The 57,671-nt window shown below is 44.6% G+C and carries 48 protein-coding genes, 1 pseudogene and 1 other annotated feature (1 of these 50 running past the window's edge); of the genes and pseudogenes, 16 read left to right on the forward strand and 33 right to left on the reverse strand.

Annotation, left to right across the window (positions count from 1 at the left end; all coding sequences use genetic code 11):
• Both R7035_RS17905 and R7035_RS17910 read right to left on the reverse strand, forming a co-directional pair.
• Positions 1-122, reverse strand: a pseudogene (locus R7035_RS17905) (IS5/IS1182 family transposase); the annotation flags it as partial.
• A 30-nt stretch (positions 123-152) separates the two neighbouring features.
• Complete coding sequence (locus R7035_RS17910; protein ID WP_318146211.1) at positions 153-1,013, reverse strand: leukocidin family pore-forming toxin; 861 nt, start codon at positions 1,011-1,013, stop codon at positions 153-155.
• Positions 1,014-2,111: 1,098 nt separating this feature from the next.
• Here R7035_RS17910 and R7035_RS17915 point away from each other — a divergent pair.
• Both R7035_RS17915 and R7035_RS17920 read left to right on the forward strand, forming a co-directional pair.
• Entirely contained in the window at positions 2,112-3,086 is a 975-nt protein-coding gene (locus R7035_RS17915; protein ID WP_139059381.1) for a DUF1852 domain-containing protein, read from the forward strand.
• Positions 3,087-3,116: 30 nt separating this feature from the next.
• Positions 3,117-4,145 (forward strand): methionine synthase, encoded by a 1,029-nt coding sequence (locus R7035_RS17920; protein WP_031780992.1) that lies wholly within the window; start codon positions 3,117-3,119, stop codon positions 4,143-4,145.
• Positions 4,146-5,536: 1,391 nt separating this feature from the next.
• On the opposite strand, the gene R7035_RS17925 is transcribed toward R7035_RS17920, so the two are convergent.
• Together R7035_RS17925 and R7035_RS17930 are read right to left on the reverse strand one after the other, a co-directional pair.
• On the reverse strand, positions 5,537-6,556 hold the full coding sequence (locus tag R7035_RS17925) for a DUF2955 domain-containing protein (RefSeq protein ID WP_025767250.1): 1,020 nt from the start codon (positions 6,554-6,556) through the stop codon (positions 5,537-5,539).
• Between the two features lie 9 nt (positions 6,557-6,565).
• Positions 6,566-7,630 (reverse strand): HlyD family secretion protein, encoded by a 1,065-nt coding sequence (locus R7035_RS17930; RefSeq protein WP_005376744.1) that lies wholly within the window; start codon positions 7,628-7,630, stop codon positions 6,566-6,568.
• A gap of 99 nt (positions 7,631-7,729) precedes the next feature.
• Here R7035_RS17930 and R7035_RS17935 point away from each other — a divergent pair, with 99 nt between their 5' ends.
• Together R7035_RS17935 and R7035_RS17940 are read left to right on the forward strand one after the other, a co-directional pair.
• Complete coding sequence (locus R7035_RS17935) at positions 7,730-8,590, forward strand: LysR family transcriptional regulator (protein WP_017634710.1); 861 nt, start codon at positions 7,730-7,732, stop codon at positions 8,588-8,590.
• Positions 8,591-8,740: 150 nt separating this feature from the next.
• Positions 8,741-9,283, forward strand: coding sequence for a hydrolase (locus R7035_RS17940; protein ID WP_005457944.1), 543 nt, complete (start codon positions 8,741-8,743; stop codon positions 9,281-9,283).
• 39 nt (positions 9,284-9,322) lie between these two features.
• On the opposite strand, the gene R7035_RS17945 is transcribed toward R7035_RS17940, so the two are convergent.
• The 3 genes from R7035_RS17945 to R7035_RS17955 all read right to left on the reverse strand — a co-directional run bounded on the left by R7035_RS17945 (position 9,323) and on the right by R7035_RS17955 (position 12,289).
• A complete protein-coding gene (locus R7035_RS17945) occupies positions 9,323-10,219 on the reverse strand; it encodes a 1-aminocyclopropane-1-carboxylate deaminase/D-cysteine desulfhydrase (protein ID WP_318146216.1) in 897 nt (298 codons plus the stop codon).
• A 109-nt stretch (positions 10,220-10,328) separates the two neighbouring features.
• The gene (locus R7035_RS17950; RefSeq protein ID WP_138940432.1) at positions 10,329-11,615 is read right to left on the reverse strand and encodes a sensor histidine kinase; all 1,287 of its coding nucleotides are present in this window, start codon (positions 11,613-11,615) and stop codon (positions 10,329-10,331) included.
• A complete protein-coding gene (locus R7035_RS17955) occupies positions 11,612-12,289 on the reverse strand; it encodes a response regulator transcription factor (RefSeq protein ID WP_005389368.1) in 678 nt (225 codons plus the stop codon). Before R7035_RS17955 ends, R7035_RS17950 begins: the two co-directional genes overlap by 4 nt.
• 152 nt (positions 12,290-12,441) lie before the next feature.
• Between R7035_RS17955 and R7035_RS17960 the strand changes: the two genes are divergently transcribed.
• The 3 genes from R7035_RS17960 to R7035_RS17970 are packed head-to-tail and all read left to right on the forward strand — an operon-like array spanning position 12,442 to position 15,312.
• The gene (locus R7035_RS17960; protein WP_203345894.1) at positions 12,442-13,482 is read left to right on the forward strand and encodes a glycosyltransferase family 2 protein; all 1,041 of its coding nucleotides are present in this window, start codon (positions 12,442-12,444) and stop codon (positions 13,480-13,482) included.
• A gap of 2 nt (positions 13,483-13,484) precedes the next feature.
• Positions 13,485-14,891 (forward strand): glycosyltransferase family 39 protein, encoded by a 1,407-nt coding sequence (locus R7035_RS17965; RefSeq protein ID WP_318146212.1) that lies wholly within the window; start codon positions 13,485-13,487, stop codon positions 14,889-14,891.
• Between the two features lie 4 nt (positions 14,892-14,895).
• On the forward strand, positions 14,896-15,312 hold the full coding sequence (locus R7035_RS17970; RefSeq protein WP_262651820.1) for a GtrA family protein: 417 nt from the start codon (positions 14,896-14,898) through the stop codon (positions 15,310-15,312).
• A 134-nt stretch (positions 15,313-15,446) separates the two neighbouring features.
• Here R7035_RS17970 and R7035_RS17975 read toward each other — a convergent pair whose 3' ends face one another.
• From R7035_RS17975 to R7035_RS17995, 5 genes are all read right to left on the reverse strand, one after another.
• Entirely contained in the window at positions 15,447-16,391 is a 945-nt protein-coding gene (locus R7035_RS17975) for a hypothetical protein (RefSeq protein ID WP_213870276.1), read from the reverse strand.
• 3 nt (positions 16,392-16,394) lie between these two features.
• On the reverse strand, positions 16,395-17,339 hold the full coding sequence (locus R7035_RS17980) for a hypothetical protein (protein ID WP_262651821.1): 945 nt from the start codon (positions 17,337-17,339) through the stop codon (positions 16,395-16,397).
• A gap of 3 nt (positions 17,340-17,342) precedes the next feature.
• Positions 17,343-18,287, reverse strand: coding sequence for a hypothetical protein (locus R7035_RS17985; protein ID WP_033905695.1), 945 nt, complete (start codon positions 18,285-18,287; stop codon positions 17,343-17,345).
• A gap of 3 nt (positions 18,288-18,290) precedes the next feature.
• Positions 18,291-21,800, reverse strand: a complete 3,510-nt coding sequence (locus tag R7035_RS17990; protein WP_262651822.1) for a T6SS effector BTH_I2691 family protein — start codon at positions 21,798-21,800, stop codon at positions 18,291-18,293.
• 261 nt (positions 21,801-22,061) lie between these two features.
• Positions 22,062-24,395: a YgiQ family radical SAM protein gene (locus R7035_RS17995; RefSeq protein WP_169628527.1), complete on the reverse strand. Its 2,334-nt coding sequence runs from the start codon at positions 24,393-24,395 to the stop codon at positions 22,062-22,064.
• Between the two features lie 424 nt (positions 24,396-24,819).
• Here R7035_RS17995 and R7035_RS18000 point away from each other — a divergent pair, with 424 nt between their 5' ends.
• From R7035_RS18000 to R7035_RS18010, 3 genes are all read left to right on the forward strand, one after another.
• Positions 24,820-27,276 (forward strand): EAL domain-containing protein, encoded by a 2,457-nt coding sequence (locus R7035_RS18000; RefSeq protein WP_158159707.1) that lies wholly within the window; start codon positions 24,820-24,822, stop codon positions 27,274-27,276.
• Between the two features lie 86 nt (positions 27,277-27,362).
• Positions 27,363-28,073 carry a hypothetical protein gene (locus R7035_RS18005; protein WP_213872660.1) on the forward strand — a complete coding sequence of 237 codons (711 nt, stop codon included), beginning with the start codon at positions 27,363-27,365 and terminating at the stop codon, positions 28,071-28,073.
• Between the two features lie 152 nt (positions 28,074-28,225).
• Positions 28,226-28,426, forward strand: coding sequence for a DUF4250 domain-containing protein (locus tag R7035_RS18010; protein ID WP_005376762.1), 201 nt, complete (start codon positions 28,226-28,228; stop codon positions 28,424-28,426).
• A gap of 21 nt (positions 28,427-28,447) precedes the next feature.
• On the opposite strand, the gene R7035_RS18015 is transcribed toward R7035_RS18010, so the two are convergent.
• A complete protein-coding gene (locus tag R7035_RS18015) occupies positions 28,448-29,359 on the reverse strand; it encodes a LysR substrate-binding domain-containing protein (protein ID WP_262627983.1) in 912 nt (303 codons plus the stop codon).
• A gap of 278 nt (positions 29,360-29,637) precedes the next feature.
• Here R7035_RS18015 and metE point away from each other — a divergent pair, with 278 nt between their 5' ends.
• Positions 29,638-31,920, forward strand: coding sequence for a 5-methyltetrahydropteroyltriglutamate--homocysteine S-methyltransferase (gene metE, locus R7035_RS18020; RefSeq protein WP_262652091.1), 2,283 nt, complete (start codon positions 29,638-29,640; stop codon positions 31,918-31,920).
• 133 nt (positions 31,921-32,053) lie between these two features.
• Here the strand turns inward: metE and R7035_RS18025 are convergent, their stop codons facing one another.
• The 8 genes from R7035_RS18025 to R7035_RS18060 form a co-directional block, all read right to left on the reverse strand.
• Positions 32,054-32,446 (reverse strand): GspS/AspS pilotin family protein, encoded by a 393-nt coding sequence (locus R7035_RS18025; protein WP_005376765.1) that lies wholly within the window; start codon positions 32,444-32,446, stop codon positions 32,054-32,056.
• Between the two features lie 3 nt (positions 32,447-32,449).
• Positions 32,450-32,746, reverse strand: a complete 297-nt coding sequence (locus R7035_RS18030; RefSeq protein WP_005386727.1) for a YciI family protein — start codon at positions 32,744-32,746, stop codon at positions 32,450-32,452.
• Positions 32,747-32,861: 115 nt separating this feature from the next.
• On the reverse strand, positions 32,862-33,257 hold the full coding sequence (gene yciA / locus R7035_RS18035) for an acyl-CoA thioester hydrolase YciA (protein ID WP_005376768.1): 396 nt from the start codon (positions 33,255-33,257) through the stop codon (positions 32,862-32,864).
• A 225-nt stretch (positions 33,258-33,482) separates the two neighbouring features.
• Complete coding sequence (locus tag R7035_RS18040; RefSeq protein ID WP_005376769.1) at positions 33,483-34,046, reverse strand: septation protein A; 564 nt, start codon at positions 34,044-34,046, stop codon at positions 33,483-33,485.
• 198 nt (positions 34,047-34,244) lie between these two features.
• Positions 34,245-34,487, reverse strand: a complete 243-nt coding sequence (locus R7035_RS18045; protein WP_005376770.1) for a hypothetical protein — start codon at positions 34,485-34,487, stop codon at positions 34,245-34,247.
• A 111-nt stretch (positions 34,488-34,598) separates the two neighbouring features.
• Positions 34,599-37,139 carry a hybrid sensor histidine kinase/response regulator gene (locus tag R7035_RS18050; protein ID WP_054866150.1) on the reverse strand — a complete coding sequence of 847 codons (2,541 nt, stop codon included), beginning with the start codon at positions 37,137-37,139 and terminating at the stop codon, positions 34,599-34,601.
• A complete protein-coding gene (locus R7035_RS18055; protein WP_054866149.1) occupies positions 37,132-38,316 on the reverse strand; it encodes an acyl-homoserine-lactone synthase in 1,185 nt (394 codons plus the stop codon). Before R7035_RS18055 ends, R7035_RS18050 begins: the two co-directional genes overlap by 8 nt.
• Positions 38,317-38,472: 156 nt before the next feature.
• The gene (locus R7035_RS18060; protein ID WP_005376774.1) at positions 38,473-39,732 is read right to left on the reverse strand and encodes a dicarboxylate/amino acid:cation symporter; all 1,260 of its coding nucleotides are present in this window, start codon (positions 39,730-39,732) and stop codon (positions 38,473-38,475) included.
• A 543-nt stretch (positions 39,733-40,275) separates the two neighbouring features.
• On the opposite strand from R7035_RS18060, the gene R7035_RS18065 reads away from it, so the two are divergent.
• Complete coding sequence (locus R7035_RS18065; protein WP_318146213.1) at positions 40,276-41,817, forward strand: long-chain fatty acid--CoA ligase; 1,542 nt, start codon at positions 40,276-40,278, stop codon at positions 41,815-41,817.
• 126 nt (positions 41,818-41,943) lie between these two features.
• Here R7035_RS18065 and R7035_RS18070 read toward each other — a convergent pair whose 3' ends face one another.
• From R7035_RS18070 to R7035_RS18105, 8 genes are all read right to left on the reverse strand, one after another.
• A complete protein-coding gene (locus tag R7035_RS18070; protein ID WP_005376777.1) occupies positions 41,944-42,639 on the reverse strand; it encodes a Crp/Fnr family transcriptional regulator in 696 nt (231 codons plus the stop codon).
• A gap of 196 nt (positions 42,640-42,835) precedes the next feature.
• Entirely contained in the window at positions 42,836-43,642 is an 807-nt protein-coding gene (trpA, locus tag R7035_RS18075) for a tryptophan synthase subunit alpha (RefSeq protein ID WP_270054986.1), read from the reverse strand.
• Positions 43,642-44,832 carry a tryptophan synthase subunit beta gene (gene trpB / locus R7035_RS18080; RefSeq protein ID WP_064368599.1) on the reverse strand — a complete coding sequence of 397 codons (1,191 nt, stop codon included), beginning with the start codon at positions 44,830-44,832 and terminating at the stop codon, positions 43,642-43,644. The genes trpA and trpB overlap by 1 nt, the downstream gene beginning before the upstream one ends.
• A 64-nt stretch (positions 44,833-44,896) precedes the next feature.
• The gene (gene trpCF, locus R7035_RS18085) at positions 44,897-46,336 is read right to left on the reverse strand and encodes a bifunctional indole-3-glycerol-phosphate synthase TrpC/phosphoribosylanthranilate isomerase TrpF (protein ID WP_270054985.1); all 1,440 of its coding nucleotides are present in this window, start codon (positions 46,334-46,336) and stop codon (positions 44,897-44,899) included.
• Between the two features lie 13 nt (positions 46,337-46,349).
• Entirely contained in the window at positions 46,350-47,360 is a 1,011-nt protein-coding gene (gene trpD / locus R7035_RS18090) for an anthranilate phosphoribosyltransferase (RefSeq protein WP_053349666.1), read from the reverse strand.
• Between the two features lie 37 nt (positions 47,361-47,397).
• Positions 47,398-48,006: an aminodeoxychorismate/anthranilate synthase component II gene (locus tag R7035_RS18095; RefSeq protein WP_054577683.1), complete on the reverse strand. Its 609-nt coding sequence runs from the start codon at positions 48,004-48,006 to the stop codon at positions 47,398-47,400.
• Between the two features lie 16 nt (positions 48,007-48,022).
• Entirely contained in the window at positions 48,023-49,588 is a 1,566-nt protein-coding gene (locus tag R7035_RS18100; RefSeq protein WP_025767265.1) for an anthranilate synthase component 1, read from the reverse strand.
• A 126-nt stretch (positions 49,589-49,714) separates the two neighbouring features.
• Positions 49,715-49,818 (reverse strand) — a sequence feature (Trp leader region).
• On the reverse strand, positions 49,765-49,890 hold the full coding sequence (locus tag R7035_RS18105) for a Trp operon leader peptide (protein ID WP_132936804.1): 126 nt from the start codon (positions 49,888-49,890) through the stop codon (positions 49,765-49,767). It overlaps the preceding feature by 54 nt.
• Positions 49,891-49,985: 95 nt before the next feature.
• On the opposite strand from R7035_RS18105, the gene rnm reads away from it, so the two are divergent.
• Together rnm and R7035_RS18115 are read left to right on the forward strand one after the other, a co-directional pair.
• Complete coding sequence (gene rnm / locus R7035_RS18110) at positions 49,986-50,843, forward strand: RNase RNM (protein ID WP_005386777.1); 858 nt, start codon at positions 49,986-49,988, stop codon at positions 50,841-50,843.
• Positions 50,844-50,902: 59 nt separating this feature from the next.
• Positions 50,903-51,523, forward strand: a complete 621-nt coding sequence (locus R7035_RS18115) for an L-threonylcarbamoyladenylate synthase (RefSeq protein ID WP_005376791.1) — start codon at positions 50,903-50,905, stop codon at positions 51,521-51,523.
• 93 nt (positions 51,524-51,616) lie between these two features.
• On the opposite strand, the gene R7035_RS18120 is transcribed toward R7035_RS18115, so the two are convergent.
• A complete protein-coding gene (locus tag R7035_RS18120) occupies positions 51,617-52,327 on the reverse strand; it encodes a calcium-binding protein (protein WP_005376796.1) in 711 nt (236 codons plus the stop codon).
• A 565-nt stretch (positions 52,328-52,892) separates the two neighbouring features.
• Here R7035_RS18120 and rluB point away from each other — a divergent pair.
• Complete coding sequence (gene rluB / locus R7035_RS18125) at positions 52,893-53,831, forward strand: 23S rRNA pseudouridine(2605) synthase RluB (RefSeq protein ID WP_005376798.1); 939 nt, start codon at positions 52,893-52,895, stop codon at positions 53,829-53,831.
• 187 nt (positions 53,832-54,018) lie between these two features.
• Here the strand turns inward: rluB and R7035_RS18130 are convergent, their stop codons facing one another.
• Both R7035_RS18130 and yeiP read right to left on the reverse strand, forming a co-directional pair.
• Positions 54,019-54,339 (reverse strand): HI1450 family dsDNA-mimic protein, encoded by a 321-nt coding sequence (locus R7035_RS18130; protein WP_005376800.1) that lies wholly within the window; start codon positions 54,337-54,339, stop codon positions 54,019-54,021.
• Positions 54,340-54,341: 2 nt separating this feature from the next.
• On the reverse strand, positions 54,342-54,908 hold the full coding sequence (yeiP, locus tag R7035_RS18135; RefSeq protein WP_005376801.1) for an elongation factor P-like protein YeiP: 567 nt from the start codon (positions 54,906-54,908) through the stop codon (positions 54,342-54,344).
• 194 nt (positions 54,909-55,102) lie between these two features.
• On the opposite strand from yeiP, the gene R7035_RS18140 reads away from it, so the two are divergent.
• Positions 55,103-55,870, forward strand: coding sequence for an elongation factor P (locus R7035_RS18140; RefSeq protein ID WP_017635724.1), 768 nt, complete (start codon positions 55,103-55,105; stop codon positions 55,868-55,870).
• Here the strand turns inward: R7035_RS18140 and R7035_RS18145 are convergent.
• On the reverse strand, positions 55,867-57,671 hold the 3' portion of the coding sequence (locus R7035_RS18145; protein ID WP_054574749.1) for a DNA polymerase II. Its footprint extends 559 nt past the window's final position; only the last 1,805 of its 2,364 coding nucleotides appear in the window; its start codon lies off the right edge, out of view; its stop codon occupies positions 55,867-55,869. The two genes, R7035_RS18140 and R7035_RS18145, sit on opposite strands and share 4 nt — an antisense overlap.

Raw genomic sequence — 57,671 nt, forward strand, 5'->3', positions numbered from 1 at the left:
TGTTTGTTTTGCTTCCACTCGGCTATCGTTTCCTCATCAATCCAAAAGGTCAGAGAACCACGGTTTATTAAGGCTTTGTTGTACTGCGTCCAGTTAGTTGTTTTGTAACGAGGTTTAGGCATGAGGCTACGACGATTAATGGGTGTAGCCGATCAGATCGTAGCTTCTTGATTTAGTTCCATCGATTTAAGCAACAAAGCCCAGCTACACCAGTCGCGACCAAAGTAGTAATTGGTTTTTCGCCAACCAGCAACCAGCTTGACCTCTGATGTATCTAGGCCATCTTGAATGTCATTTTTTCTATATACGACGCCGACTTGTGGTTTAAAATCTGAACGCATAACGACAGGTAACTCATTGTAATCAATCAAATTACCCATGTCACAACTGGTCCAACGATACAATAACCAGTCTTTAGCTGGCGTATTATGGCGGATAGTCTTGTTTTCAATTAACCAATTAATGCTTTCGTTAGCTTGGTTAAAATCGGCAACCGTTTGAAACTCTGGCTGGTCGTACGTTACACGGTTGCTCCAGGAGATTCCCCCACTAATATTTGGAGAAGTAGAAGCACTAAATCCAAGGTTAAAATCTAGAGACTCACTGACAGATGCCGTTGCAATGGTGTTTTCGGGAGCATGGCTCATGTGGCGTAAAGGGGCGCCATTTAAATAGCTCAGTGCCAGCTTAAAAGCCGTTGGAACGGTGTAACGGTAATCTCCCCCAGTGGCAAAACCATAGATTTGTTCTTTGTTTGGAACATTAGTCATGTCGAAGCCAGAACCGCCATTTAGGATCAACTTGGCTTCTTTAGCGCCATTTGGTAGCAAAGATTGGTTCCAGACATTTTCTAAAGAATAAATTAAGCGGATTTTTTTCGAGCGTGCATCACCATCATCAAGCTGAAGCAACGTCGAAGTGTAAGATTTCAATGTATCTTCAGCATGTGCTGGTGCTAAAGAACCAAGTAAAGCGAGTGCGATAATACTCGCGGAAAGATGCTGTTTTTCCATTATTGTTTCCTATTAGTCAGCCCATAAAGACTTTTGTTTTAAACTATCTTGATGGGCACTTTATAATTATGGACAGGTTATAAATTCAAGCTCAATAAATGAGCGGTGAAATAGTGCATCTTGTTTTTTATTAAAAAAAGAAAAAGGATAGATTCGTGGGATTAATGTCTCATAGTTTTTAAATTTACCTCTCAACTATAATAAATAAGAATTTGGTTATTAAGTCTTGCCTTTTTAAGTTATTGCTTAATTTTAACTTTCTAATGTTATATTGAGCTTTTTATTGATAAAAGTGAATTTTATAAATGTTAGCCATGTTATTTTTAGGGTTTTTGTTATACCAAACTAAGTAAAGTATCGTTATGTGGTTATCTCGGGTTTATGAGTTCAATTCAAATTAAAACAGTGGTTTATGTTTTTTGTTATTATTTTTTTAGAGCTTAATGTAATAGTTGAGTGATAAAGTCCGTCAATGAAGTTGTCATGTTCGTGTATGAAGTTATATGTGCTTTTACAGCAGGAAATTAAACTTTACGTTTAAGATGATAAAGATAGAAAAAGAAATAAATAAGATAATTAAATAATCATGTTTCGAGAATATAAAATGTAACGTACTTCTAATTAAACGAATGCTTGAATAAACGATGGGATGTGAAACGTGCTATTTAAGTTACGCTGTCCTATATTCTAGTTGGCGTCTTGTTTATACAATGCGTTTTCTCGGCTTAAACTGGTTTACGTACTGCTAATCTCTTATCCGTTTCTTAATTACACATATTGGCAATATGCTCGCCAAGTTACGTGTATTGGTGTCAATGAAAAACAGTATCTACGATAGCTCTCTCAGGGTTGGAACTGCCACTATGAATTTCCTTCATGTTCAATGTGAAACAATACCAATATTACTCAACTCGTGAAGCAAGTATAAAAAAAGGACTGCTCTGGTGTTAGGCACTGCGACGGTCGTTTTTTGTACGAACCGTTCGTCGTAAGTGCTGTGCAACCTAACGATTGGGAAAACCAAAAAACAAAAAATGTCCCCATGCACAGAGTTAGGAAAAGTCTGCTTTATCTAAGGAAATAGGATACCAACTCACGATGAATAACGATTTCACATTTGCTATCAAAAGCATTCGCTTTGATGAGAATTACCAACCATCAGACAACACGCGAATCACTACCAACTTTGCTAATCTGGCTCGCGGAAACTACCGCCGAGAGAATCTGCGCAATGCGCTCCGAATGATCGATAATCGTTTTAATGCGTTGGCATATTGGGATAACGCGCAAGGTGACCGCTACTCAGTTGAACTTGAAATCATCTCTGTTGATATGGATATCCAAGGTAGTGGAGAAGCATTCCCATCGATTGAAGTGCTCAAAACTAACATTGTTGACCACAACACTAACGAGCGTATCGAAGGCATTGTGGGCAACAACTTCTCTTCATACGTGCGTGATTACGACTTTAGCGTTTTGCTGTTGGACCACAACAAAAACCAGCCACAGTTCAGTATCCCAGCGAACTTCGGTGATTTGCATGGCAAACTGTTCAAAGCTTTCGTTAATTCTGAGTCTTACAAACAGCATTTCAAAAAGCTGCCAGTGATTTGTCTGAGCGTATCGGACAACAAGGTATATCGACGCACCGAAAACCAACATCCTGTTTTGGGCTTTGAATATCAGCCGAACGAATCTTCGTTGACGGAGCAGTACTTCAAAAAGATGGGCTTACAGGTGCGCTACTTTATGCCGCCAAACAGTGTTGCACCATTGGCATTCTACTTCTTCGGTGACTTGTTGAACGATTATTCAAACCTAGAGCTTATCAGTACGATTAGCACGATGGAGACATTCCAGAAGATTTACCGACCTGAGATTTACAATGCCAACGCGGTTGCCGGTAATTGCTACCAGCCAAACTTAAAAAACCTAGACCACTCGCTAACTCAAATCGTTTACGACCGAGAAGAGCGCAGCCAACTGGCGATTGAACAAGGGAAATTTGCCGAGGAGCATTTCATCAAACCTTATCAATCTGTGCTTGAACAATGGTCTGCAAGCTACGCGTAATCGATAACGAGAATCTAGAAAGGAATGACGATGAAAACACTATTACCGACTTCAACGGCTGGCAGCTTACCGAAACCTTCTTGGCTGGCCGAACCAGAAAAACTTTGGTCACCGTGGAAACTGCAAGGTGAAGAACTGATTGATGGCAAACGCGATGCGCTACGTGTCGCTTTGCAAGAACAAGAGCTGGCAGGCGTTGATATCGTCAGTGATGGCGAGCAAACTCGGCAACATTTTGTGACGACCTTTATTGAGCATTTAAGCGGCGTAGATTTTGAAAACCGTAAAACGGTGACCATTCGCAACCGTTATGAAGCAAGTGTTCCGACGGTGGTTGGCCCAGTAAGCCGCACAAAGCCCGTGTTTGTTGAAGATGCCAAGTTCTTGCGTCAGCAAACTAAGCAACCTATCAAGTGGGCGCTGCCAGGCCCTATGACGATGATCGACACACTTTATGATGATCATTACGGTAGCCGTGAAAAGCTGGCTTGGGAATTTGCAAAGATCCTCAACCAAGAAGCGAAAGAGCTTGAAGCGGCGGGTGTCGACATTATTCAATTCGATGAACCTGCGTTCAATGTGTTTTTCGATGATGTGAACGAATGGGGCATTGCGTGTTTAGAGCGTGCGATTGAAGGGCTGAAATGTGAAACTGCAGTGCACATCTGCTATGGCTACGGCATCAAAGCGAACACGGATTGGAAGCAAACGCTAGGCACTGAATGGCGACAATACGAAGAAGTATTCCCTAAATTGCAGCAGTCAAATATCGATATTATCTCGCTTGAGTGTCATAACTCACGAGTGCCTATTGAGTTACTTGAGTTGATTCGCGGTAAGAAGGTGATGGTTGGTGCGATTGACGTCGCTACCAACGAAATTGAAACGCCAGAAGAAGTGGCGAACACACTGCGAGAGGCGTTGAAGTACGTTGATGCCGACAAGCTTTACCCATGTACCAACTGCGGTATGGCGCCTTTGTCTCGTGAAGTATCGACCGCTAAGCTCAATGCGTTAAGTGCGGGTGCGGAGATCATTCGTAAAGAGTTGGTGGGTTGATATTAATACTTAGGCTCCGCACCATGAACTAAAGTTAGAGTCATTCTAGCGAGTTTAAATGAGACTAGGAATCGGTTTACTGCTCGCTAGGAAATAGCGATAACTTCCGCACTTCAAAGCTCTCGGTGGGGAGCTCCTGAATCACGCTCGTCCCTCGCTGTTCAGGATGACGGATGTTGGAAGATATATTGCTCGCCACAACCCTAGGTATTGGAGCAGCTTCAAGATAGGGTCTTTCCGGCGAGTTAAAACGAGACTAGGAATCGGGTTACAGCTCGCTAGGAAATGACGATAACTTTCGCACTTCAAAGCACTCGGTGGGTAGATCCTGAATCACGCTCGTCCCTCGTTGTTCAGGATGACGGATGTTGGAAGATACATTGCTCGCCACAACCCTAGGTATTGGATCTGCTCCAAGAGAGGGTCATTCCAGCGAGTCTAGACGAGAATAGGAATCGGATTACAGCTCGCTAGGAAATAGCGATAACTTTCGCACTTCAAAGCTCTCGGTGGGTAGATCCTGAATCACGCTCGTCCCTCGCTGTTCAGGATGACGGATGTTGGAAGATATATTGCTCGCCACAACCCTAGTTATTAGAGCAGTTTCAAGATAGCGTCATTCCAGCGAGTTTAAACGAGACTAGGAATCTGATAACAGCTCGCTGGTAAATGACGAGAACTTTCGCACTTCAAAGCACTCGGTGGGTAGATCCTGAATCACGCTCGTCCCTCGCTGTTCAGGATGACGGCTGTTGGAAAATGCATTGCTCGCCACAACCCCAGGCATTGGATCTGCTCCAAGATAGGATCATTCCAGCGAGTCTAGACGAGACTAGGAATCGGGTTACAGCTCGCTAGGAAATGACGATAACTTTCGCACTTCAAAGCACTCGGTGGGTAGATCCTGAATCACGCTCGTCCCTCGCTGTTCAGGATGACGGATGTTGGAAGATATATTGCTCGCCACAACCCTAGTTATTAGAGCAGTTTCAGGATAGCGTCATTCCAGCGAGTCTAGACGAGACTAGGAATCGGGTTACAGCTCGCTAGGAAATGACGATAACTTTCGCACTTCAAAGCACTCGGTGGGTAGATCCTGAATCACGCTCGTCCCTCGCTGTTCAGGATGACGGTTGTTGAGATATACGTTACTCATGTACACAACTATTTGGTTTGTATCCAAAGTTGGGTCATTCCAGCGAGTCTAAACGAGACTAGGAATATACTAACAACTCACTGGAAAATGGCGATAACCTTAGAACTTCACAGCACTCGGTGGGTAGCTCCTGAATCACCTCGTCCCTCGTTGTTCAGGGTGACCGTTTTAAATAAAAATGCCGCTCACAGTAAAGTGATCGGCATACATTTCCCGTTTCCAGCCTCGGCCAGATTTAATTCAACTCCACGCTCTTAATCTCAGGATGCTTTAGCAACATCACACGAATCCAGTGATGCACCACCCACATCACCATCGCGGTGAGCAGAACCGCGACGAAAATCGAGCTGAAACGGTACAAGATCGAAAAGAACGCGTCTTTTTGTTCTGGCACCAATGAGGTCGTCAGCGGAACCGATAGGGCAGACATGGCAGAAAACGCGATAGCCGCTTTAATTTGCCCTTTGGTGAGCCACAAGCAGAATGGCCCCATTGCAATGGTAAAGGCGAGCCAAAAGAGTAGCCCATGCCCATACCAACTGCCCAATATCAGCTGAACAGCCATCCCTGCGATGCAGCCTAGTGCGGTGCCGATGATGCGAATTTTTGCCATGGCGAGCGAGCCCGCTAAAGTCATTGGGGTTAGGATGATCAAAATGGAAGCTTGTGCGGACAGCGAGTCATATAAGTCCGCTACTTGGAATACGATAAATGCCGCCATCGCCACTACCCAACCCATAGCAACTTGGCTGATGTAGTCAATATCGCTTTTTACTGGGGTCGACATCTCAATGTGCTCGGCGGGGGATTTTGGCTCCGGGAACAACCAATACGCGAATGCGCAAACAAAAATATTGCTGAACGCCATCACCCACATGTTGACGTTGAACTCTTCAATATCCATGAAGTTATAGCTGGCAAAATTCAACACAATTGAACCCACCAACAGCCCCATGTAACCAAACAAATAGGTTTTCTGGTTCATCATTGCAATGCACTTGAACAGCATCATGATTCCGACGGCAACGGTCATTAATGTTGGATGAAACTGCAAGTATTCCAGCAAAAATGTGGCTTGTATGGTTGTCCACACCGCAGAGAAAAACACGATCAATAAAGCCGAAATATTAAAGTTGTCCATTCTGCCCAATATAAACAGCGGCATCATGATGGCAAAAAATCCGTAAGACCAACCGAAGATCATGCTTAGCGCGAGCCCTAAAGAGCAGCCGAACCAAATTCGTAAGGTTTTCATTGTCGCCGCCTAGTAAATGAAGTGGAACCAGCTTGCGAGGTGAATCTGTGCTTGCGCCATCAACTGCCAGAAAATGCTGTTGTCTGGGTACAAAACAATGGTAGCGCGAGAGCCGACAAACAGTGCTGGTGGTAACTCTTCGCTGCTGGTTAGGTTCACTCGTGTACGCTGCGCATCACGTACCCAGCGGTTGTTCACTTCCACTTTGGTCAGTGCGCCATTAGGCGTTTGTTGTGCGGCTGCTACACCGTAATCGCGGCTAGCTAAATCAAAGTCGTACACCGAACCTGGGTTGGCATCAAATGTGACCAAGGCGTGGAAAGTCTTGTCTACGTTCGCGACGGACTTTTCACGAAAATCAGCGGCTACCCAGAGTGATCCTGTTGGTACAAACGTCAGCAATGGCATGTTGGTGTTTGCCATCGTGCCAACTTCTAGTTGCAGGTTGGTCACGACACCATCACTGGGAGCGAGTACCGCGGTATTTGCCAAATCAAGTTGCGCCTTTTCGATGCCGTTTTTGGCAATTCGAACGGCGGTGCTTTGACCTTTTTGATCGCCTAATTGCGCCTCAATGACTTTTAAGTTTTGTCGTTCCGCTTTAAGCGCTGCACGTGATACCTGATTTTGGGCAAAGGCATTATCGAGTGTCGATTGAGAGATGACTTTCTGCTTCGATAGTGTCAGTAAGCGGTTGTACTCGCGGTGTGCATTATCAAATGTCGCTTGTGCGCGGGCAATATTGGCAAGAGCGGCTTCGCGTTGAGAATACAGCGTTGCTTCTTTTTCATAAGCGGATTGCAGAGACAGCTCCGCCTGTTCAAGCGCTATCTTGTATTTACGATCATCAATCGTAAACAACACATCGCCTTTTTGAACGGACTGGTTATTCTCGATGAGAACGTCGGTCACTTTACCAGATACCTCGGGTGCGACTTGGACAACGTATCCTTGCACTCGTCCTTCGGTCGTTAAGGGGGCGTGGCGGTCAGCAATGATAATGTACAAAAATAGTACGATGAACAGGACAATCAAAGTTCGCATCCAGTGTTTGAATTTTTGGTCAGCCGTCATTACAAGTTCCGTTAAACATGTTGGATAGCGGATTATAGAGAAGTCACTCACAATTCAGTAGAATGATAATACGAACATAAATGACCTAAAAATAGGACAATGAACGTTAATTTTGATGATATTTACCTATTCACTCAGACGGTGGTTCACGGCGGTATAAGTGCAGCGGCAGAGGCGAATCAACTACAACGCTCAAAAGTGAGTCGTCGTCTGCAAGAATTAGAGAAATCGCTCGGGGTACAGCTTTTGATTCGCACAACACGCAGCATTGAGTTGACGGAGCACGGGAAACGCTTGTTTGAGTTGGTGGGGCAGCCTATTGACCATATTCAGCAAGGTTTAAATGCCATGCACGAATATCAACAAGAGCTGACGGGCAAGGTGCGTTTAGCCATTCCTTCCGCATTGATGAGCTCTGCCGCGTTTAACGCGATCATCACCGAGTACACAACGCGGTATCCGGAGATTTCGGTCGAGATTGAAAACCATCAAGAGAGTGTCGATCTCAAGCGTCAATCGTTTGATTTACAGCTTCTTCCGAGCGTGGTCAAAGTCACCGATGACAGCTATGTGCAGTTCAGTCTTTTGCCTTATCGTAGTCACTTTGTTGCGTCAAAAGCCTATCTAGAATCGCATCCGCCAGTAAAAACGGTGGAAGATCTTAAGCAGCATCGCCTTTTAACTAATCGTTACAATGCCGATTTGCTCGATTCAGATCTGCATGTGGCGTTGCGTTCGGATGACCTCAACTTGCTGCGCTCGATGGCGATAGCAGGAAACGGCATCGCGTTTATTCCTCAAATTCATTCCAAGCCTGCACTGAGAGACGGTTTGTTGGTCGAGGTGCTGCCTCAATTCGCGCATCCGAAGCAGCATCTTACTCTGATTTATCCCTCGGCCTTATTTCTGCCCAATAAAGTCAAAGCCTTGATTGAACTAATTCGAGAGAAATTTAAATAGTCAGTTCAAACCACTCTTACCTAAGGGCAAATGTGTGAGCGAAGGTCATCTTTCTAGGTTTTATTGCTCTAACATGAAAGGGTTCTGATACATTAACTTTTGCTCAACTTGTTGAGTATGGTTTGTGGTCGCACAAGATAGGAGATGGAAATGTTATCGAAAGGAAACACGGGCCTGATTGTGGTGGATGTTCAGGGCAAACTCGCTACATTAATGCATGAAAGCGACGCACTGATTGAAAATATCACGAAACTGGTAAAGGGCGCCAAAGCACTAGATTTGCCTATTCTGTGGCTAGAACAGAATCCAGAAAGGTTGGGCCCAACCGCGGAGCCGATTCGTGAAGTGCTTGAAAGCACGCATTTACCTATTACCAAGTACACGTTTGATGGTTGCAAAGAGGCGACGTTTAAGGTCGCGGTGGAGAACGCGAAAGTTGATACCTGGTTGGTTTGCGGTATTGAATCCCACATTTGCGTCTATCAAACCGCGGTTTCTCTGCGCCAGTCCGGTTATCGCGTTGAATTAGTCACGGATTGTGTCTCTTCCCGAACCGCTGCCAATAAAGCGCTCGCTCTTGCGAAGTTAACCGCTAACGGTGTGGTGCTCACTGGGTTAGAAATGTGCTTGTATGAAATGGTCGAAGATTGCCGAGCACCTGAATTCAAAGAAATTCTGGCGCTCATCAAATAGTGGAATCACTGTAATCAGCAACAACTTTATTTGAACACGCTATTCAAATTCTCGTTGATATCTTGGCAACATCGACTCGTTGCCAAGTAACCCGCCTTGGTGAATATAAATCACCGTTTTATCTGTGTTCTCTTCCAACCAAGGGGTGAGGCATTGCCACATATACGGGTCGTATAACAGGTCAAATTCGAGGTCGGTTTGCTCAAAGAGTGCTTTCCATGTGATGTAATCTTCTTCGTACAAGCGACCAAAATGGTGTTTGTTGCGCACGGTTAAAATGGTTGGGTGGCTGTTTTCACCGAGCTGGTTGAACTGCTCAGTTAAGTAATCTGCATCGCCTACGCAAGGGCAAGTTAGCACTTCTATGCCGTGTGGGCTTAAATGTTTATGAAGATATAAAGCGGTCGTGCCAGTGCCTGATGGCAGGGCGACGGTAAACTGTTCTTTACCTCTCAATCGCGTCCAATCAAGAATTTCTCGTGCTAACTGTTTGATGCCAGCTTCAGCGAGGTGGGAACGTCCACCCTCTGGAATAAGCAATGTCGACTCATCTAATCTTTGTACCTGGTGGACGTATTCACTAGGGTGGAGTTCGCTACCGATGTCTTGCATGGCGGTGATTTTCATACCCAAATCAAGCGCACCACGATAGTTGCCGATAGGGGAGTCTTTAAGCCAAGAAGGAATGTGTTGAACGTAGAATTCGAAGTTCCAGCCTTTGATTTGCGCCAGAGCGGCAAGCGAGTACATGGCATTAGATTGAGCGGAGCCAAAGCTTATTAACGTGGTGATGTCGGGATTTTGCTCTTCCATTAACGTCATAAACTTACGTGCTTTGTTCCCAGAAAAGTGGGAGTGGAGCATGTCGTCACGTTTAAGGAAAAATTTGTGCCCATTAAAGCTATGTTGGGTGATAGGACTTTCTGAGAGTTTCATGTCGATGCTGACGGAATAAACCGTGTCACCTTTGCCATTTAAAAAGGGCGCGTAGTGTAACGCCATTAAACCCAGATAAAAAGTCTGTGTTTCAGGTCTTCCATTTCGGTTATTCCTGATGTTCTGTTGCGAGGTTAATTTTTGCCTCACAACCACCTTCTGGATGTGTACCAATCTTAAATTGCCAGCCATAGCGTTGGCACAAATCGTCCACAATCATCAAACCTAATCCGTGCCCATCTGAGTGCGGAATGGTCGAAAAGCCTTCACCTTCATCGCGCACCGAGATGGTGTTTTCATCCATATTGATATGAATTGATCCCGAAGGTGTCGCAGCGATGCCGTTGCGAATCAGGTTGCCAAGAATAATGGTCAACACGGCATTGGTCGCGCGCGTTCTTGGGTTGCCGTCGATCTGTACATTAAAGCTGAGTGCTTTCTCATCCGCCTGAGCTTGGCTTTGGAAGATGATTTGGTTGAGTTCTTCCTCGGTGATGTTTCGTACTGGTGAATCATCTGCATTACGCTCGTAACGCACTAAGCCGAGTAGGGCATCCACCATAGTCGACATCTGTTGCGTTGCATCCTGAATTCGGTTCACTTGGCGGGTTTGGAAGTCCGTGTTCGCACTTCTCGCCAGTAAGCTACTTGAGCCTTTCATCACGGTTAACGGTGTACGCAGTTCATGGCTTGCGTATCGTGCAAAGGCTTGCTCGCGCTTGATGACTTGGTTGATTTTGTGGCGGTACTCATTCAACTCATCCGCAAGGGTTTGGAACTCTTTGGCCGAGCCCTCGGGCACACTAAAGGTCTGCGTGGCATCGCCTTGGTGATGATCGAGTTGGGTTTTAAGCGCATTGACGGGTTCAATTAAGCGCTGTGACAAACGCAGCAGCAGGCTACCAAACAGAAACACCAGCACGGCGACAATGGACAACACCATAGCGACGACGAGAATGAATTCCTCTGAGGTGATCTCGATTTCATCAATCAAGGAAACCAGAATCACGGGATGCTCAACGCCTTTATAGGTGTAAGTGCTCATGTAAACCATGCGCGAGTATTCACCGTCTTCTACTTCATCAAGAAAGTGCTTTTGACCAATCAGGTATTTTTGGTAGCGCTCGGCAACCAGTGAGATGTCGTTGTAAGCGGTGGTGAGCAGATCAAGCTGAATACTTCCTTGCTCTGGGTGGGACTGGAAATGTTCAATCGCTTCTTTTTTATCGACCATAATACGACGCTCGCCCACGCGGTCTTCAGACCAAAGCAGGGAGCCGGTAATCAACAAAAAGCAGAAGATGCCAATCACGACCGACACAAAAGAGAAAAACAGAGCGAGTCGCCCTGTCATACTTTGTGTGCTTTGCGTGCTAGCAAGTAAGCGATTGATCATGCACCAGTCTCCAATCGGAAGCCAACTTTCGGCACGGTGATAAGCACATGTTGTTCAAATGGCTTATCAAGTTGGTTACGCAGTTGGTAAATGTGGCTGCGCAGAACGTCGTTGTTCGGCTCGTTCTCTTGCCAAAGTTGGAAGGCGATTTCTTCGCGTGTCACTACGTCTGGCGCGCTTTTCACAAGCATTTCCAGAATGGTGTAAGTGGTTGGGTTTAGCGCTAGCAGTTTATCTTGGCGGTAAGCTTTACGCGTTTTTTGGTCGATAGACACTTCACCGTATTCCAACTTGCTCGACGCGACAGTACCACGGTAACGGCGGATCAGTGCCATCATGCGCGCTTCAAGAATATCCAGATCGAAAGGTTTAGTCAGGTAATCATCGGCACCGTGTTGGAAGCCTTTGAGCATATCGTCACGGCTATCAAGCGCCGTCAGCATAAGTACTGGTGTGTTGTTGCCCGCGTCGCGAAGTTTATTACACATGGTCAGGCCATCCATGCGTGGCAGCATGAGATCGAGCAAGATGATGTCGAAGGTGTTTTCCATCGCCAGTTTCAGGCCGAGCTCGCCGTTGTCTGCATAATCGAGTTCCATACCTGCACACTCAAAATAATCGAACAGCATGCCTGCGATTTCTCGATTATCTTCGACTAAAAGTACGCGTTTCATGTATTTCTCTCCAAGTGGGCGGGTTTTCGAAAATAAGACTGCGTCTTAACCGAACATTATTCACTAAGAACGTGAAAAAGATGTCAACAACATCTCTTTCACATTGATGTTTGTAGACTGGATTCATTCATCGGATTTAGTGGAAGAGTAGCATGTCAACCTTCAACATTCACGCTGCAACCTTTTCAAAGGTGAGCCAACACACTGAGCCTAAAACAGTTTTGTCTGTTGTGGTGCCATTCTTTAACGAGCAAGAAGTCTTGCCTGAATTTCATCGTCGTTTAGCCGCCGTTTTGGATGAAATGCCAGAACGCTGCGAAATCGTCTATGTCGACGACGGTAGCAAAGACGACAGCCTAATGATCGCGCAAAACTTTTCTCAATCTTCTAGCGACGTTCGTTGTATTGCACTAAGCCGTAACTTCGGCAAAGAGTCCGCCATGAGTGCGGGGCTGGAACACTGCCAAGGTGAAGCGGTGATCGTGATTGATGCTGACTTGCAAGACCCGCCGGAGTTAATCCCGCAAATGGTATCAAAATGGCGTGAAGGGTATGACGTGGTGAACATGCAGCGCAGTGAACGCCACGGCGAAACTTGGTTCAAACGCTTCTCGGCCGCTTGCTTTTACAAAGTGCTGAATAGCATGGCGAAATTGGATGTGCCTGAGAATGTGGGCGATTTCCGTCTACTGAGCGCAAAAGTGGTCAAACACATCAATGCGCTGCCAGAACGTAACCGATACATGAAAGGTATTTTTTCTTGGCCGGGTTTCAAGCAAGTGACGGTTCAGTTTGAGCGTGACGCTCGTTTCTGTGGTGAAACCAAATGGAACTACCTCAAGCTGATTGGCCTTGCAATGGACGGCATTACCTCGTTTTCCATTCGTCCTTTGCGTTTAGCGACACTTGCCGGTGCATTGGTGGCGTTCAGTGCCTTTATCTATGGCGCATTCATAGTGATGAAAACTGTTGTATTTGGTGAGCCTGTCACTGGCTACCCATCCATGATGGTCGTCCAACTTGCATTGGGCGGTGTGCAACTGCTGTCGATTGGCCTTTTGGGCGAATACATTGGCCGCATTTTTATCGAGACCAAGCAACGTCCTCTTTATCTTGTTCAGTCTGTTTACGAGCAGCCTGCAAAACATCAATCCATCCAAACCATGAAGTTTAAACTGGGAGAAACCGCGTAATCATGAGTATTAATAAAACCCATCTGTGGTTGTTGTTGGCGTTTGCTCTTTTACTCCGTCTTATTTCACTTGCCGCTTACCCTTTGATGGACACCACCGAAGCCCGCTACGGCGAAATGGCGCGCTTAATGGTGGAAACAGGCAATTGGCTTACCCCACAGTTTGATTATGGCGTGCCTTTTTGGGGGAAGCCACCCCTGTTCACGTGGATGAGTGCTTACGGCATTGAGTTGTTTGGATTGAATGAATTCGCAGTGCGCGCGCCTCATTGGTTGGCGGGTGTCGCGACTATTATTTTTGTTGCAGCCATGGCGCATCGCGCTGGCTTTAACGCAGTCATCGCAGCGTTGGTATTGGCGACGTGTGGCATCTTTTCAATTGCGGCGGGTGCAGTGATGACAGACATGGCACTGACATTGGCAATGACCATGGCGATGGTCGGCTTTTACTACTGCTGGCTTGGCAAAGACAAACACAGCCGATTGTGGGGTTATCTCGGTTTCTTTGGCTTGGCTTGCGGGCTGTTAGCAAAAGGTCCGGTGGCGATCGTGATCATGGGCATCGCAGTGTTTCCTTGGCTTGTGATTCAGCATGGTTTCTTCGGTGCCTTCAAAGCCTTGTGGCAGCGTTTTCCAATTGTGTTGGGGGTGGTGCTCATGCTGGCGATTGCTCTACCTTGGTACATCATGGCTGAAATGGCGACGCCTGGATTTATTGATTACTTTATTGTTGGCGAGCACTTTAAGCGTTTTGTTGTCAGCGGTTGGGAAGGGGACCTGTATGGCTCTGCTCATGATCAACCACGTGGGATGATCTGGGTATTCTGGCTGCAATCGGCTGCGCCTTGGTCAATTGTATTGCCTATCTTGGCATGGAAACGTCGTAAGGTACTCAAAGCCATTGAAACGGATCATCAAGGTCTATTTAGCTTCCTGATGTGTTGGCTGATTTCACCAATGACCTTGTTCACCATGGCTGGGAATATTTTGCCTGCTTACGTGCTACCGGGTGTGCCTGCATTGGGTATCTTGATTGCAATGCTGGTGGATAAACACGATTTCAAATGGCTGACCGGAACGGCAGCGGTGTTGCCAGCCCTGCTTATGATTGCGATGTTGGTTTTGAATATGGGCAAAGCAGATAGCCGCAGCGATCGCATCATCTTCGCGCAAATTAATGACAACGCTCCGGTCTTCTACATTGGTAAGCGCCCGTTCTCAGGTCAGTTCTATAGTCATGGTCAGGCGAAAAAGCTTGAAGATAAGAATGACTTAAACAATCTGAAGAAATTCCACCTGATTGGTAAATCGCAGCAAGTGGATAGCATGATTCATGAAAATGCGTTGAGTTGTACCAATGAGTTCACAGCAAAATCGAAACGCTCACTCTACACTTGTGTGGTTGGGTAACGGAATGCGCAAATTACCAAAATTTGCTTCGCTGGAAAGGTTTGCTTCGTTAACAAGGTTTGCTCTAGTAGGTGGTGTCGGCTTTATGGTCGACACCCTTATCTTTTCTGTGTTGTTCCATTGGTTTGGTCTGGATCTGATGCTGGCTCGTGGGATAGCATTTTTGTTTGCAGCAACCACGACTTGGCTTGGCAATCGCTGGCTGACTTTCTCTCAAGCAGAAAAAACCAACCCTTTCGCTCAATGGCAAAAATTTATGGCGAGTGCCTGTATCAGTGCTTTGCCGAACTTTATTGTGTTCAAAGGCGTAACGCTCGCGCTAGGAACGCAAGGGGTGATGGTCTATTTGGCTTTGATCTTAGGCATATTGGCAGGCATGGTGAGTAACTATTTACTCAGTGCAAAATGGGTGTTTAGTTGAGGATAGAAAGGTTCGGGCTTACTATCCTATCCTCGAGTTAAAAATTCGTTATTTGAACCAATTTTTCTTTTTGTACATCAGAGTAAACCTAAAGCTTTTCATGGGGGGATGTAAAAAGGTAAACAAGCCAAGGTTTATACCTTGGCTGCCGTTAGTTCAGATTTTGATTGTTCGATTTCAGACTCGGTTTGCCACTTGCCGTTATATAGGTACTCTCGCTCTGGGAGCGGGGCATTTGACGCCCTTAAATCAAATACCTCATCGGTTTGATATTCTTTATAACAAACTGGCGTACCAAACAGTCTAGCCTCTGGCTTAGCTTCAAATAGCTTTTTGTGGTCGGCGACTTCTGTACAGTCAAGCTTATATTCCGTGGCTAGCTGATTGACCATAGACTCTAAGTCAGACACGGTTTTGAAAAATACGTAATAGTGGAATCGGTTGTGTAAGCGTGAAATCTTAGTATGTTCTATATTAATATATTCGCATGTGTCATGCTTAAAAAAGAACTTAATTACTTTTCTTTTCTTATTGTAATCAGCAAAGAGCCAGTCTTCACGTTCTCCGACCCTCACTTCTGTTGGTTCATCAGGCTGACGTTTAAGCATTTTAAAGGAGACTAATATAAAAGCTCCAGCTCCTGCTAACGCCATCGGGCCAACGACCGCTACCATCACCACACAAACCACTGCACCTATCCAGCCAACGGCTTGCGTGGCGGTATTCACCCACTTAGGCATGTTGCGACGTTTCTTCATCACAAAGCCTTTGTCAGAAAAAATATAGTCATAGCGATAGTCGAGGCCAATCGTAAGGTAAAAGGCTCCAGACACCATCACCGACAAAATAAAAGAAAAAATAGTTACGCCAACCGTGTCACTCGTGTGTATAAACAAAGTTAGTAGGAATGGGGCGATCACAAATGGAAGCGCAAAAAGTTTAAAGTAATAGCGAAATGGTTCCTCTACATCATACTTATGCCATGTTCTGACATTATCGCCTGCGAGTATTTCTTGCTCTTGCGCCTCTTGATAAACTGCCAACTCTTCTGGGGTGATGTAAAATGGTGAATATGCCAAGGGTTACTCCAGAGCTGTAGTTAGTTTAGACTTTGATTGTTCGATTTCAGACTCGGTTTGCCACTTGCCGTTGTAAAGGTATTCACGCTCAGGAAGTGGGGCATTTGACGCCCTTAAATCAAATACCTCTTCGGTTTGATATTCTCTACTACAAACTGGAATACTAAAGAGCCTTGATTCTGGCGTCGATTCAAACAGCTTTTTGTGGTCATCTACCTCTGTACAATCCAGCTTGTAGACCTTTGACAGTTGCGCGATCATGGATTCTAAATCTGCTTCAGTTTTAAAGAAAACATAACAATCTGATCTATCTTGTGAGCGAAAGATAGTCTTATGAGCAGTATCTCGATATCTGCATATGTCCTGCTTAAAATAGAATTGGATCACTTTCCTTTTCTTGTTGTAGCCCGCAAACAGCCAATCTTCTCGTTCGCCTACTCTCACTTCTGTTGGTTCATCAGGCTGACGTTTAAGCATACCAAATGAAACCAATATAAACCCACCAGCTCCGGCAAGAACCATGGGTCCAGCAACCCCAACCATCACGACACAAACTATTGCTCCAATCCAGCCCATGGCTTGAGTCGCAGAGTTGACCCAATTCGGTAAATCACGTCGCTTTTTTATAACCAATCCGCGATCGGACAAGATGTAATCATAACGATTGTCCAACCCAAATGTCAGGTAAGATACACCAGACATGATAATCGTCAGACCCGATAAAATGTAAGTTAAGATCATGTCACTGTTATCATGTAGGAAATAGGTAAGGAAAAATAATGGACTGACAGCGGCTATAGCAATCGATAGGTATAAGTATCGAAAAGGCTCTTCAATATCGTGCTTGTGCCAGGTTGTGAGGTTCATCCCCTTTAGAATTTCTTGCTCTTGTTCTTCTTGATAAGCCGAAAGCTCGTCTGGCGTGATGTAAAAAGGTAAATAAGCCAAGGGTTACTCCTTGGCTGTCGTTAGTTCAGGTTTTGATTGTTCGATTTCAGATTCCGTTTGCCACTTGCCGTTGTAAATACGTCGCCATTCAGGAAGTGGGGCGTTTTTAGCTCTCAGGTCAAAGGTATCGGCTACCGGAAATTCAAGGCTGCGAGAAGGGATATCTTCAATTCGAGGTTCAGGTCTTCCTTCAAAAAACGCTTTATGGTCTGGAAAATCAATACATTCAATGTCGTATTTGTTTGAAAGGGTCTCTAGCATTGCATCTAGGTCTTGAACAGTCCTAAAGAATATGTAGCTATAACCACGAGTTTGAGCTCTGAAGATGGTATGCTTCTCTAGGCTCCATTTAGAACACTCGTCATACTTGTGGTAGAAGCGAATCACTTTACGCTTTTTGTTGTAGTAGGCGAACAGCCAATCTTCTGTCTCTGCTACTCGAACTTCCGTAGGTTCGTCAGGCTGACGATTTAGCATACGAAATGAAACCAGTATAAACCCTCCAGCACCGACAAGAACCATGGGCCCAGCAATACCTACCATTACTACACAAACTATAGCACCAACCCAGCCCATGACCTGCGTTGCTGAGTTTACCCAATTAGGTAAATCACGTCGCTTTTTTATCACTAAGCCGTTGTCGGACAAGGTGTAGTCATAGCGATTGTCTAAACCAAAAGTCAAATAGGACACTCCAGACATGATTATCGTCAGACCCGATAAAATGTAAGTTAAGATCATTTCACTACTATCATGTAGGAAATAGGTAAGGAAAAATAATGGGCTAACTGCGGCTATAGCAATCGATAAATATAAGTATCGAAAAGGTTCCTCAATATCGTGCTTGTGCCAGGTTGCAAGATCTTTCCCCTTTAGAATTTGTTGCTCTTGTTCTTCTTGGTAGGCCGAAAGTTCGTCTGGCGTGATGTAAAAAGGTAAATAAGCCAAGGGTTACTCCTGTAAGCTAAGTTCACTAGCATCAGAAGTTAATGAACTTCTGATCGTTGCTTGTTTAGTATTGTCTGAAATCGCCGTATAAGTTGCACGCTGTTTTGCATTATTTTGGAACCAGTACTTACGGCTTAATTCGTTTTTATCATCAAGGATGTATTCAATCTCAAATGCTAGATAGTTAGCTGAGTCTTTCATTGGTAAAGTTAATTTATAGACGCTTTGAGAATCTGAGGAATCCGTTGAACTATTCAACGTTTCTAGATTTACTCCAGTGTACCAAGCTCCCGACATCAGTCCCTCCTCTGTTACAGAAGTATTTGTCCGAAGTTTTATGCCATCTCTTGCATTATTGGTGGGAACTTGGATATGTAGCTCAATACCAAACAATTCTTGTTTTGCTGCTGGGTACTGTGTTGATGAATTCGGAACGGTACGCATCATTGGTGTTTGGCAGATTAAAGGTTTATCCATTATGGTTTTTAACTCAAAAAGGGCCTCTTGTACTAAAGAAGAATTATGCTTTTCTCTCTTTACCAAGCTTGAGGATTGACTCCAACGTGCTTTATCTGGGTGATAGCCCCAAGGAAATTTATCTAACCATTTTTGATAATCGTCTTGTTTAAGTTTACTCATGATATGATTACTAAGAAGGTAAACCGCAGTGAGTCCCATAATGACAAACATTACTGGTCCTCCAAAGAGAACGTTTGCCGACCATATACCTGTTATTCCACCAATGGCCTGAAAGGCACCAACGACCGTTAATCCGACCAACGAAGAAAAGTTAAAATACCCAGCGATTCTTGCATCTCTTTCTAGGTCATCGATGCTATTTAAAACACGATAAGCCTCTATTCCTGACGCTAGTGCACCTATGATCCCAGTAACTGCAAGCCATTTATTGAAGGTTTTTATGTCGTCTATTATTAGGTGCTCGAAACCATCGGCTTGATCTGCAATTAGCTTTTTAAGCCTTATCCGTGAGTGTGCTCTGAGTTGGGCTTCACCTTTCACGCTATCCCATAGCTTACCGGTGCGAATTCCCGTCCAAGCGTTTACTGTATAAAAAAGCTTTTGCTGAATATCCAAAAATTCATCTGAGGACATTAACCCCGTGTCTTGGATACTACTCATGGCATCACCAAGCGCGATGCAGTTGAATATTAGTGCTAAAAAGCCTAGGCCACCTGCATTCTCGAACAGTTTATTCAAATCATCGAGCTTATTCATAGCGATCCGAGTTCTAAGCTCGACGGTTCTTTGCGGTAGATCATCGGGTAATTCAATATATTGTGGGTACTCCAATGTAGTTACAGCGAGTGCCTTCTTAATTCTCTTTTTATTTTTTAAAGCTGTTGTGTATTTAGAGTCGGCTTTGCGGTTGTTTTTCTGGAAGTCAGCAATGACCGCATCGTTTTTCTTGAGCTCACTTAGGTAATCATTTACGCGTGTTTTCCATTTTTTAAAATCGCGAGCGTAGCTTTCATTTACAGTCACCGGCATATTGTGTGCCATATGCTCTGCAATAACGGCTAACAAATAATAGCTCTGACGGTTCAGAGGTTTAGCGAAAACAGGCATCAGTAAAATCGATGCTTGTGAAGTCATGCTAACGCCAAACTCTAAAACTCCTTTTGCAAGTGCACCTATTGCAGATTTAAAGATAATGTCCAGCTCTTGGAAGCCTTTGGCGATATCCTTGAGAAAGTCCGTTTCCGCAGTGTTTGGGTTGGAAACAAAATCCATGATCTTAGAGTACATGCTAACACGGTTGCTTGTAGCAGAGATCTGGTCCGTCAACTGATTATCAGCATCAGAATTTTCTGAGGCGATCGACTGTTCATTCTGCGCCTCAGTAATATTCTTCTCTATTACTTTAAATAAGCTTCGGCTGAACCCAGAGGCATAGAGAGCAAGTAAACTGGTTGGTTTCTCCCATTGGCTTTCAGCCCATTGGCGGTCTTCTTCTTGCATCACCAGAGTAAATGACTCAACGGCTTGCTTGTGCAGTTGATACAAGCTGTACTGCGTGTCTTCGCTGTATAGGTCGAAGGTTCTCTCAAGATGATGAGGTGTTAAGGACTCCATTACTGCGATAAAGTCGCGTTTGACCGAAACCACTTGGGCTAGCATGGTTTCTTTTTGTTCTGACAGCTCTTGCATCTCGCTCAGCATTTGCTTCCAGTTGAGCTGCTGACGCCAGCGCTCAGTCGCTATCCATTGTTCGTATTTACCAAAACGGCTCGCAGAAATTCGATATTTGTCCTGTATCGCTTTAGCAATGTCACTTTGGGTATGTTGGTGTGATTCAATCGCTCCAGCGGAAAATTTAGCAGGATAGCCGGACTGAACTGAGCTTTTGTTCTGCTCTGCCAAATTAAGTTGGTGAGAGGAGTCATAATAGTCAGCCATGTCGGTATAAAACGACAGCTCTTCGCCGTTACGCTTAACGCTAGCTGGCATGTCTATCTCGTCACTTGCTCCAAACATACACAGTTGCATGGCGGTCTGCATCAAGTTCCACTGGTTTGAAAACTGGTCAGTGAAAAGGCGGTAAGGGCTTGCGGCACCAACAAAATGGAGTGACATATCTTGAATGTCTGCGGCGTAATCTTTTATCGCGACGAAGTAGCCTGACTCTTCTTCTGGAATCGCAGAGGTAAAATCGCTTTCGACTGCGACAGGTTTAAAGACAGAACCATCTTCATCTGCTTTGGTGGCGATGCCAGAATCCGCAAAGCGACCATCATCGACGGCAGAAGATTCAATATCAGCGACTTGGGTTAACTTATCTATTGGTGCAATGTTGTGCTGATTCTCGTTTGAGGACAGAACAATGGTTTGCATGCGATCGATATGATTACTCGGATTGTTAAGTACGCGCATGAACGTGTGCCATGTCCAGCGGTGCTCAGAGAAGCAAATCGATAGTACGCTTCCGTTGACGTAAGTAAGGAAGGGCTTTGCATCTTGTGGTGTCCCACGCTGTTCTGATTTTGGGCTTTCCGATTCTCCCAACTTATAGAGCGTGAATTGCGTTCCTTTGATTTCGTATTCGTCTAAGCTTTTGTTGATTGCATCATAGACATACAGCCAACCGTCGCGCAGTTGACGCAGGGTGTAACCAACGGTATTGAGTTTGGCTGGGCCTTGGCCTTTCCATTCTTCAGGCAAACCAAAAGGTTGTGTCTCTTCTGTTTCTAGCTGATCGATGGCATAGCGGACTGGGATAAAGTGCGCAGGTGATGCTTCCGTTGCTTCTTTCTCAGTTTTTAAATTGAGAGGCTCTGGTTCAGACGGCGGTGGCGGATCGATTTTTTTTGTTTCTCCCTCCCAAAACATACTGCGCTCTGGGGGGGAGCCAGCAAGATCATCGGATTCCGTGGTTGGAACGATATTCAGCGATTTCAGTGTACCATCGCTTTCAAATGCCTGAACGGCCTCCTCATAGGTATAGCTGTTGTCATACCAGAACATAGAAGTTTTTGGGGGAAGTGGATTATTCATCGTTAGCCCATGTTTAAGAGTTTTACTCTGTTACGCAAATATCGCACCAAAATAAAGCAATTAAAAATCAATGAGTTATATTTCTATGGTTTTGCTTCAATCAAATAATTGTTTGTTTTTCCAATAAGTTGGTTGGTGTTTACCATTTTTTGTATTGATTGAATCAAAGTTTGAGTTATTAGTGATGCCTCAATGAGCCGACAAAACAAAAGGGCTCCAGAGTTAACTCTGGAGCCCTTTTAGTATTTAAGCTCTAAATAATTAGCGACGCTTTGGTTTACGTTGACCAGCTGGTTTGCCTTGTCCTTGTGGGCGACCTTGGCCTTGCGGCTTGCTACCTGCCGGGCGGTTTGCACCGTTGCCGCTAGGACGTTGGCCGTTGCTTGCAGGGTGTTGACCACCTGTAGCTTTACCCGAACCGTTACGGTTGCCAGATGGTTTACCATCTTTTGAACCGCCTTCAGAGCGTTTGTTCAAATGACCACCGAAGCCTGGTTGGTTTTTGGTATGTTTGGTTGCAAAGCGGTTTGCCCCGTGACGACCAGATTTACGACGTTGCGCAGGTGTTTGTGCTTCAATGTCTTCTGCAGGAACGAGACAGCCTTGTTTGTCACCAATCAAATGTTTTTTACCCATACTGACTAGGGCTTCACGGATCATTGGCCAGTTTGCTGGATCGTGATAACGCAACAGCGCTTTATGCAGGCGACGTTGACGTTCACCTTTTGCTACAGGTACATCTTCACGTTTTTTGTACTTCACGCGTTTCAGAGGGTTTGTCTCTGAGTAGTACATCGACGTTGCGTTACACATTGGCGAAGGGTAGAAGTTTTGTACTTGGTCACATTCGAAGTTGTTCTTTTTGAGCCACAGAGCAAGGTTCAGCATGTCTTCGTCTTCTGTGCCTGGGTGCGCAGAGATAAAATAAGGGATTAAGTACTGCTTCTTGCCTGCTTCTGCACTGTATTTCTCGAACATTTCTTTAAAGCGATCGTACGTACCCATGCCTGGCTTCATCATTAGATCAAGAGGACCTTTCTCTGTATGTTCCGGTGCAATCTTCAAGTAACCGCCTACGTGGTGAGTCACGAGCTCTTTCACGTATTCTGGTGATTCAATCGCAAGGTCGTAACGTACGCCAGATGCAACCATCACTTTCTTCACGCCTTCAACTTTACGCGCTTCGCGGTATAAATCGATCGTGTGTTTGTGGTCTGTGTTTAGCTTGTTACAGATGCCCGGGAATACACAAGAAGGACGACGACAGTTCGCTTCCGCTTTTGGATCTTTACAGCCCAGGCGGTACATGTTTGCAGTCGGGCCACCAAGATCGGAAATTGTGCCGGTAAAGCCTGGAACTTTGTCCCGAATTTCTTCAATCTCGTTGATGATAGACTCTTTCGAACGGTTTTGAATGATTCGACCTTCATGCTCGGTAATCGAACAGAAAGAACAGCCACCAAAGCAACCACGCATGATGTTTACAGACGTCTTGATCATGTCGTACGCAGGAATTTTTGCTTTCCCGTACATAGGGTGAGGGACACGCGCGTAAGGCAGGCCAAACACAAAGTCCATCTCTTCGGTCGTCAATGGAATTGGCGCTTGGTTTACCCAAAGTTCACGATCACCATGGCTTTGAAGTAACGCTCGACCAGAGTACGGGTTCGTTTCTAAATGCAGTACACGGCTTGCATGCGCATAAAGAATGCGATCGTTTCTTAGCTTTTCAAACGAAGGTAAACGGACCGCAGTCGTCGCAGCATCGTGGCGTGATGGGCGAATTGTGATTGGTTGTGCAACTGGCTCGTCTTTTTTAGTTTCACACTGAGTTTCTACTTCGTATGGGTTCTTTGGTACGAACGCTTCTTTACGAGGTTTTTCAATGCGAGAAGAATCAATAACCGTGTAGCCTTCTGGCGCCGCTGGCAAGTTCACGGCAGTACCACGAATATTGGTCATGGTGCTGATGTCTTCGCCGTTTGCGATGCGATGTGCTACTTCGACAAGTGCGCGCTCTGCGTTACCAAAAAGTAGGATGTCTGCTTTTGCATCAAACAGTACAGAACGGCGAACTTTATCTGACCAGTAATCGTAGTGTGCCACACGGCGTAGGCTAGCTTCGATACCACCTAAAACAATAGGTACTTCTTTGTAAGCTTCACGACAACGCTGAGAGTAAACCAAAGTCGCTCGGTCTGGGCGTTTACCACCTTCGTTATTCGGTGTGTACGCGTCATCGTGACGAAGCTTTTTATCCGCGGTGTAACGGTTGATCATGGAGTCCATGTTACCCGCAGTGATCCCGAAGAACAGATTTGGCTTACCAAGTTGCATGAACGCATCTTTATTTTGCCATTCTGGTTGAGCAATGATACCGACACGGAAACCTTGTGCTTCTAGCAGGCGGCCAATGATAGCCATACCAAAGCTTGGGTGATCCACATAAGCGTCACCGGTTACAATGATAATGTCACAGCTATCCCATCCTAGGGCATCCATTTCTTTGCGACTGGTCGGCAAGAAAGGTGCCGTACCAAAACACTCTGCCCAGTATTTTTTGTACTCATGAATAGGAGTGATGTTATTGGTCATATTTTGCTCTCTGTTCCAGGGAGCGCGAATTATAGCGATTTGATTATCAGGTATCTATAACAAACTCATCTATTCAAGCTTAGTTCATCGAGTTTTATTTGGTTTGTAAAAATATCAATGCTCTATCGGCGATTTTCTGTCTAATTTCACCTTGAAAGCCTCATGGTTATAGAGCGGTTCATGAAAAATGTCGCAATCTTAATACAAGGCATAAGCAATGGTGTGCTTATATGGGGTAAAGCCTATAATCAAATTAGTGCATATTAAATGCAAAGGCTGAGCTGCTCTGGAAATAGTTCTAAGTCGATAGGCTTATCGTTGACACAATCCATCTATAAAGAGGATCGGCAGGTCCCAACTGGAATGTCGCGAATTGACTGTGAATTTTGAGCCTTGGGCTAATTACAAAAAAAGGGGCTAGGGTATGAGTGAATCTACGACAACAGTGCATCCAAAAATGCAAACGACTTCCAGTCTAACTCCTGTTATAGAGTGGTCTTACGATATTGATACTCGCGAGTTCGAATGTGATCAGCAAGGAATGGCAAAGGCATTTGGGATAAGTACGCCAGTAACCAGCCTAAATAACTTGTTTGATCATATGCTGATGGGGCAACAAGAAACGCTAAAACAACGAATTCTAGAAGTGGAACTCTTTGGCGGACGGGGGCGGTTTTCTTGTTGCATGATGCTAAAAAACGTTAACTTAGTGCACGTTACTATTAGTTTTGAAAGGCTCAATAAGCGCATTATCCAAGGCACTATCATTCCACAATTAACAATCACTGGTTGCGAGGAGTTAGCGAAAATTCTCGAAACGATTTTTGATTTGCCAAATGTAGGCGTTTTAGTTGCCGATGAAGATACGCGCATCTTAGGTTGTAACCGTGCCTTTGAGTTACAAATGGGCTATCAAAACCGAGATCTGGTTGGGCTTAAAACTCATATTTTCAGTACCTCTCACCATAGCCAAGCGTTTTATGATCAGCTGTGGCAGCAAATTAATGATGAAGGATGTTGGTGTGGTAACTTGCTGAGCAAAACAGCAAACGGTAGCAACCAAGCTCATCATCTTTGTATTTACCGACTTACGTTTCATTCTGGACGAATTCTTTATCTCGGATTTTCTACGGATATTTCTGCTTCGTTGTTGTGGATGAAAAATCGTTGTGAACAACAGCATGATTGGGCTGCCTTTTTACCAACGAGGAAAGAATTTGAACTCCAATTAGCTACCTTAGCGAATGAAAGCAGAAATAAAGAACTCAACATTGTTATGACACTAAGACCCAAGTTTTCGGAGAGATACTTGCTTGAACAGCAATTAGGTTTTGCAGATTTTATTATGCGAAGTCGCTACACCAGTATTGCGGGGCAGTTATCTCGGGATGTGTTTGTCGTATGCTTGCAGACCCCTCATTGTCAATGGTTGAGCCCGGTTCGTTTGATCCAAATTGCCATGAAAGGGTTCTTTAATGAGCTTAGAAATGAAATGGGCACAAAAATGCATGCCACTATCGTTAAAGGCCAAACTGGTGTGTCAATCCTTGGCTATGATACGAACCGACCAAGACAAGCGCTAGCACATGCAGCGCAAGCGATGTTGTCCTCTATTTCCGGTGAAGGCAGCTATTTCAACTTTTACGATAGTGAACTTCACTCTGAATTAGTGAAGCGCCAACATCTCGAGGCGTTTTTGGAGGCGCAAATAGAGAGTGGGCTAGTGGACGTTTACTTTCAACCGATTATCGACGTTCAAACCGGAAGAGTGGTTAAGTTCGAGGCTCTCGCACGCTTCTATGATGAAAATGATGCGTATTGTACGCAAAAGATGATCGCTATTATTGAAGATCTAGAACTCATAGCGGCACTTGATGATGTGGTCTGCCAAGCTGCGTTGAAGCACTTTCCGCGCTTACAAGAAATTTATGGCGAGGAAGTGGGCGTGACCATCAATCGCTCCCTCAATACGAAATTGGATTCTCTTCAGATCCTTCAGCGGTCGCATGATTTGATTAAAGCCAGTGGTGTAGACCCTAAGCGAGTAACTATCGAGCTAACAGAAACCGCGTATTTTGAACAAGATGAGGAGCATACTCGAGCTCTAGAGGAAGTGCGGAAAGAGGGCATTGAGATCGCGATTGATGACTTCGGTACTGGGTATTCTTCTTTTTCTTATCTAGAAAAAGGGCAGTTTGATTTACTGAAAATAGACCGAAAATTCGTCAAGAACATTCATAAAGGGAGCACTAGCTATAACATTGTGAAAATGGTCACCGAGCTTGCACAGCAAATGAATGTAAAAGTGGTTGCTGAAGGCGTGGAATCTAAGCAAGAACTTCAAGTATTGGCAGAAATCGGTGTCGATTACATGCAGGGCTTTCTATTTTCTGCTGCCGTGCCTGTCGATTTGATGGATAAAGCGGACAGTTATGAGCATCTGTTCTCTGACATCGCGATTGAGTCTAAGCAAAGTGATGTGTTGCAATCTTTGAGCCATGAACAAGTCAGGTCTATGGACCCTGGAGAACCGCTCTCCTTGGCAGTGGAGTACATGAATTTGAATCCAAGCTCGCCTTTAGTTGTTCTCAATGAAAATCGTTGTGTTGGGTTAATTACGAAAGAGACGGTGAATTTACACCTAACGCCTTCGATGGGAACAGAGCGAGAAACTGAACGAGAAAGCCGAATTTGGAAACGTCCTGTTAATCAGATAATGAGCACCGAATTTGTGTTGGTTGATGAGGATTTACCTGTCTCTGTTATTCGAGAGTTGGTTAAAACCGGCATCCGTTTCCCTTGGGTACTGTGTAATACCAAAGAAGAGTACCGTGGAGTTTTAACGCAGGAAGACGCGTTGAAGTATCTTGCTTCTCTGTGAATAAAATTGTCTTACCGTTTTAGCTCATTTGGGGGCCGACTTTCGGTGGTTTGGCGATAGTTGATTTGATATTATCGCCCCCCAAAATGACTTTTGAGCGTGCATTCAACATGATTCAACAATTGCTGGTTACTTTCCCTCCGATGCTATTTGGCGCACAAGCGCTACTGACTTTGCTTCTAATCAAGGGCGATATTTGTCCTGGTCAGCGAGGACGTCTTCATAAAATGTTGCCTGCAGTAGCTATATTGTGGCTCGCTGTTGCGTCACTTCGCATTGAAGCATTTATGATCGTGTTTGCTATTTTCTACTTCTATTCTCAGGTTCAAACCAAGAAAACGCGTGAAAAAGGGCCACTATGGGCGATGCATTTAGCGAATGGTTTGGCCTTTGCGTATGTAAGTATTCAGGTATTTGAGCAATCAAGCTGGCCAGCATCGATAGCGATGGCTCTAATGATATTTTTCCTTGGGGCGTCATTTTCTCAATTGCTACTTACGATAGCTCGCAGCAGATTACAGGCATTTCACCGCATTTTACCAGTTACTGGCATTGTGTCTGGAATGCTATTAGTCATTGCAACGTTGTTTGCTTCTTACCAGTTAAATGAAGCCACACTAAACGCTGCAACACAGCCGATCTTGCTGTCTTTAGCTATGCTAATTTCTTCAATTATCGTGTGGTGTTGGCATATTTTTACGCATAAGAAACCAGAAAAGGTGCAACTGAGCGTAGCCTTGTTGCTAGCACTCGCGTCGATGACGAGCCTCCAAGGTTTATTCTCTCTCGCGGCTTAACCTCTACTCTAAAGACAAAGCTAGACGGCTTATATCCAAGTGCTTTCTTGATGCTTGGGTATAAGGTGATCACGTTTTAGATCTCACTCACTTTAAATTCGCGTGATTACTACTACGCTTGTTTATATACCTTGTCGAAGAGGAGAGTCGCGATGGATTTAAGCAATGTAGGTAATCTGGACAGCACTATTTTGCTAGGTATCGTCAACGAAAAGCTACGTTTAGAGTGCGACAGTTTTGACGAGTTAGTATCAGTGTATGAGATGGATGTAGAGTCTGTAGTCGGCAAGCTTGATATGCTCGGTTATCAGTACGATCCATTGACTAACCAATTTAAAGCATATCAACGCTAAGCCTTTCATAATCCAAATCTTTTAAGCCACCTTGATTCCGTCAAGGTGGCTTTTACATTGTAGCCTCGCGGTTGCGAAAAAAGCTTGTAAGTAACGCTTTTCTTTCTCTGAGTGACGCGTTGCAGCAAACAAGCGACGCCATAAGCCTTGGCCGAAAGGTTTACTGGTAATAAGACCTTGGCGAGAAAATTCAGAAATCGCCCAATTGGGTAGTGCCGCCACCCCTAATCCAGCAGAGACCATCTGAACTAACATGAGAGTGTTGTCGGCTTGCTTCCATTTCGCAGGTTCTATTCCTGCTGGCTGAAGAAAGTGTTTTACGACGTCTAGCCTTTGTTTTTGAACCGGATAAGAGAGCATGGTTTGATCTGCGAGATCTTGCGGCTCAATAATTTCTTTTTCCGCCAATGGGTGGTTGGTTGCGGTAATTAAACGCATTTCAAAGTCGAATAGAGGCTCGTAGTGGACTTCGGATCGAAGTTGGATATCGGAAGTAATAACGAGATCGAGTTCGCCTGCCAATAGAGCTGGGAGTGGTTCAAAGCCAAAACCAGAGGAAAAGTCCAATGTTACGCTAGGCCAAGCAAGTTGGTACTCCCTAAGTGCAGGCATTAGCCATTGGAAGCAAGAGTGACATTCAATGGCCATATGTAATCGGCCATTGACGTCTTCTTTCAAGCTCGCTAAATCATTTTCTGCTCTTGCGAGTTTCGGAAGGATATCTTCTGCAAGACGCAATAGGATTTCTCCCTCTGAAGTGAACTTCACCGGACGAGTCTTTCTCAGGAACAGTTGCCCTCCAATTCGCGCCTCCAAATCTTTGATCTGATGAGACAGTGCCGACTGAGTGAGATGTAAAGCGGTCGCTGTTGCCGTTAGAGAGCCAGTGTCTCGAAGCGAAGTGAGTGTCCGCAAATGTTTTAGCTCTATCATGAATTCCTTTCATCCTTTGTTGCTCGCTATGAACAGAATAGCAATCGTGTAAATAACTTAACGACAAAAAATGGATATGTAAACGTCTAGACGTCTATTTGTTGTGTTTATTTGCGAATCATGTCGCCTCATGATGAATTTTTTTAATAAACAAGTTGAATAAATGGACGTTGTTCAAACCGCAGATGAGAGCGATAGTTTAGCCATCCAGACATCTTTCATGACGAAAGATACTCTGACCCAAACAAATTAAACAAGATTGAAAAAGGAATAGGGACATGGCGACAACGACTCACATACTAGGTTATCCACGCATCGGTGAAAAACGAGAATTAAAATTCGTTCAGGAAAAATACTGGCGCGGAGAAATTGATCAAGCAGAGCTTAAAAAGGTTGGAGCAGATCTGCGCGCTAAAAACTGGCAAACGCAAACAGATGCTGGCTTGAGTTTTACCACCGCTGGCGATTTTGCTTGGTACGATCATGTACTGACGACCACGTTGTTACTGGGTCACGTGCCAAAACGTCACGCAGACGGTTTCCCTGATTTGGATACGCTATTCAAAGTGGGTCGCGGTCAATCTCAAGCGGGTTGCGGCTGTGCGGGCGCTGCAGCATCGGATATGACTAAATGGTTCAACACAAACTACCACTACATCGTACCTGAATTTAGCAAGGACGATACATTTGAAGTGAGTTGGCCTCAACTGTTTGAAGAAGTCAACGAAGCGCTTCAAGCTGGCCACCAAGTGAAGCCTGTTTTGCTTGGTCCAGTCAGTTACCTTTACTTGGGCAAAGAGGTCGAAGAAGGGTTTGACCGCTTAACCCTGCTACCACGCTTACTTACTGCTTACCAAGCTATCTTGGCAAAGCTAGCAAGTCAAGGTGTGGAGTGGGTTCAGATTGATGAGCCAATTTTGTCACTGGAGCTAGAAAGCAAATGGGCTGATTCGTTTAAGCTAGCCTACCAAGTGATTCGAAGCGATGTAAAAGTGCTGCTAACGACGTACTTTGACTCCGTAAGCGATACGCTAGACAAAATTGTAGAGCTACCGGTGGATGGTTTACATGTCGATTTATCTGCCGCGCCTCAGCAGCTTGACGACGTGGTTGCCAAACTACCGGAGGGGTGGGTGCTGTCTGCTGGCGTGGTCAACGGTCGTAACGTGTGGCGCTCGGATTTGAGTGCGCAACTTGAACGTCTACAGCCAGTAAAAGAAAAACTGGGCGACAACCTTTGGGTTGCGAGCTCATGCTCTTTGCTACATAGCCCGGTTGATCTGGAACAGGAAACAGAACTCAGTGAGGAAGTGAAAAGCTGGTTTGCGTTCGCAAAACAAAAAGTAACAGAAGTCGCCTTGCTTGGCCGAGCGCTCGATGGTGATCAAAATGCGATTCTCGCTTGTGATACCTATAGCCAGACAATCAAAGCGCGCAAGACAGCAACACATGTGAATAAACCTCAAGTACAAGCGCGTTTAAACAACATTACCGCGTCACTTGCCGAGCGCAGCGCACCTTATGCAGAGCGTGCTGCGCATCAAGCTGAAGTATTGGGCTTGCCTTTGTTGCCAACAACGACAATCGGCTCTTTTCCTCAAACGGGTGAAATCCGGGTGCAGCGCAGCGCTTATCGTACAGGTCAATTATCTGAGTCTGAATATATCCAAGCACTTAAAGGACATATTGCTGACGCAGTAAAACGTCAAGAGGCGCTCGACCTAGATGTGCTAGTTCATGGTGAAGCAGAGCGTAACGACATGGTGGAATACTTCGCTGAGAACTTGGCGGGTTTTCAAACGACCAAATTTGGTTGGGTACAGAGTTATGGTTCTCGCTGTGTGAAACCTGCCATTGTAGTTGCTGACATTGAACGTGAAAAACCGATCACAGTTGAATGGTCGACGTACGCCCAGTCGCTAACCAGCAAACAGATGAAAGGCATGTTGACTGGACCAGTAACGATTTTATGTTGGACGTTCCCACGTGAAGACATCACACGTCAAGAAATTGCGCAGCAACTTGCTTTGGCACTACGTGATGAGGTGTCTGACCTGCAAGATGCAGGCATCAATATCATTCAAATTGATGAGCCAGCCATTCGAGAAGGTTTACCACTCAAAAAACGCGATCACAAAGCGTACTTAGAATGGGCCGTAAATGCGTTTAAGGTCTCTGCGGCAAGTGCAAAACCAGAAACTCAGATTCACACTCATATGTGTTACAGCGAGTTCAATGAAATCATTGATTCGGTTGCGGCACTCGATGCGGACGTCATTACCATTGAAACATCTCGCTCAAATATGGAGCTGCTGAAAGCATTTGAAGAGTTCAATTACCCGAACGAAATTGGCCCTGGTGTTTATGACATTCACTCACCAAACATTCCTACGGAAGAATGGATTGAAGGTTTAATCAAGAAAGCGGCAGAAAAAATTCCGGCTCAACGTTTGTGGGTAAACCCAGATTGTGGTCTGAAAACACGAAACTGGAAGGAGACAGAAGCCGCATTGGCAAATCTGGTTTCAGCGGCGAAGAAGCTCCGTGCTGAGCTGGCGTAACACATCGTTACAGCAAATAAAAACGGAGACTGTGGTCTCCGTTTTTCTATTCTTAATTGTTAACTTTCGTTTTCAGATTATTCAATAATAGCGAATCATCGTCTCGTGCCGAAAGCAACAAAAATTACTGTAGCTACTTCACCTGAGTACAAGTCTGTGCGGAAACCAACTCATCTGCCATCAACTGACCGCGAGAATTACGTACCTTAATACGATACATCAAGCCCATATCAATTTGCTTGCGAACTTCTGGGTTGCTGCAGTAGGTATAGATACTGGTATTCAGTACTTGATTTAACGGCTTTGCACCGAGTGCGCCATCGTTATAAATCATCATCATCTCTACAACATTTTTGTTGGATGAGACACGCATTATTTGCAGTGGACCGTACTCTAAAGGGAGACCCGCAGACAAAACTCCTGCTCGGTTTGATGCCATAAGCTCAAGTTGGCGCTGCTTATCATCGGTTGATGAACAGCCAGCCAGAGCACCAAATACCAAGAAAAGACACAGTAATTTTTTCATAAATTAAAACACTTTTTTGAACGGTTTCACGATTACATGATCGTAAACACCAGCCGCTACATAAGGATCGGCTTCTGCCCACGCTTTAGCATCCTCTAGAGAGGCGAATTCAGCGATGACAGTTGAGCCCGTAAATCCAGCTTCACCAGGATTGTCAGAATCTATCGCAGGCATCGGACCAGCTGTAAGAAGGCGGCCTTCGTCTTGTAGCTTTTGTAAGCGATCCAAGTGTTGTGGGCGAACGCTCATGCGTTTTTCCAACGAGTTCTCAACGTCCTGTGAAAAGATGACATACCACATAGCATAGTTCCTTAATTGGTAGGGTAAAGTGTTAATTTAACGCCTTTTTTGTGTCTCTCACAAGTGAACAACAGAAAATGTGAGATCCTTTCTAACTGTTAGCGTTGTAGGTTGACTAATTCTGAACCGGACGTGGTTTACCTTCACTGTCAATGGCTACGTAGTTGAAGGTCGCATCACAAACCATGAAGCGTTCGCCAACACCGTGAGCTTTGACGGGTTTGACCCATACTTCCAAATCGACACTCATGGATGTGCGGCCGATCTTAGTGCATTCGCCGTAGCAGCATACGACATCGCCCACACCAACAGGTTTTTTGAACGTAATGCTTGATACCGAAACGGTGACAACGCGACCACAAGAGATCTCTTTTGCCAGAATCGCGCCCGCTAAGTCGAGCTGAGACATTATCCAACCGCCAAAAATATCGCCATTGGCGTTTGTATCTGCAGGCATTGCAAGGGTACGAAGCAGCATTTGACCTTTCGGAGAGCTAATTTCTTGACTCATTGTGACATCCTAAATCTTAAAGGCGCTCAAACTAAGCGCCAACATAGTAAATACCTAGAACCAAAGGTCCTTAAAAAACCGCAGATACCGGACCAGAGAAAGTTGGTTTACAGCAGCAAGAATGGTCTGAAAACGGTACGTTGTTTGAGCGGTTTACTGATACATGGAGCAAAACAGCGACCCTAAGGTCGCTGTGAAGTCGCGGATTATAGCAAAACTGAGTTTTTAATCATCAGTGGACACATCGGATGAGTTATTTTTTTGTTCTTTTGGCATGTGTTTATAAATGTAAAAGCCAGTCGCAATCATGTAGGCAAATGTCGCGATCAACATTCCAAATACTTTGAAGTTAACCCAAACATCCAACGGCAATTCGTAAGCAATATAAATGTTTAGGCCAGCGAAGAATGAGAAGAAGCCAACCCAAGCCCAGTTAATCTTTGCCCAAACAGCGTCAGGTAACGTAATTTCCTTGCCTAGCATACCTTTGATGGCTGATTTTCCCAATGCGTGGCTCACTGCTAAGCCAATCGCCAGAATCGCGTAAATGATGGTGACTTTCCACTTTATAAAATTGTCGTCGTGGAAGAAAAGGGTCATGCCGCCGAAGATAGTGACGATAACAAATGTTATTAGCTGCATCTTTTCGACTTTCTTATACAGCGCATAGGTGACGACAAGCTGAATGGCTGTTGCTACGATCAGTGCACCTGTCGCCACGTAGATGTCGTACAGCTTGTATAAAGCGAAGAAAACGATGAGTGGTATAAAGTCTAGGATCTGCTTCATGATGGCAAAATCTACCTAATTATTGAATTGAAGACAGTCTAACGGAATCTGACAAGATGTGAATACTGAGGAAGTTAAGGTAAGAATAGTAACGCTTAGTATATCGTACAGCCCGCAAGCTTCTTCCACGTCGAAACAGCAAATGGAAGGAATAAAAATTGCCGCGTGAAGCGGCAATAGAGTTGAGAGTTTTAAACCTTAAGCAACACGTTGATATTGGGAAATAAGCGTTTTGACATCTTCTAAATAGCCTTCCCGCAGTAAGTTATCGACCGTTGCTTCTAGCTCTTCGAGAGACATCGTGAAGCAAGTGGATTTACCAGTCATCAGGCTCAGATATTGATGATACTCTTCTTCTGTATAGTGGCCTAAGCGATCAAGTAACAGTGTTTTGATTCCGTGATGAATCAGGCCGTAGTATGTATGTCGATGAAGTAACATGGCGATCTCCTTATCAAGCTCATACGCTACTCTTTTGCAGCCTGCTTGACCTTCTGGATAATTCGATTTACTCCAATAATGCACATCTAGTGCCAATTCTATATTTGCAAATTAAAAAGTGTTGGAAGGTGCAAAATTCTCGTTCTGTAACCATCTTTGGATGACGACTTGAAGTGCATTTAACGTGGTGGGCTTTTCGAGTCTGTCATCCATGAGTTTCGAAATTAGCTCCAACTCTCTAGCTCCAGACTCACCAGATAAGGCAATGATTGGAACGGAGGATGTGATTTGCTTAATCCGTTGGCTTGCGTCAAATCCATTCATTACCGGCATTTGGACATCCATAAGAACGAGATCAATCTTGTGAGAGTGGAATAGTTCTACCGCAGAGGCTCCATTATTTGCTTGTAAGCTGTTGACTCCCAATCTTTTTAAATACATCTGTACCAAGGTGCGTTGCACCTCTTTGTCATCAACAATGAGCACTGTTGGTGCATCTTTACATACTTGTACGTGTTGAGCTGAATGATTTTCAGAATGTGATGGAGTTGCTTTCCAGTTATCAAAGTCCGGTGCTCTCAATGTCTCTGGTTTTGGTGCGTTTGGTACGACTGGGAAATACAAGTAGAATTCTGTGAACTCGCTCAATTCAGACTGGCACTCTATTCGTCCTCCGAAGGAGCGCATAACACGTTGGCAATAGCCCAAACCTAAGCCACTGCCTCCGCTTTTTTGATACGAGAAAAAGTCATCAAATATCTTGTGTAAGATACTGCGATCTATACCTGGCCCACTATCTCGGAAGATCAGAATGTTTTCGTAAGCCCCCGTCTGGGTACGAATCTCAATTTGACTGTCGGGATAAGAATCAAAATAGTAGATAGCGTTACGAATCAAATTGAAAATGACAAAGTTAAACAGGGTCTCATTTAACTTCGCGACAAAATCGTGTGCCTGTGGCAGGTTAATTCTCTCAATTATTTGATCGTTTTCAAAACCATAACGGCTTACTGCTTGGTCGATGGCTTTATGTATGGAAGTGAGAGCTAAAGGCTCATGCTCTGGTGAGCTGTCGCTAACTTCTCGTAAAATAATATCGATAAGTTGTCGACCGCGTTGTATAGCGGCTTCACCTTTATCAATTTCTCTTTTTAGCATATCCAGTGAGGCGTTTGACTCTATATGCTGTTTTAAAGCTTCAAATTGTAATTGTACTTGAGCGAGAGGGTTACGCATTTCATGTGCAATGGAGTTAGCCAGCGCACGGCTTTGGCGTACCTTTCTATCGGCTTCAATGGTGCTCTGGATGCGAACTAATAACGTTTGCAGAGCTGAGATTTCTTCATTAGAAAACAGCTTATTATCTATTTTATGTGAAGAAATCAGCAAGTGAGTAACAGATTTTCCACGACCGAAGAGAGGCATAACGAGCGCAGTATTGCTTGAGCGCATACGCTCGTAGAGCTTTCTCATCGACCCTTTAGAAGAGGAGGCATAATCAATTTCTTCAGACAACTCATCAAGCACGAGAACTGACTTGCTTGACGGCAGGTACTCTTCGTAAAACGTTTCTGTGTAATTGCTAGTGACTAGCTGTAGCTTGTTGTTTGGTATGTTAAGTAACGATGCCAACTGACGCATAGCATCATCTATTGAGCGTTTAAACTCTTCCTCTAACCCAAGGATTTGCTGAACGGGAGTGTGTCGTTTCCCATAAATAAAGTATGAAGCGAAACGACTGACTCGCTTAAAAAGCAAGTGCCAACTGATACCGATAAGCGCGCATAAAGGTACCGCAACAAGCCATTGGTTATCTTCAGAGATAGGAATAAATATCGCCCCTAGCGGCAGAACAAAAATGGCGCAGACTAAGAGCGCGCTTACCGTTAAGTACGTGAGATATTTAGCGCTGTAGAAGCGAGAGGTAAGTAGGGCATAGCCCACAAACAACATTTCGCTGATTGAAAGTGCTGGTGGTAACCAAGTTAGGGAGAAGTCGCCAAGGAAATACGTCATTCCAAGGTGTATCACTGCCGTAGATAACATGAATACCAAAATACCAGCGATCATATAGTTGCTTTTTGCTAACGTGAGCTTGCTGCTGTTAGCGCGCATGGCAATCAAGTTAAGCAGCGTTAGTACCACGAAAGCTAGCAAACTAATGAAAAAATATGAGGTATGTGGGCCAAATTTAATGACGAACTGGCTTGGACCACTAATGGTGACATTTTCGACAGTAAGATTCGGTACTAAGTTGATGTACAGTGAATACGTTGCTAGTGCGACAAAGACGACTTTTTGCCAGGCTTTGACCGCTGTTTTTTTAACATCTGCGGTTAACTGGCAAGAAAAATAGAATGCAAACGCAAAGGCGAAAAAAGACGCTAAGTTCGCTAACTTAGCCATAAAAATGCCACCAACAGAGCCTAATTCTGGCAATAAATCGGTATGGAAATAGGCGTTGCTGCTTATCCAAACAATGATACAGCTGGAATAAGCGATGTAAGGCGCGTGATGCGAGCCTAAGATTGATTCACTCTTCTGTTTTAGGCGATAGCAGTAATACAGTAGCCAAGCGAATACTATTAGTACAGTCGCGTACAATGCCATTGCTTTTGGGTAAAAGAGACCGTGCAAATGAACATCAAGCATGCTCATTCACCTTTTTATCCATTCTTTTTGTTCGTACGCAATGTTTGTAGTCGCGAAATTGTATGTCTTGAAATGCTTCAACCATCATACCTAAATTCCAGAAACCGCGGTATGTCTTGGTACCGTCACCGTTAATGTCGCGGTATCCTGAGTGAAAGTAGGCACTTAAATCAATAGATTGATAGAAATTTAACATAAATACTTGCTCAATAATGGTAAGGCCGAGCTTATAGCCTGCTTTATAGAGCTCGCTCATCATAGTTTTTTGCGCCAGATACAAAAAATACAGCTTTTGTTGAATGTTGCCTCCCACCGTAAGACGCAGTACTTCGCAAACCGCTTCACTGTTCTTTACACGAGATTGAAACTGAGCATCAAACTCAATAAGAGTGTGCTCATGAGTTAGAGCACGACACTCCAAAATACCCAGTTGATTGAGAACACTGTACCCATGATTAGGAAAGCAAAACTGCCATTGTTCGTTACTAAACTGTGGTGAGTAACTGAGCCAGTTATTTCGTTGATGCCAGCTTTGCACTAAAGCGGAGGAGACCATGATTGGTGAAGATGACGATTTGAGCAAGAGGGCAAAGTGCTGCCCTTTTTGCGAGAGTGATAAAAGAGGCAAGATTTCAAACCATTGTTCAGTTTGGACGAAAAGCTCAAGATTACTCAGTGTGATCGCTTCGGAAATCGGCATTAACGCTGCATGATTTGGCAGCATTACCTCAAGATCGCAATCTGCGATATCTTCAATTAACACGCTAGTATAGCTGTGGTCGTCAAACGGAAGCGGAGTAGGAATCGCAGCTTCGTTTGAAGGATATTTTTGCTTGATTGCTTCGATCTCGCATTGACACCAGAAAACCATCCAATGCGGGTAACAATCTGCGGCAAGTTGTTCAAGTAAACGAATCTCTTTGGAGAAACCTGTCGGATACTGTTGCACTAAATCTCGATAATCCATTAACTCAAATAGTGCAGAAAGACTTTTTGATGCGTGTTTAGGAAAGAGAGATTTAAGCAGTTTTATTCGATACAGAGCAACCTGTTGAAAAAGAGCATCTCGTTTTTGTTTCGTTAGGGTAAGAATAACTGAGTCAACCAGGGCCTGCTGCTTTGATTCGATCGGCAAATTTATTTTGGTGAGATATTCCAAAGATTGCTCAAGACTCATGATATAACCTAGCTCTAACGTTTTGTTATATTTTGTAATGGTTTATATCATTTTGAAAAATTTATGCCATCGGTTTCTATTTGTATAGTTACGTAATGCAAGAAAAGACAAAAAAACCGCTCATTATGAGCGGTTTTTGGTCTATTCAAGAAAGGGTTAGGCTTCTTGCTTTTTTAGCTCAGCTTCTGCCGTTTCTTCTTCAATTAGCGCATCAACGATAACTGCACATGCAGCATCACCTGTGATGTTCAGTGCTGTACGAATCATATCGAAAATACGGTCAAGAGCGAATAGCAGCGGTAGACCTTCAATTGGAATGCCAGCGGCAAGAAGCACGGCAACCACTAGGAAAGAAGGGCCAGGAACACCCGCTTGACCAACCGCACCCAATGTAGACGTTACGATAATTGCAATGTAAGCGCCCATGCCTAGATCGATATTGAACAGTTGAGCAAAGAAGATAGCAACCAAGCCATAGTAAATCGCATTACCTGACATGTTGATCGTTGCGCCTAGAGGCAGAACAAATGATGCAGTTGAATTTTTTACGCCCAGCTCTTTTTCACAGGTGTCCATTGTAACAGGCAGTGTTGCCATAGAAGACGCTGTTGAAAGCGCAACTGCTTGCGGTTTCTTCATTGAAGACAGGAATTTCTTCGCAGATGTCTTCGTGAAAACATGCACCATTGCTGGGTAAACAACGAAACCGAAGATTAGGATGGCGGCAACGTAAACAACGAACAGTTTAAACACCACCATTAGCGCACCAAAACCGAACGTACCGACGGCTTCTGCCATCAGACCAAATACACCGATAGGTGCAATGATCATTACTTTGTTGATCATCCAAACCATTGCGTCAACGATGCAGTTAACACCATTGATGATTGGTTCACGACGCTCTTTTGCTTGCTTAGAAATCGCAATACCAAAGAACATACAGAAAACGAGGATCTGTAGGATGTTTGCTTCATTTAGTGATTGGAAAACGTTGGTTGGGATCATACCAGTGATGGTTGCCCAGAAAGTAGGTAGTTCACCTTTTGAAGCGTATTCTGCTGAGAACATGCCTTCAACGCCAGAGACGTCGATACCCATGCCTGGTTGGAATACTTCACCCATAAATAGTGCAAGCGCAACGGCTAGGGCGGATGTTAAACCAAAATAACCTAGAGTGACGATGCCAACTTTACCTGCTGACTGGCTGTTCCCAAGACCAGCGGCGCCAGAAATCAAGGCTACAGCGACCAAAGGAATAACCAACATTTTGATTAAGTTGATAAAGATAGCACCTAAAGGAGCGAACACTGTCGCATCATGACCCATCATGGCACCAACGGCTGTGCCCACGATCATGGCGATTACGACTTGTACGCCAATGTTGTTTAGCAAACTCTTTTCTTTTAACACTTCCATAACCTCTGTGCTAATAAAATGTAAAATCCTAAAATTACCCACTAACCTTAAATGGATTTACGGATAATTATCTCGCCTTGCTTTTTACACTTATCGTTTACAATTGGCAATATGCAGCAAGGTATTATTGATGGATTAATCGATATTTTATTGACGAACGATAAAGTTTTGTTCAATGGCAAACGTTTGCTATTGATTTTTCTTATAAGGGTCGCGCTTAGGATTGTTCAAGTTTATTTTTCTTTATTTGTTTTCTTTTTGTTAATTTTAACCGCTTTTGTATTTGCTATTGCAGTCAGAGTTTTTAGTGACTTGGGTTGATATTTATAACAATTCATCTCTTTCAAGCTCACACTTTTATTAATTTGCCTTCTGAAATGTTAATTGCTTTACATTCTTAGTCCTGATTGCGTTGTAAACATAATGTTAAATGACAATGACTGGTGAGACTCAAATGCTGACGATCCAGTGTTAAGGATAACTTGCTTAGTTAATGCTCCTGAGCTGATTAGACGAGAAAGACAAGTAAGAGGTAAAGATACTATGATGAATCTTGCTGCTGCGTTACAAAGAAATGCTGCGAGTAAACCAGATAAAACGGCGTTGATATGTGGCGCTGAAAAGATAAATTATGAGCAGTTTGATGCGGTCGCCGGCAAGATCGCAGCGTCTTTAATCAATAAAGGCGTAAAGCCAGGTGACCGCGTTGCGATTTCATGCCCAAACATTCCTTTTTTCGCGTTTGTTTATTATGCAATACAAAAAGCTGGCGCGGTTGCAGTCCCATTAAATGTGCTTTTGAAAGCGCGAGAAATTAAGTATCACTTAGAAGATTCAAAAGCGAAGTTTTATTTCTGCTTTGAAGGGACGAAAGAACTGCCAATGGCAAAAGAGGGCGTCAAAGCCTTTGAACAAGTCGATACATGCGAAGGCATAGTCGTACTGACTCAATCTCAAGATCAAAGCTATTGGAATGGTGTAATAACTCTCAATGCGTTTATAGCCGATGTCCAACCGTTGCCGGATTATATACCGCGTAATGCGGATGATACTTGTGTGATTTTGTATACATCAGGGACGACAGGCTTACCAAAAGGCGCTGAGCTGACTCAGCAGAACATCATAATGAACGCTCTGGTGGCACAAAACATTATGGGCAGCCAGGCCGATGATATTCACTTAGTAACTTTGCCTTTATTTCATACATTTGGTCAAACCGTCCACTTAAATGCTAGTGTTTTGGGCGGGGCAACATTGGTGTTAGTGCCTAGGTTTGAGCCTAAACATGTTCTTGAGCTGGTGGAAAAACATAGGGTGACGATATTTGCTGGTGTGCCAACGATGTACATCGGTCTGCTTCATGTGCAGCATCAATTTGATACCTCGTCATTGCGTGTTGCAGTAAGCGGTGGTGCGCCATTACCAACCGAAATCTTTCGAACCTTTGAAGAAACATTTAATGTGCCGATCTTAGAAGGATACGGGTTGTCGGAGACAAGTCCTATTGCATGTTTTAATCATTTGGATCAGGAGCGCATACCAGGCTCGGTAGGTCAACCGGTTCAAGGTGTCGAAGTAAAAGTTATCGATATTGAAGGTAATGCACTACCGATAGGCGAAGAAGGTGAGATTGTTGTGCGTGGTCATAATGTTATGAAGGGATATCTTGACCGCCCAGAAGTTACTGAATCTGCGCTACAAAATGGTTGGTTCCATACTGGTGATGTGGGCCGCTTTGACAGTTCAGGTAATTTATTTATTGTCGATAGAATGAAAGATCTGATCATTCGAGGTGGATTTAATGTTTATCCCAGAGAAATTGAAGAAGTTTTCATGGCTCATCCTGCAGTTTCAATGGTAGCGGTGATAGGGATTCCAAATGAAGAGTATGGCGAAGAGATAAAAGCTTACGTTGTACTTAAACCAAAAGAATATATTGACGCCGATTCATTACAAAAGTGGGGTAAAGAGCAATTAGCCTCGTTTAAATATCCTCGTTATGTCGAAATTCGTGAACACCTCCCGATGAGTGCGACAGGAAAGATTTTGAAACGTGAGTTGAAATCTGAATTGAATATAGCTTAGTCAATTCAATGGTTTTTGTGTCACAGCGCCACTTGCCTAAGCGCAAATGGTGTTGTGCTCTTGACCAATTAGATGCATAAGTTTTTTAGCTATCGTTAGACAATACTTAGCGTTTGTTGAATGCATCTATTGCTCGAGTTCTTTAAAGTATTCTTCTAAGCGTTTCGGATTGGTAATGGTTACTGAGCCATAGTTTAGCTCTAGCATCCCGATACTTTCTAGTCGTTTTAGTATCTTGTGTACGCTCTGACGAGTTAGCCCCATCATGTTAGCGATATGTTCTCTTGTTACCCTGACAACGCATGGTCGAGTATCGATCGCTTGATTAAGTTGGTATTCAGCAAGTAGCAGCAACCTTTTGGCGACTCGTTCTTCAATTCCTCTAATCGCGTCATCTTCGATAACAGAAATAGCAGACCACAAGCGGCGGCTAAGTAAGTCTAGTATAGTGGGGTAACTTTGAGGGTATTTGGCGAGTAATTGGCGAAATTTATCTCCAGGAAGCTCCATTACAGTCACGTCCGAATGCGCGGTCGCACCAAAAATACGAGGCATACCGGGAGAAAAAACATTGTCTCCAAACCAGCCACCAGCTTCGAAAATCATCAGTGTGACTTCTTTGCCTTTTGAACTAATTGAGTTCACTCTCACTGCACCTTGAGCTATGACCATAAGAGAAGATTGAAGCGCACCTTTATTGCAAATCAGTGCTTTTTCGTCGAAGCAGCGAACCTTAGTCATTTGCGCTGCTTCACTAAGCCCTTTATCTGGCAGCCCTGATAGTACAGGACATTTGGCTAGCAGTGTTTTGACTTCTTCCATGTAGCAACCTTACTGCACATTGCTTTATTGAGTTAGTTAAGTTACCCAAGCTTAACACTCTTGGAGTGCTCTGCTTGAGATAGATTTGGAAAGTGCGGGCGTTGAACAAAAAATGACGTGGTATAAACGCGATAGTAAGAAAACGCCCACTAAACATAATGTTAAGCGGGCGTTGTTGTGTCATATCAAACTGAAATTATTTTTGAGTGGCAGCTTTCATTGCAGAAACGAATTCACCTAGCTTGTCGAGCATAATTTGTGGCTGCTCAACGTTCGCTTCAATGATTTTGACCACGGCTGAACCAGAAATTGCACCAGCGGCGCCAGATTCTAGTGCTTGTTTCACCTGTGCTGGCTCAGAGATGCCAAAACCAAGTAGCGCTGGTGGTGCATCAAATTGGTTCAGTCTATCGAGCATATGACCTACAGGCATGTTTGCTTTGGTTTCTGCGCCAGTAACACCTGCACGAGAGAGTAGGTAAGTGTAGCCGCCACCTAACTCTGATACTTGCTTCAGTGTTTCATCACTTGCCGTTGGTGGTGCGATGAAGATTGGGTGAATACCAAACTTTTCTGCAGCAGCAACAAATTCGGCACTTTCATTAGTTGGTACGTCTGCAATCAAAACAGAATCGATACCTGCTTTTGCACAACGCTCATAGAAGTTCTCGATACCACGGGAGTAAACAAGGTTCGCGTACATCAGAAGACCAATAGGCAACTCTGGGTATTTAGCTCGGATCTTACCAATTTGCTCAAAGCAGACATCTGGTGTTGCGCCTGAGTCTAACGCGCGAATGTTAGCGCCTTGAATGGTTGGGCCATCGGCTAGCGGATCTGAGAATGGAATACCAAGTTCAAGGGCATCTGCGCCCGACTCAACCAATGTTTCCATGATCTTGTAAGACTGTTCTGCGTTTGGATCGCAAACCGTTACGAACGGTACAAACGCGCCTTGGTTTTTCTCGTTTAGGCGCTCAAACATCTTTGCATAACGGCTCATTAGATCGCTCCTTTTTCTTCTAGGATGGCATGTACAGTGAAGATATCTTTATCACCACGACCTGATAGGTTCACAACTAACAATTGTTCTTTTTCTGGATTCTCACGAGCCATACGCAGTGCATGAGCCAGTGCGTGAGAAGATTCTAGAGCAGGGATGATACCTTCGTTACGCGCAATTTCCTGGAATGCTTCTAGTGCTTCATCATCCGTCACGTTGTCATATTCAGCACGGCCAATTGCGTTTAGATGTGCGTGCTGTGGACCAACTGAAGGGAAATCAAGACCAGCAGAAACAGAGTATGACTCTTCTACTTGGCCGTTTGGATCTTGCATCAACGGTGCTTTCATGCCGAAGAAGATGCCCGTTTTACCGTGTTTAAGTGGTGCACCGTGCTGATCAGTATCGATACCTTTACCTGCTGGCTCAACACCAATTAGGCGAACGCTTTCTTCTTCGATGAAGTCAGCAAACATACCAATCGCGTTTGAACCACCGCCCACACATGCGATAACCGCATCAGGAAGACGGCCTTCACGTGCCAAAATCTGATTCTTCGTTTCTTCACCAATCATGCGTTGGAAGTCACGCACGATGGTTGGGAATGGGTGAGGACCCGCCGCAGTACCTAGTAGGTAATGCGCATCTTCATAAGTTGCAGACCAGTCGCGTAGCGCTTCGTTACATGCATCTTTAAGTGTCGCTGAACCCGAGTGGACAGGAATAACTTCTGCGCCCATAAGCTTCATACGGAATACGTTCGGGCTTTGACGTTCAACGTCTTTTGCACCCATGTAAACGCGACACTTAAGGCCAAGTAGTGCACACGCTAGTGCGGTTGCAACACCGTGTTGGCCTGCGCCTGTTTCTGCGATGATTTCGTTTTTACCCATGCGTTTCGCAAGCAGAGCTTGACCTAACACTTGGTTGGTCTTGTGCGCGCCACCGTGAAGTAGGTCTTCACGTTTTAGGTACAGTTTGGTTTTCGTACCTTTGGTTAGGTTACGAGTTAGAGTCAAAGCCGTTGGACGGCCCGCATACTCTTGAAGAAGCGTCATGAATTCACTGCGGAATTCTGGATCTTCTTGCGCGTCGATAAACGCTTGTTCTAGTTGCTCCAGTGCTGGAACTAGAATTTGCGGAACGTACTGACCGCCGTATTCGCCAAAGTAGGCATTCAGTTTTGCCATCGTTATATTCCTTCTCGTATTTTTCGCTACGAATAGCTTTAAATTTTTTAGCTGATATCCAGCTTTAGTAGTTGCGAATAGCGGTGAATGCCGCGAGCAACTTCTGTGAACCTTTTTTGCCTGGTGCACTTTCTACACCAGAGTTTAAATCTAATCCCAAGCAACCTAGTGTCGCTGCTTGTTGAGCATTTTCTGGCGACAGTCCGCCCGCTAGCATAATTTGACTTGGGTCGCCGATCAGTGACCAGTCGAATACTTGACCAGTTCCGCCAGTTTGAGTGCCAACTTGCGCATCTAATAAATGGCGATCAATGTTGTCTGCTAGCAGTTCTGGCTTGGCATTAGTCACGCCGTAAGCTTTCCAAATTTCTACTGTTGTTGGCAGTTCGGCTTTGAGTTGGTTTACGTAAGCTTGGTCTTCTTGACCGTGCAGTTGCACCGCTTTTAAACCCAAAGAGGTCACGACAGAAGCAACAAAATCGATATCGTGATTTTGGAAAACACCTACGTAGTTCAGTGGAGCACCGCTCATGGTTAAGCGAGCACCTTCAAGGTCAACCGCACGCTTCGACTTCTCGACAAAAATCAGGCCACCAAATACTGCGCCAGCTTGATATGCTTTTGCTGCGTCATCTGGGTGCGTTAAGCCACAGACTTTGTTTTCGCCTAATGTCACTTTACGTACAGCAAGTTCTAGGTTGTCTTCCGCCATTAGTGAACTACCAATCAAGAAGCCGTCTGCGTATTCCGCTAAATCACGAACTTGTTGATGTGTATAAATGCCAGATTCTGAGATTACTGTTGCGTTAGGAGCCAGTTCACGAATGGTCGGTGCCAGTTCTTTAGTACGATTCAAATCAGTACTTAGGTCGCGAAGGTTACGGTTATTGATGCCGATAACGCGTGCGCCTAGCTTAACGGCACGATGAAGCTCTTCTTCGTTGCTGACTTCGGTCAAGATACCCATGTTTAGGCTGTGTGCTGCTTCTTCTAGCGCTTTGTACTCTTCATCATTGAGGACAGACAACATTAGCAAGACAGCATCAGCACTATAATGACGTGCTAAGTAAACTTGGTAGGTATCTACCATGAAATCTTTGCACAGAACCGGTTGCTTGACTTGACCACGCACTTGAGGAAGAAAGTCAAAATTACCTTGGAAGTACTTCTCGTCTGTTAGGACTGAAATTGCATCTGCGTGGTTGTTGTAAACCGATGCAATGTAATCCAAGTCGAAGTGATCACGAATCAAACCTTTAGAAGGAGATGCCTTCTTACATTCGGTGATGAATGCCGTCTTTTCGCCACTCAAAGCATCATAGAAGCTGCGGTCCGATGGCAGCAAATCAGACTGAAATGTGCTTAGCGGTTGACTCACCTTACGGTCTGCTACCCACTGATATTTGTCGCGGACAATTTTCGCCAGTACTTCTGCCATTTCTGCTTCTTTCTTAGAAACGTGTTCAGACAGGTTGTCAGCTTGCTGAGTGTTGAAGTCAGTCATCTTCTTCAATTCCTTAAGCGTGTGCGGCAAGTTGTTGTACCAATTGGTACGCCTTGCCTGAATTCATTGCCTCAATCGCTTGTTGCGTGTTGGCTTTTAAATCTTCGTGGCCGAATAGACGCATTAGCAGAGCAACGTTTACTGCCACTGCGCCCAATTGTGCGTCTGTACCTTTACCCGTCAGAATATTGGTAATGATCGCTTTGTTTTCTTCAGGATCGCCACCTTTGATTGCTTCTAGTGTGTGTGCTTCTAGACCGAAGTCTGCAGGCGTTAGTTTGTATTCTGTGATCTTACCGTCTTTGATTTCGGCAACGGTTGTTTCACCGTGAATTGCTACTTCGTCCAAGCCACTGCCGTGTACTACTGCTGCGCGCTTCATACCCATTTGTAGCATGGTTTCTGCAATAGGACGAACCAGTTCTTCACTGTAAACACCCATCAATTCGATGTTAGGACGAGCAGGGTTAATCAGTGGACCAAGAATATTAAAGATGGTGCGTGTTTTCATGGTTTGACGCACTGGCATCGCATGGCGCACACCACCGTGGTATTGAGGTGCAAATAGGAAAGCAACACCGATATCGTCTACCGCTTTGCGCGTATCTTCTGCGCTCATGGCTAGGTTGATACCAAATGAATCAAGAAGGTCAGAAGAACCCGATTTGCTTGAAACGCTGCGGTTACCGTGTTTCGCCACTTTTAGACCACATGCTGCAGCAACAAACGCCGCAGTGGTTGAAATGTTGATGGTGTTGTGACCGTCACCGCCAGTACCTACGATATCTGCGAAATCGTAATCTGGACGAGGGAATGGGTTTGCGTTTGCCAGCAGTGCTTTCGCTGCGCCCGCAATTTCATCTGGTGTCTCGCCTTTGATTTTTAGTGCAGTCAGTGCTGATGCCATTAAAATTGGGTCTAGTTCACCACGGATAATGATGTCGAATAGCTGTTGGCTCTCTTCCTGAGTAAGCGATTCTTGCTCGTACAGTTTGGTAATAATAGGGTTGATGATTGCTTCCATATTTCCTCTCCTAAATTTCTTATGTGCCAAGTGCTTTTTAAGCAGTGAGTGGGTTCGCTGAAGTTTGTTCTTCAAGTGCCCATTCAATGGCATTGGCCAACAGTGTTGCTCCGTAGGTCGTCATAATAGATTCCGGGTGGAACTGGAACCCGCAAACTTTATCTTCTTCATGTACAACAGACATTACCAAGTCATCCACTTCTGCTGTGATGGTTAGGCTCTCAGGAACCTTGGTCGCAACCAGCGAGTGGTAACGTGCAATTGCAAGTGGTGATGGTAGGTTTTGGTAAATCGCATGGTTTTGGTGCTCCATCATAGAGACCTTACCGTGAATGATTTCGCCCGCGCCAGCAACGGTGCCGCCGTATGCTTCAACAATCGCTTGGTGACCAAGACAAATTCCGATCATCGGCACTTTGCCCTTCATGCGTTGGATAAGCTCCGGCATTGAGCCTGCCTCTGACGGTGCGCCAGGACCTGGCGATAGCAGAACCACCGGGTTTTCAAGCTCGTTTATCGCTTGTTCAATGGTTTCTGCTGGAATGTTGTTTCGGTAAATCTTGACTGAGTGACCTAGCGAGCGGAATTGATCCACAAGGTTGTAGGTGAACGAGTCAAAGTTGTCGATAAAAATGATATTAGCCATCTCTGAACCCTATTCCTTATTGTGACTTATGAGCTGCTTGGATAGCAGAGATTACCGCTTGTGCTTTGCCGCGCGTTTCGTCTGCTTCCGCTTGTGGATCAGAGTCGAACACCACGCCCGCACCAGCTTGAACTTGAGCAATGCCGTTCTCAACGTACGCTGAGCGGATCACGATACAAGTATCTAATGTACCTTCGCCAGTAAGGTAACCCACAGCACCGCCGTAGCTACCGCGTCGTGCGCCTTCTACATCGCGAATCAACTGCATTGCACGAATCTTTGGTGCGCCAGTGAGCGTACCCATGTTCATACAAGCTTGGTATGCGTGCAGTGCATCTAGGTCTTCACGCAGTTGGCCAACCACACGAGATACCAAGTGCATTACGTGGCTGTAACGGTCGACTTTTAGAAGGTCTGCTACGTGGCGAGTGCCAGCTTGAGCAATACGAGCGACGTCGTTACGTGCCAAGTCAACCAACATCATGTGTTCTGCGTTTTCTTTCATGTCGGTGCGCAGTTCAAGTTCGATGCGGCTGTCTAGGTCGAAATCAATCTCGCCGTTAGGGCGCTTACCGCGGCGACGAGTGCCTGCGATTGGGTAGATTTCAATTTGGTTGGTATCGGTTTCATACTTAAGCGCGCTTTCTGGTGATGCGCCAAACAGAGTGAACAGCTCATCTTGCATGTAGAACATGTAAGGGCTTGGGTTACTTTGTTTCAGTTCTTTATAAGCAGCCAGTGGAGAAGGACAAGGTAGAGTGAATCTACGAGACGGTACAACTTGGAATACATCGCCTTTCACTACGAACTCTTTTAAGTCGCGAACGGTTTGGCAGAAGTCTGCATCAGACACGCTAGGTTCTACCGTTACATCTGTTATTTGCTCTGCACTCGGCAACAGTTTTGGCGCTGCACACTGGGCGCTAATTTCTGCAATACGAGTCTCTAACGCTGTTTTCTCTGAACCATCAACAAACAACGTCGCTTGAAGCTGGCAAGATTCCGTTTGATGGTCGACAACAAGTAGTGTTTCCGCGACGTAGAAAACGTAATCTGGACACTGATTTGTTGCTTCGGCATTACCAAGCGGCTCGAAGTTTGCGACTAAGTCGTAGGCAAACAGACCACCAAGGAAAATCGCGTGTTTGTCTTGCTGTGAAATATCAAAACTATGCTGAACCAAACGCAGCGCATCGAAAGAAGAGGCTTCACGTAGGCGAGAGTCTTCATCTAACGTGTCGCATGGCTGGTTAAACTCCAAAGTTAGCGTTTCGCCATCGAACTTGCTCTCAACGTCACCACGGATGTTCTGGTTTAGGTGAGACAGTAGGTTTTTACCGTTATTAGTCAAGGCGTGCATGCTAACGGTATGGCCGAAGCAAACAATGCGAACCGCTGAATCTACGATCAGCAGGGATTTTAAATTTTGCTTTGAATCGATCTCAGCAGATTCCAGCAATAGGCTGTCAGTTTTGTTCTCACATAGTGTGTGGAACAAGCGAGTCGGGTCTTGAGTATAAGGGACGGAAGCCGTTAGCACTTCAAGCTGTCCAAGTTTCTTAATTTCAATGGCCTTGTTCACAAGACCTCCTTGTAGCTGTTTAAATCTTCCTGCCGTACATAGTCGCATAAAGCAAACGTTCTCCCAATCTAGACTTGGCTATATTCGATTAATGTTTAGGCAGTTGAATGTGAAATGAGCAACAAAACAAAAAAGCCCGCTTAAGTAGCGGGCTTTACAACGTTTGGTTCTATAAACTAGAAGTATACGTTTGCCCACCAAGAACTAGTCCAAGTGCGCCACCAAGCAAGATCTGATGAGTTTGCCTTATTAAGACAAACCGTAACTTTCGCTTTTTGGTTTTGGTTAAATTCTTGTAACATGGTGAACCTTAAATTACGTACTTTGTATTTGTGTACTAGTTAACTAGTGCGAGAGTAAAAAGTCAACCCCAAAACGGCATTAAAACGATAAAAATATGAGAATTGATTTACATAGTCACACCACTGCATCGGACGGTCGGTTAGAACCTAAAGATTTAGTGGAAAGGGCGCTGAGTTTTGATATTGAGGTTTTGGCGATCACTGATCACGATACGGTTGACGGTTTGGCGTTAGCTAAGCAATACGTTCAAGATAATAATTTGCCGATAAAAATCATCAATGGCATTGAGATATCGACCGTCTGGCAAAACAAAGACATTCATATTGTCGGCCTGAATATCGATCCGGAAAATGAACAATTATCTGCCCTCATAGAACAACAGAAGCAGCATCGCATAACACGATCTGAGTTAATTGCAGAGCGACTACAAAAAGCAACTCGAGTAGGTGTGCTTGAAGAGGTAAGACAAATCGCCGGTGATGCTCCAGTGACAAGAGCGCATTTCGCGAAATGGTTGGTAGATAATGGTTACGCAAAAACCATGCAAATGGTGTTTAAAAAATACCTAACGCGTAATAACCCAGGTTATGTACCACCGAATTGGTGTTCGATGAAGGATGCGGTTGATGCTATCCATGCGGCTGGTGGAATGGCGGTATTAGCGCATCCTGGTAGATATAAGTTGACAGCGAAGTGGATTAAGCGTCTTCTAGCAGCGTTTGTCGAAGCGGGTGGTGATGCGATGGAAGTTGCACAGCCACAGCAAGCGCAACAAGAAAGGCGCAACTTGGCTGATTATGCTATACAATACAAACTATTAGCCTCTCAAGGCAGTGATTTTCACTACCCATCACCGTGGATGGAGCTAGGAAGGAACCTATGGTTGCCTGCTGGCGTCGAACCAGTTTGGAAAGATTGGGGAATAGATCCTTCGTTGAATAATACTCAGTAATACGAAGTCGAGAACCCATAAAAATATAGAGCCGAGAGGCTCGATAATGAGGAATTACAATGAGCCAGTTTTTTTACGTTCACCCAGAAAACCCACAGGCTCGCTTGATTAATCAAGCAGTAGCAATCATTCGTAACGGCGGCGTTGTGGTTTACCCTACTGATTCAGGGTATGCACTTGGCTGTCAGTTGGAGAACAAACAGGCACTGGAACGAATCTGTCAGATTCGTCGTCTGGATGATAAGCATAACTTTACTTTACTGTGTCGTGATTTGTCGGAGCTCTCTCTCTATGCGCGAGTGGATAACTCTGCATTCCGACTGCTGAAAAATAACACACCAGGTCCTTACACCTTCATCTTCAAAGGCACAAAAGAGGTGCCGCGTCGTTTGATGAATGCAAAACGTAAGACCATCGGTATCCGTGTTCCAGACAATCAAATTGCCTTGGACTTGTTGGAAGCATTAGGTGAGCCGATGATGTCTACGTCGTTGATTCTACCTGGCAGTGACGTAACAGAATCTGATCCAGAGGATATTCGCGATAAACTAGAACATGCGGTTGATGTGATTCTTAATGGCGGTTACTTAGGTGAACAACCTACGACTGTAATTGACTTTAGCGAAGGTGAACCTGTTGTGGTTCGTTTGGGATCTGGTGACCCTGCACCATTCGAATAGTAGACGCACACCACCGTCAAACAAAATAGGAGGCATCGCGCCTCCTATTTTAGTTGTCATATCGAATATCTCATTGAACTTAACTGATTGAGGTTAAGCGAAATCGAAAATGTCGATACCATTTTGTTCTGCATAGTTGATGTATGCAGAGCTCACACCGTTTAGTGTCACTTCAACATTGTATTCATCACTTGAGAATACTGCCCAGCCACATTCATTGTAAGATAAAGTCAGATCATCCGCTGAATCCAAGAACGTATCTCGAATGCCATCGTTATCAGTGTCTCGGCCCATATCAAAGACAAGTTTGTCATGGAAAATATTAAAATCGACAATGTCGGCTTTGACATCAATATCGTTGGAAGATACTGGCTGATCAGGTACACCAATAGCCAGGCGGTTTGTAAGCACGAAGGTGTCGTCTCCACAGCCACCGCTCAGTACTGATTCACCATCACCAACAACGAGGGTGTCGTTACCCCAGCCACCACTCAAGTAGTTGTTGCCTGAATAATCAAAAATTGTGTCGTCGCCACAGCCACCAAAGAGTTTGTCGTTTCCTAATCCTCCGGATAGGAAATCGTTTCCAAAGCCGCCAGAAACAAAGTCGTTACCTCGGCCACCAAGCAAGGTATCATCTCCCCAGCCACCGAAGACAATATCATTACCTCCGTATCCTACAAACTTATCATCACCACAGAAGCCGAAGAAAATATCGGTTGTTTCAGAGCCTTTTGTGCCTGTCATATCGTCATCTTGAGATGTCCCAAAAATCCAATTTAGGTCGAGATTTAGCATAGACATTGTTCTATTCCTTTTTGTCTGATTTATGCCAATCGCCGAGAGTGCAGAGCGAACCTAGAGAGTCAGAGTACACGATAGCATTAGTGTTATTTTTGATGTGAACTAATGACTTAAAGACAATTTTTGTCTTGTTACCCACGACCTTGTTTTGCTATGAGCGCTCATTGTCTGCGGTGATTGGTATTACTTAGCAGCAAACCGGGACGGCTTATTCTTCGTTGCTTTCTAGCAATACGAACAGTAAACACACCCCAAGTGGTTATTGTTGTAACCCTGACAATTTTATCAGGTACAGCGTGGTTAAAGTGGTTCAGGAAGACCGATATTAGTGGGATTCTCGTTGATCAATGCCTGCATTAAGTAGTAAAAAAGTTGCAGAATAGGACAAATATTTCGGTCATTTTTGAAGTGAATTTTGGTGTGGAGAATGGCGCCGATTTAGCTTACATTAACTAAGAAAGTTACGTATAATGTCCGACCGAAAAATCCCACTGAAATGGGTAAATAGCAAAATGCAGACCAATCCTGGTCTAGACGTCTGTGAAGACGACACATAGGTAGATAAATGAGCGAAAAGTTACAAAAAGTATTAGCACGTGCTGGTCACGGTTCTCGTCGTGAGATTGAATCGTTAATTAAATCTGGTCGCGTTAGCGTGAACGGTGTAGTCGCTAAGCTTGGTGAAAGACTTGAAGACGAGAGCAGCGTAGTTCGTATCGATGGTCACATTGTCTCTGCAAAGATTCAAGAAGAAGTGATTTGTCGTGTACTTGCGTACTACAAACCTGAGGGTGAACTGTGTACTCGTCACGATCCAGAAGGTCGTCGTACTGTTTTTGATCGTCTGCCAAAAATTCGTGGCTCTCGTTGGATTTCAGTTGGTCGTCTGGATGCGAACACTTCTGGTCTTCTACTTTTCACAACGGATGGTGAACTGGCGAACCGCTTAATGCACCCAAGCCGCCAAGTTGAACGTGAATACCTAGTACGTGTGTTCGGTGAAGTAACTGAACAGAAAGTTCGTAATCTAGTAAAAGGTGTTGAACTGGAAGACGGTTTAGCTCGCTTTGAAGATGTTGTTTACGCGGGTGGTGAAGGCATGAACCACACGTTTTACGTTGTTATCAACGAAGGTCGTAACCGCGAAGTTCGTCGACTATGGGAATCGCAAGAGTGTACCGTTAGCCGTCTGAAACGTGTTCGTTACGGCGACATCTTCTTAGACAAGAAACTGCCTCGTGGCGGTTGGATGGAGCTTGACCTGAAAGAAGTAAACTACTTGCGTGAGCTTGTAGAGCTTCGTCCAGAGAAAGAAACCATGCTTGATCTGAACAAAGACAACACGTCACGCAAACGTGAGCGTGCACGCAGCCAAAAAATTCGTCGCGCAGTTAAGCGCCATGAAGAGCGTGTTAACACACCAAAAGGTCGCAGCAACAACCCTTCTCGTCGTAAGCCGAAGAAGACTGCTGGTGACCAAGGCGCACGCAACAAGCATCGTTAATCGATAGCAAAACATCAGAAAGGCTTGCCAATTCGGCAAGCCTTTTTCTTATCTGTTACATAACAAAAGGATCTAAAGCCGATATAGAGCAGGGTGCTTTGGATAAACAAATATCTCAGCTAAACAAAAACAACAGATAAAAAAATACCAGCACTAGGCTGGTATTTTTGTTCATGATGAAGAAACGTTAATCGCGTTTCCAAAGCATATGGCAGAACTTATGTTCAGGGTCTCGGCTGATTAGCATACGAGCAAATACGTCATCAAGAACGTCATTTTCCTCATTTACTAGGCCGATACGAACCTCTGCATATACTTCTTTGTCGATCTCGAAGCCAACATGTTCAACCCAGTCATCACCGGTTTCAACAAGTTCTGCGGCACCACGATCTTCAAATTGCGCAGTAAACAGAATCACGTCAGCAGGCTCTAGGTTATCTGGAGCCATCTCAAGGAAAATGTCGTACGCTGCGTCGATGACGTCGTCGTAAGAAATCAAATCAGACATGCTTATGCTCGGCTCATGTATTTACGTTCAGCTGTGTTAATGATAACACGGTCACCAGTTGCAATGTACTCAGGAACCTGGATGACAAGACCTGAAGCGAAGCGTGCTGGTTTAGTACGAGCAGATGCAGAAGCACCTTTGATTGAAGGGTCAGTTTCTTCAATCACTAGCTCAACAGAAGATGGTAGTTCAATACCCACTGCAGCACCGTTAACAAGGATAATGTGGATACCTTGTGTATCTTCGTTGATGAACAGCATGTCGTCTTCAACTTCATTGTGCTTGAATGTGTATTGTGAGTAGTCTTCGTTATCCATGAAGATGTGCTCATCGCCGTCAGCGTATGAGTACACAACTGCACGTTTGTTCATTTCTACCGTTTCAACAACGTCATCAGACTTGTAACGCTCATCTACACGTGCGCCCGTGTTTAGATCTGTACAACGCATTTTGTAGATTTTAGCGCCGCCACGACCGCCAGGAGTCGTTACTTCGATGTCTTTAACTAGAAGAGTTTTACCATTAGACTCGATTGCGAAGCCTTTTTTGATTTCACTTGCCTTTGGCATTGTATATTCCTATTCATACTTATTAAGCAAAACTCGGTGATTATAGCGCTAAGTTAGCCGCCTAGCATTAAAATTCATTGCAGAAATTTGTTGTTACTCCCATGACTAAACACCTGAATGGACTTGATTCGGTGAGTCGGCTAAGAGAACATATAGCCCAACTTCTTGAACCATCTGAGAACACGTTTTAAGTCATGTCTCTGCCTGTTATCGATCCTAAACAACCATTTCAACCAGAGTTTGCGCCTTTAATTAGGGAAGTCACCGCTTGTCTCAAAGGTGGATTGGGGCAAAACTTACACAGCGTTTATGTATACGGTAGTGTTGCTCGTAAAACAGCGATCGTTGGGAAGTCGAACTTAGACCTGGTTGTCGTTACTCAATCATCCTTTGAGCACAATCGCGCGACTTTGCTCAACACAATTAAGTGGCGTGCGCAGCAGAGTTACCCTCACGTTAATGGTGTATCGGTCCGTACAGCCTTAGTGAGTGAAGTGGCTAATTTAGACAGTATTTTCACTTGGGGCTTTATGCTTAAGCATTGCTGTGTCTGTGTTTATGGTGATGATCTAGCAGACTGTTTTGGTGATTACGTCCCAAGTTGGGAAATTGCTAAGCACTGGAATATGGATGTGGAAGATTGGATTACGGTGTATCGCAAAAAAATCGTACAAGCGAAGACGATAGAAGAGCAGGTGGCCGCCCAGCGCGTGATTGCTAAAAAGTTACTAAGAGCGTCATACTCTTTGGTGATGTATCGAGATAAACGTTGGTTTGATGACCCTATACAATGTGGCAAGGTATTCTTAACTTATCATCCTGAAAAGCAGCTTGAGATCGAGCGGCTAGAAATTTTACTTTCTGGCCGGGGGATTCCCAAGCGTTCTGTTATCGGGCTAATTGATGCGTTTGGTGATTGGTTAGTCAAACAGTACCAGAAAACAGAGTTTCGTATCGGCTAAAACAGCCCCATTTGTGGCGCTGAAAGCCTGTCAAAATCCGTCCCTATGAAAGGGAGAATCGCATCTGCAACGGGTTTGAGTTGTTTATCAATGTAATGTTGATAATCAATCGGACTATTGAGGTACTCATAAGGTTCAGGACCGTTCACGGTAATAATGTATTCAATTCGTCCTTTGTTTTGATACTGTAATGGGCGGCCAAGCTTGGCATTAATCTCATCGGCTAAACGAGCTGCACGCACTTGTGGCGGGACGTTCTTCTGATACTCATGCAGTTTTCTTCGCAGTCGCTTTTGATACACCAACTGTTCATCAAATTCACCGTTGTTAGTTTTCTCAACCATCTCTCGGACATAGTCGCTTGGATCTTCACCATGGAAAATCATGCTATAGAGTGTATTTTGAAATTTCTGTGCTAACGAGGTCCAGTCAGTACGGGCACTTTCTAACCCTTTAAATACAATCCGTTCTTGCTCTCCTTCACCGATTAAACCCGCATAGCGCTTTTTCGAGCCAGTTTCTGCGCCACGAATCGTTGGCATAAGGAATCTGCGATAATGGGTTTCATACTCGATTTCCAACATAGATGTTAGGTTGTACTCAGAACGCAGGTGTTCTTGCCACCAAGAGTTGATGTAATCAACTAATTGATTTCCAACAGCGTCAGCTTCTACTTGACTGTATGGTCGATTCAACGACACGAATGTGGAATCCGTATCGCCGTAAATCACTTGATATCCTTGCTCCTCAATCAGCACCTTAGTTTGCTTCATGATTTCATGTCCGCGCATGGTAATACTAGAAGCTAACCGAGTATCAAAGAAACGACATCCCGATGAGCCCAGTACGCCATAAAAGGAGTTCATGATGATTTTGATTGCCTGAGAAAAAGCTTTTTCATTGTTCTTCTTTGCAACATCACGTGCTGCCCAAAGCTTTTCAATCATTTCTGGTAAAAAGTGTTTCGTACGATGGAACTGCCCACCGCGAAAGCCAGGAACAGCCTCATTATCTTCTTTTCCAATATCGAGTAATAGCCCCTCAACCAAACCCATAGGATCAATCAAGAAAGAGCGAATAATCGATGGATATAGACTCTTAAAATCCAATACTAAAACAGAATCATATAGGTTAGGGATGGAATCCATCACGTAACCGCCGGGGCTGGCAATCCAATTTTCAGGGTGTAGGTTCGGAGCAACGTAGCCTGCTCGGTGTATCTGAGGCATGTATAGGTTTGTGAATGCTGCAACCGAACCGCCGACACGATCCAGTTCGACACCAGTGAGACGAGAGCGCTCTATTGCAAAGTCAAGCAGGTGAGTGTGATTGAAAATCTTATTCACTAACACGCAGTCTTGTAAATTATATTTGGCCAGCGATGGTCTGTCGGAGCGGTACATACGATTGATCTCATCCATGCGGTCATGCACGTTGTGGATTTCTTTACCTTCCCCCAAGAGTTCTTGAGATACAGACTCTAATGACCAAGATCGAAAGTGGTAAGTCGCCGTTTTTAGCGTATCGATACCATCCATCACAACTCGCCCGGGAATGGAGATAAACCCTTGTTGGCTTTGAGATGAACTTCTAAAAAAGCTGGCTTGGTCTGCTCTGCCAAGCATTAGCTTCATGTTGTGCCATTCTGCTCGTTTGTGTAGCAGACGAAAGTCAAAATCAATGACATTCCAACCGACAATGACATCGGGGTCGAATTTTTTAAACCAATCGATGAGTGCTTCTAGAAGCGCCTTTTCATCCTGGACCCATTGTATCGGTGTCTCCGAAGGTTCTGGTTCTC

Source organism: Vibrio sp. 1731, from assembly GCF_033339955.1.
In the GTDB taxonomy this organism is placed as follows: domain Bacteria; phylum Pseudomonadota; class Gammaproteobacteria; order Enterobacterales; family Vibrionaceae; genus Vibrio; species Vibrio alginolyticus.

Excerpts from the sequence above, each read along its gene's own strand:
- R7035_RS17910 (WP_318146211.1), bottom strand. The coding sequence starts at position 1,013 with ATGGAAAAACAGCATCTTTCCGCGAGTATTATCGCACTCGCTTTACTT.
- R7035_RS17915 (WP_139059381.1), top strand. The coding sequence starts at position 2,112 with ATGAATAACGATTTCACATTTGCTATCAAAAGCATTCGCTTTGATGAG.
- R7035_RS17920 (WP_031780992.1), top strand. The coding sequence starts at position 3,117 with ATGAAAACACTATTACCGACTTCAACGGCTGGCAGCTTACCGAAACCT.
- R7035_RS17925 (WP_025767250.1), bottom strand. The coding sequence starts at position 6,556 with ATGAAAACCTTACGAATTTGGTTCGGCTGCTCTTTAGGGCTCGCGCTA.
- R7035_RS17930 (WP_005376744.1), bottom strand. The coding sequence starts at position 7,630 with ATGACGGCTGACCAAAAATTCAAACACTGGATGCGAACTTTGATTGTC.
- R7035_RS17935 (WP_017634710.1), top strand. The coding sequence starts at position 7,730 with ATGAACGTTAATTTTGATGATATTTACCTATTCACTCAGACGGTGGTT.
- R7035_RS17940 (WP_005457944.1), top strand. The coding sequence starts at position 8,741 with ATGTTATCGAAAGGAAACACGGGCCTGATTGTGGTGGATGTTCAGGGC.
- R7035_RS17945 (WP_318146216.1), bottom strand. The coding sequence starts at position 10,219 with ATGAAACTCTCAGAAAGTCCTATCACCCAACATAGCTTTAATGGGCAC.
- R7035_RS17950 (WP_138940432.1), bottom strand. The coding sequence starts at position 11,615 with ATGATCAATCGCTTACTTGCTAGCACGCAAAGCACACAAAGTATGACA.
- R7035_RS17955 (WP_005389368.1), bottom strand. The coding sequence starts at position 12,289 with ATGAAACGCGTACTTTTAGTCGAAGATAATCGAGAAATCGCAGGCATG.
- R7035_RS17960 (WP_203345894.1), top strand. The coding sequence starts at position 12,442 with ATGTCAACCTTCAACATTCACGCTGCAACCTTTTCAAAGGTGAGCCAA.
- R7035_RS17965 (WP_318146212.1), top strand. The coding sequence starts at position 13,485 with ATGAGTATTAATAAAACCCATCTGTGGTTGTTGTTGGCGTTTGCTCTT.
- R7035_RS17970 (WP_262651820.1), top strand. The coding sequence starts at position 14,896 with ATGCGCAAATTACCAAAATTTGCTTCGCTGGAAAGGTTTGCTTCGTTA.
- R7035_RS17990 (WP_262651822.1), bottom strand. The coding sequence starts at position 21,800 with ATGAATAATCCACTTCCCCCAAAAACTTCTATGTTCTGGTATGACAAC.
- R7035_RS17995 (WP_169628527.1), bottom strand. The coding sequence starts at position 24,395 with ATGACCAATAACATCACTCCTATTCATGAGTACAAAAAATACTGGGCA.
- R7035_RS18000 (WP_158159707.1), top strand. The coding sequence starts at position 24,820 with ATGAGTGAATCTACGACAACAGTGCATCCAAAAATGCAAACGACTTCC.
- R7035_RS18005 (WP_213872660.1), top strand. The coding sequence starts at position 27,363 with ATGACTTTTGAGCGTGCATTCAACATGATTCAACAATTGCTGGTTACT.
- R7035_RS18010 (WP_005376762.1), top strand. The coding sequence starts at position 28,226 with ATGGATTTAAGCAATGTAGGTAATCTGGACAGCACTATTTTGCTAGGT.
- R7035_RS18015 (WP_262627983.1), bottom strand. The coding sequence starts at position 29,359 with ATGATAGAGCTAAAACATTTGCGGACACTCACTTCGCTTCGAGACACT.
- metE (WP_262652091.1), top strand. The coding sequence starts at position 29,638 with ATGGCGACAACGACTCACATACTAGGTTATCCACGCATCGGTGAAAAA.
- R7035_RS18025 (WP_005376765.1), bottom strand. The coding sequence starts at position 32,446 with ATGAAAAAATTACTGTGTCTTTTCTTGGTATTTGGTGCTCTGGCTGGC.
- R7035_RS18030 (WP_005386727.1), bottom strand. The coding sequence starts at position 32,746 with ATGTGGTATGTCATCTTTTCACAGGACGTTGAGAACTCGTTGGAAAAA.
- yciA (WP_005376768.1), bottom strand. The coding sequence starts at position 33,257 with ATGAGTCAAGAAATTAGCTCTCCGAAAGGTCAAATGCTGCTTCGTACC.
- R7035_RS18040 (WP_005376769.1), bottom strand. The coding sequence starts at position 34,046 with ATGAAGCAGATCCTAGACTTTATACCACTCATCGTTTTCTTCGCTTTA.
- R7035_RS18045 (WP_005376770.1), bottom strand. The coding sequence starts at position 34,487 with ATGTTACTTCATCGACATACATACTACGGCCTGATTCATCACGGAATC.
- R7035_RS18050 (WP_054866150.1), bottom strand. The coding sequence starts at position 37,139 with ATGCTTGATGTTCATTTGCACGGTCTCTTTTACCCAAAAGCAATGGCA.
- R7035_RS18055 (WP_054866149.1), bottom strand. The coding sequence starts at position 38,316 with ATGAGTCTTGAGCAATCTTTGGAATATCTCACCAAAATAAATTTGCCG.
- R7035_RS18060 (WP_005376774.1), bottom strand. The coding sequence starts at position 39,732 with ATGGAAGTGTTAAAAGAAAAGAGTTTGCTAAACAACATTGGCGTACAA.
- R7035_RS18065 (WP_318146213.1), top strand. The coding sequence starts at position 40,276 with ATGATGAATCTTGCTGCTGCGTTACAAAGAAATGCTGCGAGTAAACCA.
- R7035_RS18070 (WP_005376777.1), bottom strand. The coding sequence starts at position 42,639 with ATGGAAGAAGTCAAAACACTGCTAGCCAAATGTCCTGTACTATCAGGG.
- trpA (WP_270054986.1), bottom strand. The coding sequence starts at position 43,642 with ATGAGCCGTTATGCAAAGATGTTTGAGCGCCTAAACGAGAAAAACCAA.
- trpB (WP_064368599.1), bottom strand. The coding sequence starts at position 44,832 with ATGGCAAAACTGAATGCCTACTTTGGCGAATACGGCGGTCAGTACGTT.
- trpCF (WP_270054985.1), bottom strand. The coding sequence starts at position 46,336 with ATGACTGACTTCAACACTCAGCAAGCTGACAACCTGTCTGAACACGTT.
- trpD (WP_053349666.1), bottom strand. The coding sequence starts at position 47,360 with ATGGAAGCAATCATCAACCCTATTATTACCAAACTGTACGAGCAAGAA.
- R7035_RS18095 (WP_054577683.1), bottom strand. The coding sequence starts at position 48,006 with ATGGCTAATATCATTTTTATCGACAACTTTGACTCGTTCACCTACAAC.
- R7035_RS18105 (WP_132936804.1), bottom strand. The coding sequence starts at position 49,890 with ATGTTACAAGAATTTAACCAAAACCAAAAAGCGAAAGTTACGGTTTGT.
- rnm (WP_005386777.1), top strand. The coding sequence starts at position 49,986 with ATGAGAATTGATTTACATAGTCACACCACTGCATCGGACGGTCGGTTA.
- R7035_RS18115 (WP_005376791.1), top strand. The coding sequence starts at position 50,903 with ATGAGCCAGTTTTTTTACGTTCACCCAGAAAACCCACAGGCTCGCTTG.
- R7035_RS18120 (WP_005376796.1), bottom strand. The coding sequence starts at position 52,327 with ATGTCTATGCTAAATCTCGACCTAAATTGGATTTTTGGGACATCTCAA.
- rluB (WP_005376798.1), top strand. The coding sequence starts at position 52,893 with ATGAGCGAAAAGTTACAAAAAGTATTAGCACGTGCTGGTCACGGTTCT.
- R7035_RS18130 (WP_005376800.1), bottom strand. The coding sequence starts at position 54,339 with ATGTCTGATTTGATTTCTTACGACGACGTCATCGACGCAGCGTACGAC.
- yeiP (WP_005376801.1), bottom strand. The coding sequence starts at position 54,908 with ATGCCAAAGGCAAGTGAAATCAAAAAAGGCTTCGCAATCGAGTCTAAT.
- R7035_RS18140 (WP_017635724.1), top strand. The coding sequence starts at position 55,103 with ATGTCTCTGCCTGTTATCGATCCTAAACAACCATTTCAACCAGAGTTT.